54 protein-coding genes and 3 tRNA genes (2 of these 57 cut by a window edge) are annotated in these 55,658 nt (G+C 69.5%); 33 read left to right on the top strand and 24 right to left on the bottom strand.

Annotated features, from left to right (window positions below):
* The 4 genes from gyrB to ABT001_RS10730 form a co-directional block, all read left to right on the top strand.
* Positions 1-709: the final stretch of a DNA topoisomerase (ATP-hydrolyzing) subunit B gene (gene gyrB / locus ABT001_RS10745; protein ID WP_351275202.1), read on the top strand. 1,361 nt of this gene lie to the left of the window's left edge; the window shows 709 of its 2,070 coding nt (coding positions 1,362-2,070); the start codon falls outside the window, past its left edge; its stop codon occupies positions 707-709.
* A 46-nt stretch (positions 710-755) separates the two neighbouring features.
* Positions 756-3,383, top strand: a complete 2,628-nt coding sequence (gyrA, locus tag ABT001_RS10740; protein WP_351275200.1) for a DNA gyrase subunit A — start codon at positions 756-758, stop codon at positions 3,381-3,383.
* A 93-nt stretch (positions 3,384-3,476) separates the two neighbouring features.
* Entirely contained in the window at positions 3,477-4,073 is a 597-nt protein-coding gene (locus ABT001_RS10735; protein ID WP_351275198.1) for a DUF3566 domain-containing protein, read from the top strand.
* A 71-nt stretch (positions 4,074-4,144) separates the two neighbouring features.
* Positions 4,145-4,221, top strand: a tRNA-Ile gene (locus ABT001_RS10730).
* A 231-nt stretch (positions 4,222-4,452) separates the two neighbouring features.
* Here the strand turns inward: ABT001_RS10730 and ABT001_RS10725 are convergent.
* Positions 4,453-4,812 (bottom strand): DUF6344 domain-containing protein, encoded by a 360-nt coding sequence (locus ABT001_RS10725; RefSeq protein ID WP_351275196.1) that lies wholly within the window; start codon positions 4,810-4,812, stop codon positions 4,453-4,455.
* 281 nt (positions 4,813-5,093) lie between these two features.
* Between ABT001_RS10725 and ABT001_RS10720 the strand changes: the two genes are divergently transcribed.
* Together ABT001_RS10720 and ABT001_RS10715 are read left to right on the top strand one after the other, a co-directional pair.
* On the top strand, positions 5,094-5,228 hold the full coding sequence (locus ABT001_RS10720) for a DLW-39 family protein (RefSeq protein WP_003958712.1): 135 nt from the start codon (positions 5,094-5,096) through the stop codon (positions 5,226-5,228).
* Between the two features lie 410 nt (positions 5,229-5,638).
* Positions 5,639-6,973: a hypothetical protein gene (locus ABT001_RS10715; RefSeq protein WP_351275194.1), complete on the top strand. Its 1,335-nt coding sequence runs from the start codon at positions 5,639-5,641 to the stop codon at positions 6,971-6,973.
* 6 nt (positions 6,974-6,979) lie between these two features.
* On the opposite strand, the gene ABT001_RS10710 is transcribed toward ABT001_RS10715, so the two are convergent.
* Entirely contained in the window at positions 6,980-8,377 is a 1,398-nt protein-coding gene (locus tag ABT001_RS10710; RefSeq protein ID WP_351275192.1) for a serine/threonine protein kinase, read from the bottom strand.
* A gap of 109 nt (positions 8,378-8,486) precedes the next feature.
* A complete protein-coding gene (locus ABT001_RS10705; RefSeq protein ID WP_351275190.1) occupies positions 8,487-9,035 on the bottom strand; it encodes a helix-turn-helix domain-containing protein in 549 nt (182 codons plus the stop codon).
* 170 nt (positions 9,036-9,205) lie between these two features.
* On the opposite strand from ABT001_RS10705, the gene ABT001_RS10700 reads away from it, so the two are divergent.
* Positions 9,206-9,278: transfer RNA gene (locus ABT001_RS10700), tRNA-Ala, on the top strand.
* Between the two features lie 103 nt (positions 9,279-9,381).
* On the opposite strand, the gene ABT001_RS10695 is transcribed toward ABT001_RS10700, so the two are convergent.
* Together ABT001_RS10695 and ABT001_RS10690 are read right to left on the bottom strand one after the other, a co-directional pair.
* Positions 9,382-10,293 (bottom strand): serine hydrolase, encoded by a 912-nt coding sequence (locus ABT001_RS10695; RefSeq protein WP_351275188.1) that lies wholly within the window; start codon positions 10,291-10,293, stop codon positions 9,382-9,384.
* Positions 10,290-11,162 carry a LysR family transcriptional regulator gene (locus ABT001_RS10690; RefSeq protein WP_351275186.1) on the bottom strand — a complete coding sequence of 291 codons (873 nt, stop codon included), beginning with the start codon at positions 11,160-11,162 and terminating at the stop codon, positions 10,290-10,292. Before ABT001_RS10690 ends, ABT001_RS10695 begins: the two co-directional genes overlap by 4 nt.
* A 187-nt stretch (positions 11,163-11,349) precedes the next feature.
* Between ABT001_RS10690 and ABT001_RS10685 the strand changes: the two genes are divergently transcribed.
* Both ABT001_RS10685 and bla read left to right on the top strand, forming a co-directional pair.
* Complete coding sequence (locus tag ABT001_RS10685) at positions 11,350-12,948, top strand: penicillin-binding transpeptidase domain-containing protein (RefSeq protein WP_351275184.1); 1,599 nt, start codon at positions 11,350-11,352, stop codon at positions 12,946-12,948.
* Between the two features lie 51 nt (positions 12,949-12,999).
* Positions 13,000-13,950 (top strand): class A beta-lactamase, encoded by a 951-nt coding sequence (gene bla / locus ABT001_RS10680; RefSeq protein WP_351275182.1) that lies wholly within the window; start codon positions 13,000-13,002, stop codon positions 13,948-13,950.
* Positions 13,951-14,083: 133 nt separating this feature from the next.
* Here bla and ABT001_RS10675 read toward each other — a convergent pair whose 3' ends face one another.
* Positions 14,084-14,806 carry a DUF5324 family protein gene (locus ABT001_RS10675; RefSeq protein ID WP_351275181.1) on the bottom strand — a complete coding sequence of 241 codons (723 nt, stop codon included), beginning with the start codon at positions 14,804-14,806 and terminating at the stop codon, positions 14,084-14,086.
* Between the two features lie 347 nt (positions 14,807-15,153).
* Here ABT001_RS10675 and ABT001_RS10670 point away from each other — a divergent pair, with 347 nt between their 5' ends.
* On the top strand, positions 15,154-15,681 hold the full coding sequence (locus ABT001_RS10670) for a peptidylprolyl isomerase (RefSeq protein WP_351275179.1): 528 nt from the start codon (positions 15,154-15,156) through the stop codon (positions 15,679-15,681).
* A gap of 166 nt (positions 15,682-15,847) precedes the next feature.
* Positions 15,848-16,762 (top strand): rhomboid family intramembrane serine protease, encoded by a 915-nt coding sequence (locus ABT001_RS10665; protein WP_351275177.1) that lies wholly within the window; start codon positions 15,848-15,850, stop codon positions 16,760-16,762.
* Positions 16,763-17,005: 243 nt separating this feature from the next.
* On the opposite strand, the gene crgA is transcribed toward ABT001_RS10665, so the two are convergent.
* Positions 17,006-17,260 carry a cell division protein CrgA gene (gene crgA, locus ABT001_RS10660; protein WP_031090433.1) on the bottom strand — a complete coding sequence of 85 codons (255 nt, stop codon included), beginning with the start codon at positions 17,258-17,260 and terminating at the stop codon, positions 17,006-17,008.
* A gap of 136 nt (positions 17,261-17,396) precedes the next feature.
* Here crgA and ABT001_RS10655 point away from each other — a divergent pair, with 136 nt between their 5' ends.
* From ABT001_RS10655 to ABT001_RS10635, 5 genes are all read left to right on the top strand, one after another.
* Complete coding sequence (locus ABT001_RS10655) at positions 17,397-18,164, top strand: DUF881 domain-containing protein (RefSeq protein WP_351275176.1); 768 nt, start codon at positions 17,397-17,399, stop codon at positions 18,162-18,164.
* A gap of 118 nt (positions 18,165-18,282) precedes the next feature.
* On the top strand, positions 18,283-18,471 hold the full coding sequence (locus tag ABT001_RS10650; protein WP_351275174.1) for a hypothetical protein: 189 nt from the start codon (positions 18,283-18,285) through the stop codon (positions 18,469-18,471).
* Positions 18,468-19,106: an aminodeoxychorismate/anthranilate synthase component II gene (locus ABT001_RS10645; RefSeq protein WP_351275172.1), complete on the top strand. Its 639-nt coding sequence runs from the start codon at positions 18,468-18,470 to the stop codon at positions 19,104-19,106. The genes ABT001_RS10650 and ABT001_RS10645 overlap by 4 nt, the downstream gene beginning before the upstream one ends.
* Positions 19,103-20,461 (top strand): class E sortase, encoded by a 1,359-nt coding sequence (locus ABT001_RS10640; RefSeq protein ID WP_351275170.1) that lies wholly within the window; start codon positions 19,103-19,105, stop codon positions 20,459-20,461. Before ABT001_RS10645 ends, ABT001_RS10640 begins: the two co-directional genes overlap by 4 nt.
* A gap of 25 nt (positions 20,462-20,486) precedes the next feature.
* Positions 20,487-21,215, top strand: coding sequence for a class E sortase (locus ABT001_RS10635; RefSeq protein WP_351275168.1), 729 nt, complete (start codon positions 20,487-20,489; stop codon positions 21,213-21,215).
* 105 nt (positions 21,216-21,320) lie between these two features.
* Here the strand turns inward: ABT001_RS10635 and pknB are convergent, their stop codons facing one another.
* From pknB to ABT001_RS10605, 6 genes are all read right to left on the bottom strand, one after another.
* Positions 21,321-23,330, bottom strand: coding sequence for a Stk1 family PASTA domain-containing Ser/Thr kinase (gene pknB, locus ABT001_RS10630; RefSeq protein WP_351275166.1), 2,010 nt, complete (start codon positions 23,328-23,330; stop codon positions 21,321-21,323).
* Positions 23,331-23,502: 172 nt separating this feature from the next.
* The gene (locus tag ABT001_RS10625; protein ID WP_351275164.1) at positions 23,503-24,957 is read right to left on the bottom strand and encodes a peptidoglycan D,D-transpeptidase FtsI family protein; all 1,455 of its coding nucleotides are present in this window, start codon (positions 24,955-24,957) and stop codon (positions 23,503-23,505) included.
* A complete protein-coding gene (locus ABT001_RS10620; RefSeq protein ID WP_351275162.1) occupies positions 24,954-26,354 on the bottom strand; it encodes an FtsW/RodA/SpoVE family cell cycle protein in 1,401 nt (466 codons plus the stop codon). The genes ABT001_RS10625 and ABT001_RS10620 overlap by 4 nt, the downstream gene beginning before the upstream one ends.
* A gap of 21 nt (positions 26,355-26,375) precedes the next feature.
* Entirely contained in the window at positions 26,376-27,863 is a 1,488-nt protein-coding gene (locus ABT001_RS10615) for a Stp1/IreP family PP2C-type Ser/Thr phosphatase (RefSeq protein WP_351275160.1), read from the bottom strand.
* A 129-nt stretch (positions 27,864-27,992) separates the two neighbouring features.
* Positions 27,993-28,508: an FHA domain-containing protein FhaB/FipA gene (locus ABT001_RS10610; RefSeq protein ID WP_031090454.1), complete on the bottom strand. Its 516-nt coding sequence runs from the start codon at positions 28,506-28,508 to the stop codon at positions 27,993-27,995.
* Positions 28,509-28,518: 10 nt separating this feature from the next.
* On the bottom strand, positions 28,519-29,376 hold the full coding sequence (locus ABT001_RS10605; protein WP_351275158.1) for an FHA domain-containing protein: 858 nt from the start codon (positions 29,374-29,376) through the stop codon (positions 28,519-28,521).
* 315 nt (positions 29,377-29,691) lie between these two features.
* On the opposite strand from ABT001_RS10605, the gene ABT001_RS10600 reads away from it, so the two are divergent.
* Positions 29,692-29,774 (top strand) — tRNA-Leu (locus tag ABT001_RS10600).
* A 174-nt stretch (positions 29,775-29,948) separates the two neighbouring features.
* Here ABT001_RS10600 and ABT001_RS10595 read toward each other — a convergent pair.
* Entirely contained in the window at positions 29,949-30,560 is a 612-nt protein-coding gene (locus ABT001_RS10595; protein ID WP_351275156.1) for an FMN-dependent NADH-azoreductase, read from the bottom strand.
* Between the two features lie 159 nt (positions 30,561-30,719).
* Between ABT001_RS10595 and ABT001_RS10590 the strand changes: the two genes are divergently transcribed.
* From ABT001_RS10590 to ABT001_RS10575, 4 genes are all read left to right on the top strand, one after another.
* Positions 30,720-31,064, top strand: a complete 345-nt coding sequence (locus ABT001_RS10590; protein WP_351275154.1) for a winged helix-turn-helix transcriptional regulator — start codon at positions 30,720-30,722, stop codon at positions 31,062-31,064.
* A gap of 186 nt (positions 31,065-31,250) precedes the next feature.
* The gene (locus ABT001_RS10585; protein ID WP_351275152.1) at positions 31,251-32,708 is read left to right on the top strand and encodes a DUF2252 domain-containing protein; all 1,458 of its coding nucleotides are present in this window, start codon (positions 31,251-31,253) and stop codon (positions 32,706-32,708) included.
* Between the two features lie 59 nt (positions 32,709-32,767).
* Entirely contained in the window at positions 32,768-33,685 is a 918-nt protein-coding gene (locus ABT001_RS10580; RefSeq protein ID WP_351275150.1) for a J domain-containing protein, read from the top strand.
* 45 nt (positions 33,686-33,730) lie between these two features.
* Complete coding sequence (locus ABT001_RS10575; protein ID WP_351275148.1) at positions 33,731-34,075, top strand: rhodanese-like domain-containing protein; 345 nt, start codon at positions 33,731-33,733, stop codon at positions 34,073-34,075.
* Positions 34,076-34,166: 91 nt separating this feature from the next.
* Here ABT001_RS10575 and ABT001_RS10570 read toward each other — a convergent pair whose 3' ends face one another.
* The 5 genes from ABT001_RS10570 to paaA are packed head-to-tail and all read right to left on the bottom strand — an operon-like array spanning position 34,167 to position 37,772.
* Positions 34,167-35,228, bottom strand: coding sequence for a 2Fe-2S iron-sulfur cluster-binding protein (locus ABT001_RS10570; RefSeq protein WP_351275146.1), 1,062 nt, complete (start codon positions 35,226-35,228; stop codon positions 34,167-34,169).
* Positions 35,229-35,765: a 1,2-phenylacetyl-CoA epoxidase subunit PaaD gene (gene paaD, locus ABT001_RS10565; protein ID WP_351275144.1), complete on the bottom strand. Its 537-nt coding sequence runs from the start codon at positions 35,763-35,765 to the stop codon at positions 35,229-35,231.
* On the bottom strand, positions 35,759-36,460 hold the full coding sequence (gene paaC / locus ABT001_RS10560) for a 1,2-phenylacetyl-CoA epoxidase subunit PaaC (protein ID WP_351275142.1): 702 nt from the start codon (positions 36,458-36,460) through the stop codon (positions 35,759-35,761). The genes paaD and paaC overlap by 7 nt, the downstream gene beginning before the upstream one ends.
* Positions 36,457-36,747 carry a 1,2-phenylacetyl-CoA epoxidase subunit PaaB gene (gene paaB, locus ABT001_RS10555; protein ID WP_069171673.1) on the bottom strand — a complete coding sequence of 97 codons (291 nt, stop codon included), beginning with the start codon at positions 36,745-36,747 and terminating at the stop codon, positions 36,457-36,459. Before paaB ends, paaC begins: the two co-directional genes overlap by 4 nt.
* Positions 36,744-37,772 (bottom strand): 1,2-phenylacetyl-CoA epoxidase subunit PaaA, encoded by a 1,029-nt coding sequence (paaA, locus tag ABT001_RS10550; RefSeq protein ID WP_351275139.1) that lies wholly within the window; start codon positions 37,770-37,772, stop codon positions 36,744-36,746. The genes paaB and paaA overlap by 4 nt, the downstream gene beginning before the upstream one ends.
* 115 nt (positions 37,773-37,887) lie before the next feature.
* On the opposite strand from paaA, the gene ABT001_RS10545 reads away from it, so the two are divergent.
* Genes ABT001_RS10545 through ABT001_RS10535 form a run of 3 tightly spaced genes read left to right on the top strand, consistent with a single transcriptional unit; the run spans position 37,888 to position 40,780 of the window.
* Entirely contained in the window at positions 37,888-38,769 is an 882-nt protein-coding gene (locus ABT001_RS10545; protein ID WP_351275232.1) for a DUF5819 family protein, read from the top strand.
* Positions 38,766-40,037, top strand: coding sequence for an HTTM domain-containing protein (locus tag ABT001_RS10540; protein ID WP_351275137.1), 1,272 nt, complete (start codon positions 38,766-38,768; stop codon positions 40,035-40,037). Before ABT001_RS10545 ends, ABT001_RS10540 begins: the two co-directional genes overlap by 4 nt.
* A complete protein-coding gene (locus ABT001_RS10535) occupies positions 40,034-40,780 on the top strand; it encodes a TrmH family RNA methyltransferase (RefSeq protein ID WP_351275135.1) in 747 nt (248 codons plus the stop codon). Before ABT001_RS10540 ends, ABT001_RS10535 begins: the two co-directional genes overlap by 4 nt.
* Before the next feature lie 52 nt (positions 40,781-40,832).
* Here the strand turns inward: ABT001_RS10535 and paaN are convergent, their stop codons facing one another.
* Positions 40,833-42,533: a phenylacetic acid degradation protein PaaN gene (gene paaN, locus ABT001_RS10530; RefSeq protein ID WP_351275133.1), complete on the bottom strand. Its 1,701-nt coding sequence runs from the start codon at positions 42,531-42,533 to the stop codon at positions 40,833-40,835.
* Between the two features lie 123 nt (positions 42,534-42,656).
* Between paaN and ABT001_RS10525 the strand changes: the two genes are divergently transcribed.
* Positions 42,657-43,247, top strand: a complete 591-nt coding sequence (locus ABT001_RS10525; RefSeq protein ID WP_351275131.1) for a TetR/AcrR family transcriptional regulator — start codon at positions 42,657-42,659, stop codon at positions 43,245-43,247.
* 15 nt (positions 43,248-43,262) lie between these two features.
* Here the strand turns inward: ABT001_RS10525 and ABT001_RS10520 are convergent, their stop codons facing one another.
* Entirely contained in the window at positions 43,263-43,769 is a 507-nt protein-coding gene (locus ABT001_RS10520) for an Lrp/AsnC family transcriptional regulator (protein ID WP_502967455.1), read from the bottom strand.
* A 225-nt stretch (positions 43,770-43,994) separates the two neighbouring features.
* Between ABT001_RS10520 and pdhA the strand changes: the two genes are divergently transcribed.
* From pdhA to ABT001_RS10485, 7 genes are all read left to right on the top strand, one after another.
* On the top strand, positions 43,995-45,158 hold the full coding sequence (gene pdhA, locus ABT001_RS10515; RefSeq protein ID WP_351275127.1) for a pyruvate dehydrogenase (acetyl-transferring) E1 component subunit alpha: 1,164 nt from the start codon (positions 43,995-43,997) through the stop codon (positions 45,156-45,158).
* A complete protein-coding gene (locus ABT001_RS10510) occupies positions 45,155-46,186 on the top strand; it encodes an alpha-ketoacid dehydrogenase subunit beta (RefSeq protein ID WP_351275125.1) in 1,032 nt (343 codons plus the stop codon). The genes pdhA and ABT001_RS10510 overlap by 4 nt, the downstream gene beginning before the upstream one ends.
* Positions 46,186-47,613, top strand: coding sequence for a dihydrolipoamide acetyltransferase family protein (locus ABT001_RS10505; protein ID WP_351275123.1), 1,428 nt, complete (start codon positions 46,186-46,188; stop codon positions 47,611-47,613). The genes ABT001_RS10510 and ABT001_RS10505 overlap by 1 nt, the downstream gene beginning before the upstream one ends.
* 91 nt (positions 47,614-47,704) lie before the next feature.
* Entirely contained in the window at positions 47,705-48,580 is an 876-nt protein-coding gene (locus ABT001_RS10500; RefSeq protein ID WP_351275121.1) for an NTP transferase domain-containing protein, read from the top strand.
* Positions 48,577-50,115, top strand: a complete 1,539-nt coding sequence (locus ABT001_RS10495; protein ID WP_351275119.1) for a molybdopterin molybdotransferase MoeA — start codon at positions 48,577-48,579, stop codon at positions 50,113-50,115. The genes ABT001_RS10500 and ABT001_RS10495 overlap by 4 nt, the downstream gene beginning before the upstream one ends.
* Entirely contained in the window at positions 50,073-51,215 is a 1,143-nt protein-coding gene (locus tag ABT001_RS10490) for a potassium channel family protein (RefSeq protein ID WP_351275117.1), read from the top strand. The genes ABT001_RS10495 and ABT001_RS10490 overlap by 43 nt, the downstream gene beginning before the upstream one ends.
* A 71-nt stretch (positions 51,216-51,286) precedes the next feature.
* Positions 51,287-52,273 carry an NAD(P)H-quinone oxidoreductase gene (locus tag ABT001_RS10485; RefSeq protein ID WP_351275115.1) on the top strand — a complete coding sequence of 329 codons (987 nt, stop codon included), beginning with the start codon at positions 51,287-51,289 and terminating at the stop codon, positions 52,271-52,273.
* Positions 52,274-52,474: 201 nt separating this feature from the next.
* On the opposite strand, the gene ABT001_RS10480 is transcribed toward ABT001_RS10485, so the two are convergent.
* The 3 genes from ABT001_RS10480 to ABT001_RS10470 all read right to left on the bottom strand — a co-directional run bounded on the left by ABT001_RS10480 (position 52,475) and on the right by ABT001_RS10470 (position 55,361).
* Positions 52,475-53,023, bottom strand: a complete 549-nt coding sequence (locus ABT001_RS10480; RefSeq protein ID WP_351275113.1) for a bacterial proteasome activator family protein — start codon at positions 53,021-53,023, stop codon at positions 52,475-52,477.
* 142 nt (positions 53,024-53,165) lie between these two features.
* A complete protein-coding gene (locus ABT001_RS10475) occupies positions 53,166-53,660 on the bottom strand; it encodes a hypothetical protein (protein ID WP_351275111.1) in 495 nt (164 codons plus the stop codon).
* 69 nt (positions 53,661-53,729) lie between these two features.
* Positions 53,730-55,361, bottom strand: coding sequence for a protein kinase domain-containing protein (locus ABT001_RS10470; RefSeq protein WP_351275109.1), 1,632 nt, complete (start codon positions 55,359-55,361; stop codon positions 53,730-53,732).
* A 294-nt stretch (positions 55,362-55,655) separates the two neighbouring features.
* Here ABT001_RS10470 and ABT001_RS10465 point away from each other — a divergent pair, with 294 nt between their 5' ends.
* On the top strand, positions 55,656-55,658 hold the 5' end (the start) of the coding sequence (locus ABT001_RS10465) for a protein kinase domain-containing protein (protein WP_351275107.1). The gene runs 1,611 nt beyond the window's last position; 3 of the gene's 1,614 nt are visible here — the first part of the coding sequence; its start codon is at positions 55,656-55,658; its stop codon lies beyond the right edge, outside the window.

Genomic DNA, 55,658 nt, shown 5'->3' with positions numbered 1-55,658 from the left:
CGGCAAGCTGAGTGACTGCCAGTCCAACGACCCGACGAAGTGCGAGATCTTCATCGTCGAGGGTGACTCCGCCGGTGGTTCGGCGAAGTCCGGCCGTAACCCGATGTACCAGGCCATCCTGCCGATCCGAGGCAAGATCCTGAACGTCGAGAAGGCCCGGATCGACAAGATCCTGCAGAACACCGAGGTCCAGGCGCTGATCTCGGCCTTCGGTACCGGGGTCCACGAGGACTTCGACATCGAGAAGCTCCGCTATCACAAGATCATCTTGATGGCGGACGCCGACGTCGACGGCCAGCACATCAACACCCTGTTGCTGACCTTCCTGTTCCGTTTCATGCGGCCGCTGGTCGAGTCCGGGCACGTGTATCTCTCGCGCCCGCCGCTCTACAAGATCAAGTGGGGCCGCGACGACTTCGAGTACGCATACTCGGACCGTGAGCGCGACGCCCTGGTGGCTCTCGGCAAGCAGAACGGCAAGCGGATCAGGGAAGACTCGATCCAGCGCTTCAAGGGTCTCGGCGAGATGAACGCCGAGGAGCTGCGCATCACCACGATGGACGTCGATCACCGTGTGCTGGGCCAGGTCACTCTGGACGACGCGGCGCAGGCCGACGACCTGTTCTCGGTGCTGATGGGTGAGGACGTCGAGGCGCGGCGCTCGTTCATCCAGCGGAACGCCAAGGACGTCCGCTTCCTCGACATCTGAGTCGGCCGTACAAGCAAGCCGCAGCGCGAAAGGACTTTGACCAGCAATGGCCGACGAGAACACCCCTGTGATGCCCGACGAGGAGCCCATCGTCCCGGGCGTCGGCATGCGTGTCGAGCCCGTGGGGCTCGAGACGGAGATGCAGCGCTCCTATCTCGACTACGCGATGTCCGTCATCGTGTCGCGTGCGCTGCCCGACGTGAGGGACGGTCTGAAGCCCGTCCACCGCCGGGTGCTGTACGCGATGTACGACGGTGGCTACCGGCCCGAGAAGGGCTTCTACAAGTGCGCCCGCGTCGTCGGTGACGTCATGGGTACGTACCACCCGCACGGCGACTCCTCGATCTACGACGCGCTCGTGCGACTGGCACAGCACTGGTCGATGCGCATGCCGCTGGTGGACTCCAACGGCAACTTCGGTTCCCCGGGCAACGACCCGGCCGCGGCCATGCGGTACACCGAGTGCAAGATGATGCCGCTGTCCATGGAGATGGTCCGGGACATCGACGAGGAGACCGTCGACTTCCAGGACAACTACGACGGCCGCAACCAGGAGCCGACGGTCCTGCCGGCGCGTTTCCCGAACCTCCTGGTGAACGGCTCCGCGGGCATCGCGGTCGGCATGGCGACCAACATCCCGCCGCACAACCTGCGCGAGGTCGCCGCCGGCGCGCAGTGGTACCTGGAGCACCCCGAGGCCTCGCAGGAGGAGCTCCTGGACGCTCTCATCGAGCGGATCAAGGGCCCGGACTTCCCGACCGGTGCGCTGGTCGTGGGCCGCAAGGGCATCGAGGAGGCGTACCGCACAGGCCGTGGCTCGATCACGATGCGCGCGGTCGTCGCGGTCGAGGAGATCCAGGGCCGCCAGTGCCTGGTCGTCACGGAGCTTCCGTACCAGACCAACCCCGACAACCTCGCGCAGAAGATCGCCGACCTGGTGAAGGACGGCAAGGTCGGCGGCATCGCGGACGTCCGTGACGAGACGTCCTCGCGCACCGGCCAGCGACTGGTCGTTGTGCTGAAGCGTGACGCGGTCGCCAAGGTCGTGCTGAACAACCTCTACAAGCACACCGATCTGCAGTCGAACTTCGGCGCGAACATGCTGGCGCTCGTCGACGGGGTGCCGCGCACGCTGTCGATCGACGCGTTCATCCGGCACTGGGTGGCGCACCAGATCGAGGTCATCGTCCGGCGTACGAAGTTCCGGCTGCGCAAGGCCGAGGAGCGGGCGCACATCCTGCGCGGCCTGCTCAAGGCCCTGGACGCGATCGACGAGGTCATCGCGCTCATCCGGCGCAGCAACACCGTGGAGATCGCGCGCGAGGGCCTGATGGGCCTGCTGGAGATCGACGAGCTCCAGGCGAACGCGATCCTGGAGATGCAGCTGCGTCGCCTGGCCGCGCTGGAGCACCAGAAGATCACCGCTGAGCACGACGAGCTCCAGGCGAAGATCAACGAGTACAACGAGATCCTGGCCTCGCCGTCGCGGCAGCGGCAGATCGTCAGCGAGGAACTGGCGGCGATCGTCGACAAGTTCGGCGACGACCGGCGCTCCAAGCTCGTGCCCTTCGACGGCGACATGTCGATCGAGGACCTCATCGCCGAGGAAGACATCGTCGTCACCATCTCGCGCGGCGGCTACGTCAAGCGCACCAAGACGGACGACTACCGCTCGCAGAAGCGCGGCGGCAAGGGCGTGCGGGGCACGAAGCTCAGGGAAGACGACATCGTCGACCACTTCTTCGTGTCGACGACCCATCACTGGCTGCTGTTCTTCACCAACAAGGGCCGGGTCTACCGGGCCAAGGCGTACGAACTGCCGGACGCCGGCCGCGACGCGCGCGGTCAGCACGTCGCCAACCTGCTGGCGTTCCAGCCGGACGAGCAGATCGCACAGATCCTGGCGATCCGTGACTACGAGGCCGCGCCGTATCTGATCCTGGCCACGAAGGGCGGTCTGGTGAAGAAGACCGCGCTGAAGGACTACGACTCCCCGCGGTCGGGCGGTGTCATCGCGATCAACCTGAGGGAGACCCAGGACGGCAGCGACGACGAGCTGATCGGCGCCGAGTTGGTGTCGGCCGAGGACGATCTGCTGCTCATCAGCAGGAAGGCGCAGTCGATCAGGTTCACCGCGACGGACGACGCGCTGCGCCCGATGGGGCGTGCCACTTCGGGCGTGAAGGGCATGAGTTTCCGCGAGGGCGACGAACTCCTGTCGATGAATGTTGTCCGGCCCGGTACGTTCGTGTTCACTGCCACCGACGGCGGGTACGCGAAGCGCACCGCTGTCGACGAGTACCGAGTCCAGGGTCGTGGCGGTCTGGGCATCAAGGCTGCCAAGATCGTCGAGGACCGCGGGTCGCTCGTCGGCGCGCTGGTGGTGGAGGAAGCGGACGAGATCCTCGCCATCACGCTCGGCGGTGGCGTGATTCGTACGCGAGTCAATGAAGTCAGGGAGACGGGCCGTGACACCATGGGCGTCCAACTGATCAATCTGGGCAAGCGCGATGCCGTCGTCGGTATCGCGCGCAACGCCGAGGCCGGTCGTGAGGCCGAAGAGGTCGACGGGACCGATGAGGCCGAAGGCGCCACGGTCGAGGCCCATGCCGAGAACGTGGTCGAGGGCACAGTCGAGGGCACGGAGCCTTCGGCCGGGGAGCACGAGGAGTAGAGCGTGAGTGGAGCCACGGGCGCCGGTTCGGCCGCTTCCGGATCTGGAGCGAACGGTGCCCGTGGCTCTGCCACGGACTCCCAAGGGGGCACTGTGACGGACACTCGGGGACCTCAGCCGCAGTACGAGGGGTACGCGACCGGGCCGTTGCCCGGCGAGCGTGAGCCCGCGGCGGCTCAGACGGGGCCCTACCACCCGCCCCAGGCGTACCAGTCGCCTGCGGGCGGTACGCAGGGCGGAGGCACGAAGGGCGGTGCGGAGGGCGTCGGCGGCACGCAGGCGACCCGGCTGCCCCGGACAGGTGCGCGGACCACTCCGCGTACGCGTAAGGCGCGTCTGCGGGTGGCCAAGGCCGATCCGTGGTCGGTGATGAAGGTCAGTTTCCTGCTCTCCATCGCGCTCGGGATCTGCACGGTGGTCGCGGCCGCCGTCCTGTGGATGGTGATGGACGCGATGGGCGTCTTCTCCACCGTGGGGGGCACGATCAGCGAGGCCACCGGTTCGAACGAGAGCAACGGTTTCGATCTGCAGTCGTTCCTGTCGCTGCCGCGCGTCCTCATCTTCACGTCGGTCATCGCGGTGATCGACGTGGTGCTGGCGACCGCACTGGCGACGCTGGGCGCGTTCATCTACAACCTCTCGGCGGGCTTCGTGGGCGGCGTGGAGCTCACTCTCGCCGAGGACGAGTAGGGCGCCGGGTATCGATTTTGGGACTGGCCCCGACGTGCGCTAATCTTCAGAAGTCAGCGCAACAGCGCGGCGGGGCTATAGCTCAGTTGGTTAGAGCGCATCCCTGATAAGGATGAGGCCACAGGTTCAAATCCTGTTAGCCCCACCAGCGAGAAGGCCCCTCACCGGTAACGGTGGGGGGCCTTTCGCATGTGGTGATCGATCTGGACACGCCCGGCTCGCCGGTTCGGGCCCCGCCCGACGAGGGGCGGGCCCGGGACGTCAGGAATCCGGGTTGTCGCGAGTGCGCCGGCTTCCTGGGGGGTGCCTTGCCGGGGCACGGAAAAGGCCCCCGCCGGTGGTGAACCGGACCAGGGGCCTGGATGGCGTGCGCGGCGCCTCAGGGTGGCAGCGGGACCGAGTCCCCGGCAGGTGAGTCTCCGTGGCCGGGCCGGCTGCCGCTCGTCGTCCGGGTGGCGTCCGTGGGGTCGGCGGACAGCTGGCGGGTGGCCGGTGAGGAGCCGTGGGCCTCGGCGCGGATGCGCTGCTTCATCGTGGGTGGCAGCGCCCTGTCACGCGGAAGGGTCCATCGCACCGACGGGGTGGTCACGGTTGCCGGGGCGGCACCCGTGTGCTTCTGGTTCGTGGCCGCCGGCTCCGCGGCCGTGGCCTGGGCGGTCGCGAGGCCCAGCGACGCGAGAAGTGCGAAGAAGGCGGTGACGAAGGCGGTCCAGATGCTCTTGACCCTCAAGGTGCTCATGGCCCCTCGCTTTCAGGTGGTCCGGTTTGCTTACCTTTCCGATGATGTGGATCCGGCGCCCGGAAACCGGGACCGACGCCCCCGGTGCGCCGATCTTCCGATGAACACCACTCTTATGGTTCAACCGGCTCGGAAAAGCCGTTCCAAGGGTCTCTGGAGGACCCGAGAGGAGCCCTGGAGGGGCGCTGAGCGGGTTGCGGGGAGGTCACCGATCGGTATCGGCCGGTGTGTATAGTCGGGCGGCAGAAGTCCCTTACGTCAAGGAAAGACGAGGTCGCGCGGTGAAGAAGCTTCTCCTGGTCGCACTGGCTGCCATCGGCGGGCTCCTCGTGTACCGCCAGATCCAGGCGGATCGCGCCGAGCAGGATCTGTGGACGGAGGCGACCGACTCCGTGCCCGCAGGTTCAGGTGTGTGAGACGGAACAGTCTGTTAGAAGCCCCGGCCGCTCGGCGGCCGGGGCTTTCTGCTGTCCGGTGCCTGGTGGCGGGCCGTGACGGAGGTCGTGCTCGTGAGTTCACCTGAGCAAATCATTGCATTGCATGAGCAAGGTGACGGTGGTTGACGGGCGGCGGCATCCCGGAGGGCGCCGCCCGCTGACCTCGGCGGTGCTCCGGATCCCGTCGTACGCCGGGACGCGTCCCTGCACTCCGGCCGGGCGATGACGGCCGTACAGCGGGGGCCGCAGACAGCGGCGGTACCGGCGGGGGAGGATGGACCGGCATCGCGACGGCTGCCGGAGCGGGTACCGCGGTCGCACTGCCGACCGGGCACCCGTTCGTACGCGGCCTGGCGCAGGGCAGGCACGCAGACGACGAGGGGAAACGCGTGAACAGGCAGCGCAACAAGGGCCGGGTGACGCTCGCGACGTTCGCGGCGGTGTGCGCGGTGGCGGCGCTGCCGGGGCAGGCGCACGCGGCCGACGGCCCTGCGGCGTACACCTTCGATCCCGCGGCGGAAGCGGTCCGGGGGACCGAGACGAACGCCGACGCGGCGGAGCTGAAACCCGGAGCGGTCTACAGGAGCTCCATCGAGCAGGGCCAGAAGCTGTACTACCGGCTGGAGCTCGACGACACGACCGATGTGTACGTCTCCGCGGTGGTGGTGCCGAAGGCAGGCGGAAAGGTCGCCTACGGGGACGGCATCACGATCAGCATCCGGGACCTGGACGACAACCGGTGCAGCTCCGAGGACGCGGCCTTCGAGTCGGCCGAATTCCCGCGCCCCATCACCGCGTACGCCCACCGGACCGTGGAGAAGGACAGCGGCATCTGTGCGGCGGGGGGCACGTACAACGTCCTGATCGAGCGCGAGAGCAAGGCGACTTCGTCGCCCGGCGCCTGGGAGCTGGAGCTGCGCTCGGAGTCCGAGCCGGCGCTCGATGCGGGTGAGTCACTGCCGACCGAGGCGCCGGAGAACTGGCCCTCAGCCTCCCCCGTGCCGCCGTCCGGCAGGCAGGAGCGGGCCGGGGGAAGCAGCTTCTACGACGCCACCGGACTGGAGTCCGGCGAATGGGGCGACTCCATCGTGCCCGGACAGACCCGCTTCTACCGGGTGCCGGTGGACTGGGGTCAGCAGATCTTCGCCACCGCCGTGCTGAGCAACAGCAACAAGTCCACGGAGTACCTCGGCAACGCCCTCGTGATGGCGCTGGACAACCCCGCACGCGGCCATGTGGACAACGCGACGCTGTCGTACTCCGGGGCGTCCAGCTCAGTGGCTCTGGACCCGCTGCCCCCGGTGGCGTACGAGAACCGTCACGCGGCGGCAACGGACGTCAGCGCCATGCGCTTCGCCGGCTGGTACTACCTGTCGGTGACGCTCTCGCCCGATGTCGCGGAGCACTACGGCAACGATCCCCTCGGGCTCACGCTGAAGGTGAAGGTCGTCAACGAGAGCCAGGAGTCGCCCTACCGGGGTGACGCAGGGGTCTTCGGGGTCACGGACGACGACAGGGACATGGCCAGGAGCGGCGAGAGCGCGCCCGAGGCCGTCGAGAGCGCCACGATGACGGTGGTTGCCGCGGCCGGTATCGGCGTGGGCTCGGTGCTGGTGCTGGGGCTCGGAGTCTGGACCCTGCTGGCCAGGCGCCGGGCCGCTCCCGGCGCTGTACCGCCGGGAGCGGGCGGGTCGCCGTACGGCGGCCCGCCGCAGGCCTGGTAGGACCGCTCAGGCCTGGGTGAGAGCCCAGATCCCCACCGCGAAGCAGATCAGCGCCACCACCAGGACCGGGACCGCCACCTTCGTGGGTGGTCCCGGTCGCTTCGTGGGTGCCTGATGCTGCGCGACGCCCGAAGGGCCCTGCGGGTTCTGGGCCGTGTAGGCCCGGGTGGACGCGGCCCCGTACGACACGGGAGCCGTGGCCGCCTGGGAGAGGCCCGGCCCCGCGGCGGCGGCATAGGGGGACGGAGGCTGGGGCGCGGCGTGCTGCGGGGGCGGCGCGAGATGGAAGCTGCCCGTCTGCGACATCGCCGAGGGCGGTGTGTACGGCTGGGTTCCCGGGGTGCCCTGCGGCTGTGCGGCGTACGGCTGTTGTCCGGGGCCCTGAGGCGCGTACGGCGCCTGGAGCGGCTGTGGCCCCTGGGGCGGCTGTGCGGTGGGCACGGTGCCGCCGACGGCCTGAGCGGGCGTCTGAGGGCCGTTGTCGGCCGTTCCAGGGGTGCTGGGGGTGACGGGGGCATCGGGGGTGACCGGGCCGTCGGGACCGTATCCCGCGGGCAGCGGGCCGATCTGGTCGAACACCTCCACCGGTTCGTCGCCGGGACCGGTTTCCGGCAGCATCTCGACCGCTGCCGTCAGCGCCTTGCGCGCCCCCGTGGCCGTACGGAAACGGGCGTGCGGATCCGGCTGCAGAAGGCCGGCCAGGACCTGCCACAAGGGCTCCGGCACTCCCTGGGGGGCGCTCGGGGTGCCGTGGGTGGCGAAGTACTCGATCAGTGCTTTGGAGTCAGGCTTCTGCCCCTGGAGCAGATAGAGCGCGACGAGTCCGACCGCGAACAGATCCGCGGGGAAGTCGGGCTCCGCGCCCATCATCTGCTCGGGTGCGAAGTAACCGGGCGTGCCCACCACGTAGTTGGTCTCGGTCAGTCGCGGCTCGCCCTTGCGCATCGAGATGCCGAAGTCGGAGAGCCGCAGGTGCGGTCTGCCCCTCCCGGTCGCTTCCATGAGGATGTTGGCCGGTTTGATGTCGCGGTGCACGACCCCCTCGGCGTGCACCGTGGACAGCCCGGACAGCAGCTGATCGAGCAGGAGACAGACGAACCGAGGGGGCAACGGCCCGTAGTCGCCGATCACATGGGCGAGCGAACCGCCGCTGACCACGTCCATGGTGAAGAGGACCTTGTCGTCGTCGGCGGCCCAGCTGGCCGGTGCGAGGACATGCGGATGCTCGATCCGCAGCGCCTGCTCACGGACGAAGCGCAGCAGTGTGTGCGCGTCGCTCTGCTGCAGGACCTTGGCCGCCACGTAGCGGCGGCGCCGGTGGTCCCACGCACGCCATACGGCGCCGACTCCACCACGTCCGATCGGGTCGACCAGCTCGTACCGACCGGCGAAGACCTCACCCATTGCGCTGCGTCCGCTCCCGTTCCCGTTTCGGTTCGTGCCCCGGCCACCGGGACACTGCCACGGCTCCACCGCCCCGGGGTAGCCCCGGGGCCTGGGGCCCGGGGCCGCTCTAGCTCTGGTGGCCTTCGTAGTGCGCGACCGCGTCAGCGGTGCGTCCCGCTCCGTACACCCGGAGGAACTCTGCCAGTTCGGGGTGGGCCGGGGCGAGGGAGTCCGCAGCATCGATGATGTCGCCGGCCGCCGAGACCGACCGCAGCAGCGACTGGATCTCGCGGACCACGCGTCGCACGGTGGGCGCTCCACCGGTGGCGGAGGTCTGTCCGGTGTTGGTCAGTACCGAACCGCCCTGCGACTTCTTGATCTCTTCCATCCGGTCGGTGGCCTCTCCCGCGCTGACGCTGCCGTCCGCGACCTGGCTGGCGAGCTCCTGGAGTGCCTGGACCCGCTGGACGACCGCGGGATTGCCGATCTTGGCCCGCTGCCCGCTCATCAGCTGGGAGAGCATGGGCGCGGACAGCCCGAGCACCGCCGCGAGGCGCGCCTGGTTGAGGCCGAGGTCATCTATCAGCCTGCGGAAGAGCGCCCCCAGCGGCTCCCCGTACCAGCTGCGCTGGAGCTCCCTGGCTCTAGCCGTCGCCTCTTGCTGTGCTGCGTCCATTGCGTCTCCCCTTCGCTGCGGCTTCGCTGCTGCGAACCTCGTCGTGCATCTTACGGAGAGTGGTTGCGGGCCGGGAGTCCCAATCCTTTTGCAGGATTCGGGGGGTCACCCGGTACTCTGTTCTGCGTCGGACGTCGCGGCACGTATGTGTCCTGTGCTGTCCGCTTTCCGGGGCCTTAGCTCAGTTGGTAGAGCGCTGCCTTTGCAAGGCAGATGTCAGGAGTTCGAATCTCCTAGGCTCCACTTGCCCCACTTTCGGTGCCCTCCGACCTGCGGAACGCGGATCGGAGGGCACTTTTGGTGTCCCTGCGCGACATTCGCGCGCTTACTCGCGGACCGCCGGGGGTCAGGTGCCCTGGCGTCCCCGCAGTTCCTCCACGGCGGTCCGGGCCGCGGCACCGATCACCGCGTCGGCGCGCGGCAGCTTGGCGTCGGACCGGGCGGCCTGGGTGAAGACCACGGCGGTGTAGGTGCTGCCGTCCGCGAGTTCCACGACGCCCGCTTCGTGGCGCATGGCTCCGAAGCTGCCGGTCTTCCCGTAGACGGTGACGTCGTCGTAGGGGAATCCTGAGGCGAGACGGTGCGTCCACGGTTGCCTGCGCATCACGTCGCGCATGAAGGCGCAGCGGTCGGCGGACGCGGCCCGGCCGGTCCAGATCGCGCGCAGGATCCGTGCCATGTCCGACGGTGTGGTGGAGGCCTTGAACGCCGGGTCGTAGACGCCCGGGGGCACGACGGTGTCGTTGTCCGCCACGTGGGCGAGGGCCGCGTCGAGGGAGGGGGCGCCCGTGTCGGCGACCAGTCGGCTGAAGGTGGAGACGACTCCCCCGTGGATATGGGTGTCGGGCATGCCCAGGTCTCGGCACATGGCGTCGACCACGTCCGGACCGACCGCCCGGAGAACGGCGTCGGCCGACGTGTTGTCGGAGATGGTCATCATCAGCACCACCATGTCGCGCAGCGACAGGGTGACGGGGTCGTGCAGGATCGAGACGCCCGTCGGGCCGGGTACGCGTGCGTCGGGTTCGAGCGTCAGTCTGCGGCTCGGGTCGATCAGCCCCGCGTCCGCGAGACGGCAGAAGGCGACCATCAGCGGCACCTTGTAGACCGACCCCATGGGAAGACGCTCGCCGGGATCGATGGTCACCTGGGCCGACGGGCGGTGCAGTTCCGCCACGTGCAGCCAGCCCCGGACACCCGCGTCGTCGAACAGGCCGCGGATGGTCCGCTCCGCGCTGCCGCTCCTCTCCCCGCTCACCTCGTCACCTTCCCGGTCAGGGCGTCCTCGATCAGCCGGGCCGTTCCCGCGGTCTCCTTCGAACCCGGACGCCGTGGGTCCCAGGCCACCCGTAGGCGCAGGGGGAGCGGTGGGTCCGTCGTCGCTCGTCGCTCGACCTCGGTCGCCGTCAACGTGGCGTCCGCCGTGACCAGCACGGCTTGACCTGCCGCCACCAGGGCGAGGCCGGCGCGTTCGTCGGAGACCACCACGGTCTCCACCCGGCGGCCCCGGCTGGCCAGGGTGTCGACGAAGAGGTCGTGGGCCGCGGGCGCCTCGTCGCGCGGCCGTACCGCGACGGGCAGACGTGATGCAAGTGCGTCACCGGAGCCGCTGTGTCCGGTCGGGGCGAGGATCCAGGTGGGCAGCAGGATCACCCGGCCTGCGGCGAGGCCGTGCAGCACGGAGGGATGCCGGATCACGGCGATGTCGAGCCGGCCGGCCGCCACGTCGTCGAGGAGTGCGGAGGTCGACGCCGTCACCATGCCGATCCGGGTGCGTTCGCCGGCCCGGACCGGCGAGGCCGCCACATCGGCGGCGAGGGGCGTGGGGACCTCGGGAGTCAGCCCCAGCCGCAGGCGCCTGCCGTCGGCCTGCTCTCGGGCGCCGGTCTCGTGAAGGTCGGCGAGTGCGGCCAGCGCTCTCCGCGCGTGCGGAAGGAGCAGGGCTCCCTCCTCGGTGAGGGACACCCCTCTCTCACGGTCGAACAGGCGGACCCCGAGCAGGGCTTCCAGTCGGCGCAGGCCCTGCGACAGGGGCGGCTGGGTGATACCCACCCGGTGAGCGGCGGCCCCGAAGTGCTCTTCCTCCGCCAGCGCGACGAAGATTTCCAGATGCCGTTCCGTCAGCACTCTGCCTCCTGAAGTGCGGCGATACAGCCTGCGAATCAGCGTGATGTCGAGAGCGTATTCGACACGTGTGAGAGGGCGGGCTTGACTCCGGAAGCGAGGTGATCAGACCCGATCCGGAACGGAGAACACTGTGATGCGTCACCACAGCAGGAACAGTTCCACCGCGCCACAGGGCCGGTTACGGCGCATGGGGCGACCGCTCGGCGTCGCGGCGGCCCTCCTTCTGCTGGCGGGAGGGGGATACGTCGCCTACGGCATCGTGGGCGACGACGCTCATGAAGAGGACGCTCAGGTGGCGTCCGCCCGAGAGCCCTTGACGGCCTTCCTCACCGCGTGGGCCGGGCACGACGCCCGGAAGGCGGCGGGCTACACCGACACGCCTGACGGGGCGGCATCGCTTCTCACATCCGTGCTGACCAACCTCAAGCCCTCCAGGACCACCACTGACGACGGCGTGGGCCGGAGCGAGGGGCCGGGGAAAGTGCGGTTCCCCTTCACCGTGACCATGGCGGTACCCGGCGCGGGTGACGTCACCTGGAGCTCCCACGCGCGGGTGAGCGAGACGTCGGGGACATGGAAGGTCGAGTTCACTTCACCGATGATCCATCCGCAGCTGAAACCTGGGCAGACGCTTGCGCTCAAGAGCATCGGCAGCAGGGCGCAGGTCCTCGACGCCGAGGGCGACCCGCTCCGTGCGGAAAGTCTCGTCGGAACCGTCGACCCGGTCAGCGGCAAGGGCGCATCAGGCCTGGAGGCCCGCTACGACGACGTGCTGTCCGGGGGCGGGAAGGCGGGTAAATCCCTGGTGGTCGCGGACCGGCAGAGCGGTCGCGCGGTCAGGGAGCTCACCGAGACCGCCCCGGCCGAAGGCCGCCCCGTGCACACCACGATCGACCCCCGTGTCCAGGAGGCGGCAGCCGATGCTCTCTCCGGGGCCGAGGTCAACGCGGCGATCGTTGCCGTAGACCCGCGCAACGGTCACATTCTCGCGGCGGCCAACCGGCCCGGCGGATTCAATCGAGCCCTCGAAGGGCGCTATCCGCCCGGCTCCGTCTTCAAGGTCGTCACCGCAGCGGCGCTCCTGAAAGGTGGTCTGAAGGCGGAAAGTCCTGCACCCTGCCCGAAGTTCGCGCGGGTCGACGGCCAGCGCTTCGAGAACCAGAAGCAGTTCGAGCTGCCCTCCGGCTCGACCTTCGCCGACGCCTTCACACAGTCCTGCAACACCTACTTCGTCGACGCACGCGACAGGCTCTCCGACACCGAACTGCGCGACACGGCGCGGGCCTTCGGGATCGGAGGCGGCTGGGACGTGGGCACGACCACGTATGACGGCAGCGTTCCCGTCGCCACGAGCGACAACGACAAGGCCGCCGCCACGATCGGTCAGGCGCGCATCCAGGCGTCCCCGCTGGTGATGGCGTCCGTCGCCGCCACCGTCAAGGCGGGGACGTTCAACCAGCCCGTGCTGGTGCCGGACGCGGTGCAGGAGAAGCACCGGGCTCCGGAAGAGCTGGACGGCGCAGTCGTCGGCGAGCTCCGTGAACTGATGCGAGCGACCGTGACCTCCGGTTCCGCTCACGCGCTCAAGGACCTGGCCGGGCAACCGCACGCGAAGACCGGTACGGCCGAGTTCGGCAGCGGCACACCGCCTCGTACCCATGCCTGGATGATCGGGTACCAGGGTGACTCCGACCTCGCCTGGGCGGTTCTCCTCGAGGACGGAGGTTCCGGCGGCGCCGACGCCGGACCGGTCGCCGAGCGGTTTCTTCGCAACCTCGTCCGCTGAGCAGAGACCCGCAGGGCCCGAACGAAGACCTCCGAAAGAAAGCGCGCACCCATGAGCACCCGAACCCCTGTCTCCCGCCGCGCCGCGTTCGTCACGCTGGCGGGGATCGCGACCCTGCCGCTCCCCGGGTGTTCCGCCTCCCCGGCGCCATCCGACCCCTCACCCTCCGAACCCACCTCTTCGCCCTCCACTCCCAGGCCCTCCTCCGCATCCGCCGAGCGCCGTACCGAGCGTGCGTTCGCCGAGTTGGAGCGGAAGTACGACGCGAGGCTGGGTGTCTACGCGCTGGACACCGGAAATGGCCGGACCATCACCCACCGGCCCGATGAACGCTTCGCCTACGCCTCCACCTGCAAGGCGCTGCTCGCCGGCGCTGTACTGGACAAGAATCCTCTCCGTCGGCTCGACCGTCTCGTGCAGTACGGCCAGGAGGACCTCATCAGCAACTCGCCGATCACCGAGCGGCACGTGGCCACCGGAATGACCGTGCGCGAGCTGTGTGATGCCGCCGTCCGCTACAGCGACAACGCAGCGGCCAACCTCCTGTTCAGCGAACTCGGAGGCCCTCAAGGGCTGCAGGACGCCCTGCGTGGGCTCGGCGACGACGTCACCCGGTGCGACCGCTATGAGGTGGCACTCAGCGATGCGGTGCCCGGTGACCTCCGGGACACCAGCACGCCCCGAGCCCTCGCCGAGGATCTGCGCGCATACGTCCTCGGAACCACGCTCCCCTCGGACAAGCGAGCTGTGCTGACCGACTGGCTCACACGCAACACCACCGGTGACCACACCATCCGTGCCGGCACCCCCGCGGGCTGGCGAGTCGGGGACAAGACGGGCACGGGGGGCTACGGCACCCGCAACGACATCGCCGTCGTCTGGCCCCCCGGCGCCGCTCCCATCGTGCTCGCCGTCCTTTCCCGCCGCGACGTCAAGGACGCCGAACGAGACGATGCGCTCCTCGCCCGTGCGGCCGAAGCCACCTTCGACGGTTTCACGTGAAACAGGGAGCGTTCCGCTCTCGTTTCACGTGAAACGAGAGCGGAACAGAGGAAGGGGCGCCGGAGACCGTGAGGTCTCCGGCGCCCCTTCCGAACGTCCGTCCCCGGCAGGCCGGGGGAAGGCGGTCGACTCCTCAGGGGCGGCTGTCGTTGCCGCCCTCCGTCTGGTCCGCTTCATCTTCGTCTTCGTCCTGCTTGGCCCGGACCTCCGGGTCGAGCACGGTCCGGCCACTGCCGTCGACCGACGTCAACGGTGCGCGATCGTCCCCCACCTCGGTGGGGGCGGGTGGCTCGACCAGCCAGTCAGGGTTGGCCTGCTTGTCCCACCACTTCCAGGCGGCGAATGCTCCGCCGGCCAGGATGCCCAGTACGAGGAACCCCTTGGTCGCGCGTCCTGCCTTGGCTCGCCGTTCGTGCTTCCTGGCGAGCTTCTGGATCTCCTTGGCGGTCACCTGGCCACGGAGCGCAGCCAGTGCGGCCGTGCTGCGGGCGGTGGCCTCCTCTGCCACGGGCCGGCTCGCCGCCACCGCGTACTCGACACGCGGCACGGTGTAGTCCGCGGCGGTGCGGGCGGCGCTGCGCGTGCGGACGGCAGCCTTGTGCGCGGCCTCGTCAACCTTGGGAGGCACATGGGTCCATGCCTGTTCGATACGTGGTGCGAGATGCGCGCCGTACTGGACGCGGGCCTGCGCGGCTGCCTTCGACACCTTGGGTGCGAGCCGTGCACGAGCCTCCTGTGCGTAGTGCGCGGCCTGTTCCTTGGCCGTGTCGGCGTAAGGCGCCACCACTTCCGCGGCGTGCTGCGCGCTGCCCTTCGCCGAGTAGGTTGCGGCGCGCACGCTGTCGATGCGGGTCACGGGATCCTCCTCCTTGGTGGCGGGTAGGTACTCCGCCTATCCACCCAATTCGAAATCATGCCCGCTGAGGCCTTGAGCGCCATGCGGGACGGGCATCCGGGTCATGAACGTCATTCTCGGGCAATGCGGCACAAGGGGAGCGTGCAGCCGACGATGTCATGGTTCGTGTCGGAGCGCTTCGTGTCGTCGTGCACGTGGCTGTGTCGATCCTGCCGGAAGTGTGGGAAAGGTGCAGGAAAGCGGGCAACACGGTGAGCGCCGCAGGCCTCCGGGCGAGGGTGGGCCGGGTGCGGAACGCTCCGTGCGAGGATCGGTGGTCATCAGCGGAGACTTACGGAAGGCAGACCGTGGCCGAGCAGCTTTACGCCACTTTGAAGACCAGCCAGGGCGACATCGAGATCCGGCTTCTGCCGAACCACGCTCCCAAGACGGTCAAGAACTTCGTCGAGCTCGCCCAGGGCGAGCGGGAGTGGACCAATCCCGAGACCGGCGGGAAGTCCACCGACAAGCTGTACGACGGCACTGTCTTCCACCGAGTCATCAGCGGTTTCATGATCCAGGGCGGTGACCCCCTGGGTAACGGAACGGGCGGCCCCGGATACGAGTTCGGCGACGAGTTCCACCCCGACCTCGCGTTCGACAAGCCGTATCTGCTGGCCATGGCCAACGCCGGCCCGGGCACCAACGGCTCACAGTTCTTCGTGACCGTGTCCCCCACCGCCTGGCTGACCGGCAAGCACACGATCTTCGGCGAGGTCGCCGACGAGGCGGGCAAGAAGGTCGTGGACGCCATCGCGGCGGTTCCGACCAACCCGCGCACCGACCGTCCGCTCAAGGACGTGGTGATCGAGTCGATCGTCTTCGAGACCCGCTGACAAAGGCCAGGGCCCCGTGCCCGGTCTGCGGGCCGCTGACCCGACAAGCCGCGTGCTCGGTACGGGGAACCAACCGCCCTGCTCGTCCGTACTGTTACATAACGGGCGAGCGGGGCGGCCCCATGTGTGCCGCCGCCACGGATGAGGACCGAAGGGGCCGTGACCGATGGAGCAGCAGCCGCCGGAAGGCCGGGACGGGTCCGCGGCTGCGGGCGGTCCCCCCACGTGTTACCGGCATCCGGGCAGGGAGACGGGTATCCGCTGCGTGCGGTGCGAACGGTCGATCTGCACCGACTGCATGGTCGAGGCCTCGGTGGGCTTCCAATGCCCGGAGTGCGTCCGGGACGGATCAGGTACGGGCCACCACGCTGCGGCGGTCCGGCCTCGGACCTTGGCGGGTGGCAGGGTCGCGGCCGATCCGAGGTTGATCACCAAGATCCTGGTCGGCCTCAATCTCGCTGTCTTCGCCGCGGTCCTGATCGCCGAACAGTCCGGGTACTCGCTGCTCGATGATCTGCTGCTGTTCGGCCGTGCCTACTCGGGTGATCCGTCGGCCGGCATCGAAGGAGTCGCCGAGGGGCAGTGGTACCGGCTGGTGACGTCGATGTTCCTGCACCAGGAGGTGTGGCACATCGCGTTCAACATGCTGGGCCTGTGGTGGCTCGGCGGTCCCCTGGAGGCTGCTCTGGGGCGTGGCCGCTATCTCGCGCTGTATCTGCTTTCAGGGCTCGCGGGCAGCGCGCTCACCTATGGGATCTCCGACCCCGCGCAGGGCTCGCTCGGTGCTTCGGGTGCTGTCTTCGGCCTGCTGGGCGCCACGGCCGTGCTGATGCGCAGGATGAACTACGACATGCGGCCGGTGATCGCGCTCCTTGTGGTGAACCTGATCTTCACCTTCAACCCATGGGGTGCGATCGCCTGGCAGGCGCATGTGGGCGGTCTGGTCGCCGGAGCGCTGATCGCCGTCGCCATGGTCCATGCGCCGCGCGAACGTCGGAATCTCGTGCAGTACGGCGCCTGTGCGCTGGTGCTCGTGGTGGTTGTGGCAGCGGTTCTCATCAGGACAGCTGCGCTCACCTGAGCGGAATAGGTTGCTCCAGGGGTGCGGTTGTCCACAGAGTGTGGCGAATCTTGTGCATGACGTGGGGAACAGGTGTGCCCCTTGTCGCTGAACTGGGTTCCACCAGTCAGGACAAGGGGCGTACCGGTTCGCGATGCGTAAGTGTGTAGTCACACCGGCGTCAACCCGAAGGGAAGTTATCCACAGATCGTCTGACCTTTTCCCCCGCCTGTGGATAACTCTGTGGGTAACTTCAGGGCAGAGCTACTTCCACTGGGTGGAGACGCCGAAGCCCCCGGCGATGAAGCCGAAGCCCACGACGATGTTCCAGTTGCCGAGGGCGTCGATGGGCAGGTCGCCCTCGGTGACGTAGAAGACCACGATCCAGGCCAGACCGATGAGGAAGAGGGCCAGCATCACCGGCGCCACCCAGCTGCGGTTGGTCAGCTTTATGCTCGTCGACTGCTTCGCCGGCGGGGGCGTGAAGTCGGCCTTCTTGCGGATACGTGACTTCGGCACGAGGGACTCTCCTGTCGATGCGCTGCGTGACCGCGCAGAGATCTGTGACTGGCGCCGGGGCGCAAGGGGGAATGCTGCCTCCCCGGGGCGTCCGTTAGCGTAGTGCTTCCGTGGCGCCTAAGGAGATAAGGGTACGTTGAGCAATTCTGCCGACTCTCCTCGAGACCCGGCCCGGCGCGGGTCCCGCCGCGCGGCCCAGGGTCTCACCGCTGCCGTTTTCGCACTGGCCGGTCTGATCTTCGTCACCAGTGCCAATACGGCCAAAGGGACTGATATCCGCACGGACTCCTCACTGCTGAAACTCTCCGACCTCATTCAGCAGCGCAGTGAGAAGAACGCCGAGCTGGATGAATCGACCGCTTCCGTTCGCGCGGACATCGACACCCTCGCTCGGCGCGACGACGGGAGCACCCGCGCGGAGGACGCGAAGCTGGAGGCCCTGGAGAAGGCCGCCGGCACCACGGAAGTCACCGGTGAGGCGCTCGCCGTCACGCTGAACGACGCCCCGCCGAACGCCACGGCCAACCCGGGGTACCCGGATCCGCAGCCCAACGACCTGGTCATCCACCAGCAGGACCTGCAGGCCGTCGTCAACGCCCTGTGGGAAGGCGGCGCCCAGGGGATCCAGGTCATGGACCAGCGTCTGATCTCGACCAGCGCGGTGCGCTGCGTCGGCAACACACTGATCCTGCAGGGGCGGGTCTACTCGCCTCCCTACAAGGTCACCGCGGTCGGTGACCGGGGGAAGCTGAGGCAGGCGCTCGACGACTCCACGGCGATCCAGAACTACCAGCTGTACGTGAAGGCGTACGGCCTGGGATGGAAGGTCGAGGAGGACGACAAGCTGACGCTTCCCGGCTACGGGGGCACCGTCGACCTCCATCACGCACAGCCTGTGGAGTAGACCGCCGGAACGCCGTGCCCAGCGCTGTGACGGACGCCTTGCGGGCGGCTTTCCACAGCTGACCCACGCCTGTGCCCCGGCCGTTTAGTCTGGTGCCGTACCGAATGGAGGCAACAGCATGTACGGCTGGATCTGGCGGCACCTGCCGGGCAACGCATGGGTGCGGGGCTTCATCTCGCTCCTGCTGGTCCTGGCCGTTGTCTACGCGCTCTTCCAGTACGTCTTCCCCTGGGCGGAGCCACTGCTTCCGTTCGGTGATGTGACGGTGGACGGCGAAGGCACCAGCGGAGCGGGGTCCGGTCAGTGAGCGCACGCATTCTCGTCGTCGACAACTACGACAGCTTCGTCTTCAACCTCGTCCAGTACCTCTACCAACTCGGTGCCGAGTGCGAGGTGGTGCGCAACGACGAGGTGACCACGGCGCACGCCGACGACGGCTTCGACGGGGTCCTGCTGTCGCCCGGGCCCGGCACACCCGAGCACGCGGGCGTCTGCATCGAGATGGTGCACCACTGCGCGCGTAGCGGGGTCCCGGTCTTCGGGGTCTGCCTGGGGATGCAGTCCATGGCCGTCGCCTACGGCGGGGTGGTGGACCGGGCGCCGGAGCTGCTGCACGGCAAGACCTCTCCCGTACTGCACGAGGGCAAGGGCGTGTTCGCCGGTCTGCCGTCCCCGTTCACCGCGACGCGTTACCACTCCCTCGCCGCCGAGCCGGCGACGGTTCCGCCCGAGCTCGAGGTCACCGCACGTACCGCCGACGGCATCATCATGGGGCTGCGCCACCGTGAACAGGCGGTGGAGGGTGTGCAGTTCCATCCCGAGTCGGTGCTCACGGAGCATGGCCACCTGATGCTCGCCAACTGGCTGGAGCAGTGCGGTGACGAGGGGGCCGTCGGGAGATCGGCGGGGCTCGCCCCGGTGGTGGGCAAGGCCGCCGCGTGACCTCACTCCGCCCCCACGCCGAGCAGGAAGGCCCGTACGCGCAGGGAGCGTACGAGTCCGACGGCACGTTCGAGGCGGCGGTGGAGCAGCTCGCGGATCCGCTGAACGATCCGCTGCCGGGACAGCACGCGGATCCGCCGAGTGCTCCTCAGGCGGGGCAGCACACCTCGCCCTGGTTCCGGGCGGAGGCCGCCCAGGCCGATGGCGGGGCCCAGCAGGCGCCTCAGGCGCCGGTGGAGCCCCCGGGTGAGTGGTACGACCCGGAGGGCTATCGGAGGGACTGGTACGGGCACCAGGGCCCGGAGGCAGCCCCTGGCCGGGGCGGCGGCCAGGACGCCGTGGTGATATCCGAGCCGGCAGCCCCCGGGCCGGCAGCCCCCGGGCCCGGTCCCGCGCAGCCCCTCGCCACTGTCCCTCCGGTGCTGAGCGACGAGACCGTCGCCCTGCGGACCGCCGAGACGCGGAGCGCGCCCCCCGCCGGGCCCGGGGCGGCCCCGGGCCCCGTCCCCGAACCTCCGCCGACCGGTGGCCGGGCCGAGCGCCGGAGGGCCGCCAAGGGGCGGGGCAGACGACGCGGTGATCCGGCGCGTGCCGCGGATTCCGAGACGTCGGAACCCGAGAGGTCGGAACCCCGTGCCCCGATGTCGCGTCTCGAGGCCCGGCGGGCGGCCCGCGCCGCCAAGGACAGTCCCGCGGTCGTGGCCAGCCGGGTCGTCGGCGAAGTGTTCATCACCTTCGGTGTGCTGATGCTCCTGTTCGTCACGTACCAGCTGTGGTGGACCAACATCCGCGCCGATCAGATCGCCGGCCAGGAGACGAACAAGATCCAGGACGACTGGGCGAACGGCGAGCGCAGCCCGGGTGCCTTCGAGCCCGGTCAGGGGTTCGCCATCATGCACATCCCCAAGCTGGACGTGGTCGCGCCGATCGCGGAGGGCATCGACAAGGAGAAGGTCCTCGACCGCGGCATGATCGGCCATTACGCCGAGGGCACGCTGAAGACCGCGATGCCTTCGGCGGAGCAGGGGAACTTCGCGGTGGCGGGTCACCGCAACACCCATGGTGAGCCCTTCCGTTACATCAACAGGCTGACGCCCGGCGATCCGATCGTGATCGAGACGCGGGACGCCTACTACACGTACGAGATGGCCGAAATCCTTCCGCAGACGTCGCCGTCCAATGTGGCCGTGATCGACGAGGTTCCCGCGGGTTCCGGCTTCGAGGGGCCGGGCAGGTACATCACGCTGACGACCTGCACCCCGGAGTTCACGAGTACGTACCGAATGATCGTGTGGGGCAAAATGGTCGACGAACGACCGCGCAGCGAGGGGAAGCCCGACGCGCTCGTCGGCTGAACGACATCACGACAGGGACGGTGCGGTGGCAGCGAGGACCGAGCACGAAGAACGCACCGACGAGCCGGTGGCCCCGGTACGCGGCAGGAGCCGGCATCCCGTCGCGACGGCGGTGAGCCTCTTCGGTGAACTGCTGATCACCGCCGGACTGGTGCTGGGTCTGTTCGTCGCCTACTCGCTGTGGTGGACCAATGTGCTCGCCGACCGTGAGGCCGACAAACAGGGCAACACCGTCCGCGACCGGTGGGCGGGCGGCCCCGGGGCCCTGGACACCAGGGACGGCATCGGCTTCCTGCACGTCCCCGCCATGAAGAACGGCGAGGTGCTGGTCAAGAAGGGCACCGACACCGAGACGTTGAACAACGGGATCGCCGGCTACTACACGGACCCGGTGAAGTCGGCCCTCCCCTCCGACGCGCAGGGCAACTTCTCGCTCGCCGCCCACCGGGACGGGCACGGCGCCAAGTTCCACAACATCGACAAGGTGAAGAAGGGCGACGCGGTCGTCTTCGAGACCAAGGACACCTGGTACATCTACAAGGTCTACGCGGAGCTGCCGGAGACGTCGAAGTTCAACGTCGACGCGATCGCACCGGTGCCCGAGGAGTCGGGCGTGAAGAAGCCCGGCCGCTACATCACGCTGACGACCTGCACCCCCGTCTACACGTCGAAGTACCGCTACATCGTGTGGGGCGAGCTGGTCCGGACCGAGAAGGTGGACCGCGACCGCACGAAACCGGCGGAGCTTCGGTAGCGCACCCAGGTCGGACACAGACAGAAGGCAGGGCCCCGGTCACTCTTGCTCAAGTGACCGGGGCCCTGCCTTCTGTACGTATCCGACCGGGGCGCGCCGGGCGGCTCAGTCCCTCGAGCCGCGCAGGCCGTCGAAGACGCTGCCGCCACCGCCACCGTTACCACCGCCACCGCCGCCACCGATGGTGGTGAGGGTGACCGTGGAACCCTTGGCCACCGGGGAGTTGGGCCCTGGGTCGGCCGTCACCACCATGGCGTTCGGCTTGTCGGACGAGTTGGGCGCCAGTGCGACCGCCAGACCCAGGCCTTCGAGCGTGGCCTTCGCCTCCTGATACGGCTTGCCGAGGAGGTCGGCCGGGATCGTGACCTGCTCGGGCTGCGCCGGGCCCTTGGAGACCTTCAGGACGATCTGGGCGTCCTTGGCCTGCTTGCTCGGCCCCTCCGGGGTCTGGCCGACGACCATGTCCTTCGGCTGTTCCGAGTCGACGTCCTGCCGGACGATGTTGGTGAAGCCGATACCCCGGAGCTGGGCTTCCGCTTCGGCGTAGGTCCGGTTGAGGACCGGAAGATCCAGCAGGGACTCCTTGGCCACCGTGATCGTGACCTCGGATTCCTTCTCGACCTTCGTACCGCTCTCGGGGTTCTGCTCGGTGACCGTGCCCGGGGTCGCCTCGGACTCCACCGCGGTGACCTTCACCGTGAAGCCCGCCTCCTCCAGCTTCTTACGGGCGCTGTCCTCGGACTTCTCCAGGACGTCCGGGACCTCGACCTTGGGGGCGCCGGTGGAGACGACGACCGTCACGGTCTCGCCCGCAGCCATCTGGGCATCCCCCTCCGCGGACGGGGTCTGGCTGCAGATCTTGTCCTTCTCCTGATCCTCACAGGGTTCCTTGGACCCGACCTTCAGCTTGATGTCGGCCCTGTCCGCGAGTGTCTGCGCCTCCGCGACCGTGGAGCCGACCATGTTCGGCACGTCGAATTCGCCGCTGCCGTTCTCGGTGGAGCTGAAGATGTAGCGGCCGATCAGGATCGCGCCGATGAGCACCAGAACGCCGGCGACGACCAGGAGGATCGTCGAGGTGTTGCTCTTCTTCTGCTGACGTCGGCGGCCCGGCCGGTCGTCGTAACTGCCGTCCTCCGGGTTGATCGGAGGCAGCATCGAGGTCGGGGCACCGCCCGGCTCCGCCGACCGCAGAGCCGTGGTGGGCTGGTCGTTGCCGTAGGCGTCGTATCCGCCGTAGCCGGCCGCTCCCATGGCCGCCGTGGCCGCGACCGGCTGGCCGTCGAGGCAGGCCTCGATGTCGGCGCGCATCTCGTCGGCCGACTGGTAGCGGTAGTCCGGGTCCTTGGTCAGCGCCTTCAGGACGATGGCGTCCATCTCGGGCGTGATCTCGGGGTCGAAGTTGCTCGGGGGCTGCGGCTCCTCGCGTACGTGCTGGTACGCGACGGCGACCGGGGAGTCGCCGACGAACGGGGGCCGGACCGCGAGCAGCTCGTAGAGCAGGCAGCCCGTGGAGTACAGGTCGGAACGTGCGTCGACCTGCTCGCCCTTGGCCTGCTCCGGGGAGAGGTACTGGGCGGTGCCGATGACCGCGGCGGTCTGGGTCATCGTCATGCCGGAATCACCCATGGCGCGGGCGATGCCGAAGTCCATGACCTTGACCTGGCCGGTGCGCGTCAGCATGACGTTCGCCGGCTTGATGTCGCGGTGGACGATCTGGGCGCGGTGCGAGTACTCCAGCGCCTGGAGGATGCCGACCGTCATTTCGAGGGTCCGCTCCGGCAGCAGCTTGCGGCCCGAGTGCAGGAGCTCTCTGAGCGTCGATCCGTCGACGTACTCCATCACGATGTACGGGATGGACACGCTGTCGACGTAGTCCTCGCCGGTGTCGTACACGGCGACGATCGCGGGGTGGTTGAGCGAGGCGGCCGACTGGGCCTCACGGCGGAACCGTGCCTGGAAGGACGGGTCACGGGCGAGGTCGGCCCGGAGCGTCTTCACAGCGACGGTGCGGCCGAGCCGGGTGTCGTGCGCGAGGTAGACCTCGGCCATGCCACCACGGCCGAGCACCGAGCCCAGCTCGTACCGGCCGCCGAGGCGACGCGGCTCTTCCATAACTGATCCAGCCCTCTCCGTCAGTCCCGACCGCACCCGTGTGTGGTCCGGCGGTGCGCTGTTCCGGGCATACGCTACCGGGCACTCCCGGCGTGATCGGCCCGCACCCGTCAGCTGATATCCGACCGGTATCCCAATGTGCTGGTGTGGACAGAAGTTGTGACGGGTGTCACTACTTTCCGTCGAGTACCGCCTTCATCACGTTCTTGGCGATCGGTGCGGCCAGACCGCCACCGGAGATGTCGTCCCGGTTGGCGTTGCCGTCCTCGACCACCACGGCGACGGCGACCGGGGAGCCGCTGTCGGTCTTGGCGTACGAGATGAACCAGGCGTACGGCTTCTCGCTGTTGTTGAGGCCGTGCTGGGCGGTACCGGTCTTGCCACCGACAGTGACGCCGTCGATCTGCGCGTTGGTTCCCGTGCCGTCCTTGACCACGGTCTCCATCATCTGCTGCACCTTCTGGGCGTTCTCCGCCGAGAGAGGCCGGCTGAGCTGCTTCTGCTCGTGCGTGTAGATGACGTCCAGGTTGGGTGCCTGGCGCTGGGCGACCATGTACGGCTGCATGAGCTTGCCGTCGTTGGCGATCGCGGACGCCACCATGGCCATCTGGAGCGGAGTGGCGCGGTTGGACGCCTGGCCGATGCCCGCCATGGCGTTCTGCGGCGGGTTGTCCTTCGGGTAGACGCTGGCGTCGGCCCGGACCGGGGTGAAGACCTCTTCGTCGAAACCGAACTTGTCGGCCTGCTCGATCATCTTCTCGTTGCCGAGGTCGTCGCTCATCTTGCCGAAGACGGTGTTGCAGGACCAGCGCAGCGCTTCCCGGAGCGAGGCGTCCTCGCAGGGGATGTCGCCCTCGTTCTGCAGCAGGTTGGTCGACTGCGGGAGGCGCCAGGGCAGCGGGGAGTCCGTCTTCGCGTCGATGTCGGAGTAGAGGCCGTTCTCCAGCGCCGCGGCGGCGGTGACGACCTTGAACGTCGAGCCGGGCGGGTAGGTCTCCCGCAGGGCCCGGTTCAGCATCGGCTTGTCCTCGTCGGCCAGGAGCTTCTGCCGGGCGTCGGAGTCCTTCATCGAGTTGCCCGCGAAGACCGACGGGTCGTACGAGGGGGTGCTGGCCAGCGCCAGGACGGCGCCGGTCTGCGGGTCGAGCGCGGCCACGGCGCCCTTCTTGTCGCCCAGCCCCTCGAAGGCGGCCTTCTGGGCGGCACCGTCGAGGGTGGTGACGATGTTCCCGCCGCTCTTCTTCTCGCCGGTGAACATCGACAGGGTGCGGTCGAAGAACAGGTCGTCGCTGTTACCGGTGAGGATGCCGTCCTCGAGGCTCTCCAACTGCGAGGAGTCGAAGGCCTGCGAGGAGTAGCCGGTGACGGGGGCCCACATGGGGCCGTCCTTCCAGACGCGCTTGTACCGGAAGTCGCTGTCCGTGGTCTCGACGGAGCCGGTGACCGGTTCGCCGTCGACGATGATGTTGCCGCGCTCATGGGCGTAGCGCTCGATCTGGACACGGCGGTTGTGTTCGTTGGCGTTGAGCTCGTCGGCACGGACGTACTGGAGATAGTTCGTGCGGATCAGCAGGGCCAGGACGAGGACGCCGCAGAAGATCGCGATCCTGCGCAGCGGCTTGTTCACGGTCGGACCACCTGGGTCATCTCTGCATCCGATGACGGCGCGGGGGCCGGGGCGGGACGCCGGGCCGTGTCGCTGATTCTGATCAGGATGCCGATGAGGGCCCAGTTGGCGATGACGGACGAACCACCGGCCGCGAGGAACGGCATGGTCATACCGGTCAGCGGGATGAGCCCCATGACACCGCCGGCGACGACGAAGACCTGGATGGCGAAGGAACCGGAGAGGCCGATCGCGAGGAGCTTGCCGAAGGGGTCGCGGGCGGCGAGGGCGGTACGGACGCCGCGCTCGACGATCAGACCGTAGATCAGCAGGACCCCCATCATGCCCGCCAGACCGAGCTCCTCACCGACGGTGGCGAGGATGAAGTCGGAGTTGGCGGCGAAGCCGATCAGGTCGGAGTTGCCCTGTCCGAGCCCGGTGCCGAGGGTGCCGCCGGAGCCGAACGCCATCAGGGACTTGGCCATCTGCTCGCTCGCGGCGATCTCGCCCCAGCCCGCGAAGGGGTCGAGCCAGGCGGTGACGCGCTGCTGGACGTGGATCTCGAAGGTGGCCACACCGACTGCGCCGGCACCGGACATCAGGAGCCCGAAGACGATCCAGCTGGTGCGCTCGGTGGCGACGTACAGCATGACGACGAACATGCCGAAGAACAGCAGCGAGGATCCCAGGTCGGTCTCGAAGACCAGGATGAGGATCGAGAACGCCCAGACCATGAGGATCGGGCCGAGGTCGCGGCCCCGAGGGAGGTACATTCCCATGAATCGGCGGCTGGCCAGGGCCAGCGCGTCACGCTTGACCATGAGGTAGCCGGCGAAGAACACAGCAATGATGATCTTCGCGAACTCCCCCGGCTGGATCGTGCCGACACCAGGGATCTTGATCCAGATCTTGGCGCCGTTCACGGCGGGGAAGAACATCGGAAGGATCAGCAGGAACAGCGCGACCAGCATGGAGATGTAGGTGTAGCGCTGCAGGATGCGGTGGTCCTTGAGGGCGACCAGAACGACGACCAGCAGGGCGACGCCGACCGCTGAGAACATCAACTGCTTGGAGGCCGCTGCCACGAAGTTCGGGGTCGACTGGAATCGTTCCGACTGGTCCAGCCGCCAGATCAGGGCCAGGCCCAGTCCGTTCAGCAGCGTCGCCAGTGGCAGCAGCAGCGGGTCCGCGTACGGGGCGAATCTGCGCACGGCGAGATGGCCCACCCCGCCGAGCAGGGCGAGCCCGAGCCCGTATCCGAGCATGCCGGCGGGCAGTTCGCCGTTGAGGGCGAGGCCCACGTTGGCGTACGCGAACACCGAGATGAGAACGGCGAAGGCGACCAGCGCCAGCTCGGTGTTACGGCGGCTCGGCGCGTCGATCGCGCCGATCGTGGTGGTGTTGGTGACAACGCTCATGTGCTGGAGGCCCCCTACGGCTTACTGCTTACCGCACTGCAGGGCCAGCTTCTTCTCTTCCTCCGAGAGGCTGGGGCCGGGAGTGGGAGTCGCGGTCTTGGTCCCCTTGGCGGGAGACGTGGCTGACGTGCTGTCGGAGGCGTTGCCGGTCTCGCCCTTGTCCTTGGCGGCATTGGTGTCCGCCTCGGCCGCGCGGCGCTGCGCGTCCTTCTCGCAGGCGGAGGCCTGGGCGTCGAGCTCGCTGATCTTCTTGCGGGCATCGCTGAGGTTGCCCTGGGAGATGGTGGCCTCGACCTGCTTGCGCCAGTACGGCGGGAGGTACTTCAGTTCGATCTTGGTGTCCTCTTCGACCTTCGAGAGGGACACCCAGGCGAGGTCCTGGCTGATCCCGCGGAACAGGGCGACGTTGTCGTCCTTCACGCCCACGTAGAACTGCGTCTGGGTCCAGCGGTATCCGCCGTAGACGCCACCGCCGATGACGGCCAGCGCGAGGACGATGTAGAACGACCTCTTCAGCCACCTGCGGCCGCCCCGGGGCTTGACGAAGTCGTCGTCGGAGTACGAGGCGAAGGCGCCGTCCGGCCCGGAGCCGTATCCCATGTCGTCGCCGCTGCCGGGAGGGCCGAAGCCTCCGGCCGGCGGCGGCACGGGGCGGCCGAGGCCGGCCGCGCGTCCGGCCGGTGTCTCCATGGCCCGGCCGTCGCCCGCCTGGGCGGCCTGGTTCTCGGCGACGGCGCCGACGATGACCGGGGTGTCATTGAGCTGTGCGGCCAGGGTGTCGTTGTTGTCGACGTCCAGGACGTCGGCGACGATGCAGGTGATGTTGTCGGGGCCGCCGCCGCGCAGGGCGAGCTGGATGAGGTCCTGGATGGTCTCCTGCGGGCCCTGGTAGCTCGCCAGGGTCTCTTCCATCGTCTGGTGGGAGACGACGCCGGAGAGTCCGTCCGAGCAGATCAGATAGCGGTCACCGGCGCGGACCTCCCGCACGGAGAGATCGGGTTCCACGTGGTCGCCGCTGCCCAGGGCCCGCATCAGCAGGGAGCGCTGCGGGTGGGTGGTGGCCTCTTCCTCGGTGATCCTGCCCTCGTCGACGAGACGCTGGACCCAGGTGTGGTCCTGGGTGATCTGCGTCAGGACGCCGTCACGAAGGAGGTAGGCACGGGAGTCGCCGACGTGGACGAGGCCGAGGCGCTGACCGGTCCAGAGCAGGGCGGTGAGCGTGGTGCCCATCCCCTCCAGCTGGGGGTCCTCCTCGACCATGACGCGCAGCTGGTCGTTGGCCCGCTGCACCGCCGTGCCGAGCGAGGTGAGGATGTCCGAGCCCGGGACGTCGTCGTCGAGCTGGACGAGCGTGGAGATCACCTCGGAACTGGCGACCTCTCCGGCCGCCTGGCCGCCCATGCCGTCGGCGATGGCGAGAAGGCGGGGGCCGGCGTAGCCGGAGTCCTCGTTGCCTTCCCGGATCATGCCCTTGTGCGATCCGGCGGCGAAGCGCAGGGACAAGCTCATGCGCACCTCGCCCGTCGGTTCGGGGTACAGCCGGTCTCGAGCCACACTGCCCACCCTCCGGTCGGGAGCCGGGCCGGGTCCGTCGTCAGGACCGCCGCGGCTCGCTCGCTCCGCTCGCTCATTGTCGTACTACTTCCGCAGCTCGATGACGGTCTTGCCGATGCGGATCGGCGCGCCCAGCGGAACAGGTGTCGGGGTGGTGAGCCGGGTCCGGTCGAGATAGGTGCCGTTGGTGGACCCGAGGTCCTCGACGATCCACTGGCCGTCACGGTCCGGGTAGATCCTGGCATGCCTGCTGGACGCATAGTCGTCATCCAGCACGATCGTTGAGTCATGTGCCCGGCCCAGGGTGATGGTCTGGCCCTGGAGCGCGACGGTGGTGCCCGTGAGTGTGCCCTCGGAGACGACCAGCTTGGTGGGTGCTCCGCGGCGCTGGCGCCCGGACTGCTGGCGCTGCTGAGGCGGCGCTGCTTGTTGTTGGCGGCCCTGCTGAGGACGGGCGTCACCGGCAGTGCGGCGTGAGCCGCGCTGCGTGACGCGCGTACCGAACAGGTCGCTGCGAATGACCTGGACGGCCACGATTACGAATAGCCACAGAACAGCTAGGAAACCTAGCCGCATGACCGTCAGGGTCAGCTCTGACATTGCCCCCGCTTCACCCTTCGGCTTGCCGGTAAACGATGGTGGTGCTGCCCACGACGATCCGCGAGCCGTCGCGGAGCGTAGCGCGGGTGGTGTGCTGCCCGTCCACCACGATGCCGTTGGTGGACCCGAGATCCTGGATCGTCGAGGGCGTTCCGGTCCGGATCTCACAGTGCCGGCGCGATACGCCGGGGTCGTCGATCCGCACGTCGGCGTCGGTGCTTCGTCCCATCACCAACGTCGGGCGGGAGATCTGATGGCGGGTGCCGTTGATCTCGATCCAGCGCCGTACCTGAGCGTCCGGCCCGGTGCCGGACGCGGCCGGCGGGCGCCAGTCGCTGGAAGGGCCGCCGGACCGTCCCGCACCCGGCGGCGGGGCCGCGGGCATGGGCGGGGCGGAAGCCGGCGGGTAGCCGTAACCGCCCTGTCCTTGAGGAGCGCCGGGACGGTTCGGCCGGTCATGGGGAGCGGGGCTCTGCTGTCCCTGCTGTGACGTACTCGACGCCAGGGTCCGGCTGCGTACGCGGTAGAGACCCGTGTCGAGGTCGTCCGCCTTCTCGAGGTGGACCTTGATCGGCCCCATGAAGGTGTACCGCTGCTGCTTGGCGTAGTCACGTACGAGGCCGGACAGCTCGTCGCCGAGCTGACCGGAGTACGGGCTGAGCCGCTCGTAGTCCGGGGTGCTGAGTTCGACGATGAAGTCGTTGGGCACCACGGTCCGCTCGCGGTTCCAGATCGATGCGTTGTTGTCGCACTCGCGCTGGAGGGCTCCCGCGATCTCGACCGGCTGCACCTCGGACTTGAAGACCTTGGCGAAGGTGCCATTGACCAGACCTTCGAGACGCTGCTCGAAACGCTTCATGACTCCCATGGGGCACCTCCTCCGGTGTCGTCATCCCTGTACTGCGTACTGATCGTATCCACGCGTCGGGAAATCGGCTGGTTCCCCTTGTCTGCACAGTGGATGAGTGTCACCTCTCACACGGATCGTAGAGGTGGACTGCTGACAGTGTCCCGCACTCCGGGTGCACTCAGGAGGAGTGGGGCCAGGCTTTCCGCGTTCCCGGTTCCCCTGGTGGGTCCGGCGAAACAACGGATGTGAATCCACCCTGTCCAGCGTGCTAATCTTCCGGATGTCGCCAGGCGCTCACACCACACGGTGAGAGAGTCTGAAAGCACCACTCTTGCGCGAGTGGCGGAACGGCAGACGCGCTGGCTTCAGGTGCCAGTGTCCTTAGGGACGTGGGGGTTCAAATCCCCCCTCGCGCACAACAGGTAGTCGCTTGCGACTGCCGGGTTGGTTCGACAGAACCCCCGCACCGGAGAGATCCGGTGCGGGGGTTCTTCGTTGTGTTCCGGTGGTGCTGGATCCGACGTTTCACGTGAAACGTCGGATCCGTACCCGAAGAGGCGTTTCGAGCGGGCCGGCTGTGCGGGCCCGTGTCAGGCGGCGAGGCGTGCTGCCAGGGCCTTGGCCTTCTCTGCCGCGTCGGCGAAAGCTTGGGCGCGAGATGCGTCGGCGAGGGGGATGAGCTCGGCCATCTCGGGCTTCGAGTGGGCCAGGGTCAACTCGGGGACGATGAAATCGACCTCGGCCCCCAGCATGCCCGTCAGTACCTTCTCCAGGTAGTTCTGGACGAACTCGAAGTCCTCGCGCGGGGTGCCGGGCGCGTACGAACCGCCGCGGCTGGCCACGACGGTCACGGGCGTGCCGGCGACCGGGCCGTCCGGGCCCGCGTTGTGGCCGACGATGATCACCTGGTCCAGCCATGCCTTGAGGGTGGACGGGATGGAGAAGTTGTACATGGGCGCACCGATGAGGACGGCGTCCGCAGCGGCCAGTTCGGCGGCCAGCTCCCCCCGCAGCGTGTCCTCGGCGCCGGCGGTCACGGCGGAGACGTCCAGGTGGGGCAGGGGGTGTGCGGCGAGGTCGCGGTACACGACCTCGCCGTCGGGGTGCTGTTCGCGCCAGGACGTGACGAAAGCGGCGGTGACCTCACGGGACGTGGAGCCCTGGGGGAAGACGGCGGAGTCGAGGTGCAGGAGCGTAGCCATGGGGATTCTCCGTAGGTGTTCGGTGGCCGCCTTGGCGCGGGCCTATGAGGGAGCGGCGTGGGCGCGGTGAGTGGCGCGCAGCTTTTCCGTACGTGACTAGTAATAACATAGCTCCTTACTTTTCATAAGTCCCGCACGAGGGCGCAGTACTCTGGAGTCATGGCGGATCACAGCGAACAGGCCTGTCGGAAGGTGGATGCGAGCATCACTCGCGTCTTCGAGCTGTTCGGGAAGCGCTGGACGGGCCCGATCGTCTCGGTGCTGATGCGGCAGCCTGTGCACTTCGCGGACCTGAGGAGAGCGATTCCAGGCATCAGCGAGCGCATGCTCTCGGACCGGCTGTCCGAGCTGGGAGCGGCCGGTCTCGTGGCGCGCGAAGTCGATGAAGGACCCCCGCTTCGGGTCGCGTACCGGTTGACGGAGGCCGGGGCCGCCATGGAGCCCGCGCTGAAGGAGCTGGGGCAGTGGGCGGACACCTATCTGGAGGGGCCGGGAGGCTGCTGATCCGGGCGTCTTGGGCGCAGCGGACACGCGAACCGATCCGAGAGCGTCGGATGCCGCGCGCTTGCACAGGTCGGCACCCGAGTTGTCCACAGGGGCAGACGGTTGTCACGGGACAGCTGTACCGTCGTCCGCAGTTGATGTTGGTCGGTCGGCACGGCTGGACGAGGGCGGGGGAGGCGGCGCTCCATGGGTGACTTCGAGGCGACGGTGCCGGTACAGCGGGCGGCGGGGGACGAGCGCATTCCGGTCGTCCCCGGATTCGCGCGACGGGTGGCCGGCGGGGTGCGGTCGTCCGAGGCCGCGGCGGCGACCCCGAAGGCGGCCGGCAAGGCGCTGAGGCTCGAGGTGCCCCGGTCCGCCCACAGTTCCCTGGTCCTGCCCGCCGGAAGACCGGACGCGGTTCAGGCCGTCGAGGAGTCGAACCGTGGCCGGGTGCACGGCCTGACACCGATGCGGGTGGGGCGGATGGCGGCGACGCCGTTCGCGTTCATGCGCGGCTCGGCGGGACTGATGGCCCATGACCTGGTGGGCACACCGGTCACCGGGGTGGGTGCCCAGCTCTGCGGTGACGCGCACGCCGCCAACTTCGGCCTGTACGGCGACGCGCGTGGGAATCTGGTGATGGACCTCAACGACTTCGACGAGACCGTGTTCGGTCCGTGGGAGTGGGATCTCAAGCGGCTCGCCACCTCTCTGGTGCTGGCAGGCCGGGAAGCGGGCGCGGACGAGGCCACCTGCCGGCAGGGCGCGTACGACACGGTGGGCGCCTACCGGCGCACGATGCGTCTGCTGGCCGGACTGTCCGCTCTCGACGCGTGGAACGCCATCGCGGACGAGGAACTCGTCTCGCACACCGACGCGCGGGACCTTCTCGGGACGCTGGAGCGGGTCTCCGCGAAGGCGCGCAACAACACGAGCGCCCGCTTCGCCGCCAGGTCCACGGAGGACTGTGAGGACGGCGGGCGCCGCTTCGTCGACGCACCACCCGTGCTGCGCCGGATCCCCGATGCCGAGGCGGCTGCCGTCGCCGCGGGGCTCGAGGGCTACCTCGGGACGATCTCCGAGGACAGGGTCCCGCTGCTGGCGCGCTACGCGATCCATGACGTGGCGTTCCGGGTGGTCGGTACCGGGAGCGTGGGAACCCGGTCCTACGTGGTGCTCCTGCTCGACCACCGTGGCGAGCCGCTGGTCCTGCAGGTGAAGGAGGCCCGCCCGTCCGCGCTCGCTCCGCATCTGCCGCAGGTCGGTTTCGAGGTGCCGGACGTGTCGCACGAGGGGCGCAGGGTGGTGCTCGGGCAGAAGCGGATGCAGGTGGTCAGCGACATCCTGCTCGGCTGGGCCGAGGTCGACGGCAGGCCGTACCAGGTACGCCAGTTCAGGAATCGCAAGGGCAGCGTGGATCCGGCCGCGCTCGCTGCCGACCAGGTGGACGACTACGGGCGGATGACCGGGGCACTGCTGGCCCGGGCCCACGCGCACAGCGCCGACCCCCGGCTGCTCGCGGGTTACTGCGGGAAGAACGCCGAGCTGGACGCGGCGGTGGCTGATTTCGCCGTGACGTACGCGGACCGGACGGAGGCCGACCACGCCGAGCTCGTCCGGGCCGTTCGGGCCGGCCGGATAGCCGCCGAGCTCGGCGTCTGAGCGGGCGCCACGGCCACCGTGTGTCTCCGCGGTCCGTGCCGTGGCCATACGCTGGACGGGTGACCCACGAAGCCGCCGGGGTGCCGACCACCCGGAACGACGAAGACCGGCAGAACCAGGACCGGCAGGACGAGCCGCAGCAGGCGCAGGATGCGCCGCAGGCAGACCCCGCCGCAGGCGACGTGGCTGGCGGGAGTGGTGCTCCTCGGCCGGAGGAGCGTCTCGCCAGGGCGGTCCGGGTCGCCGAGCAGGCGCTGATCGAGTTCGAGATCGCGGTGGAGACCTTCCGGGTCGAGGTGGAGAACTTCTCCCGGCTGCACCATCAGAAGCTCGGCCCGATGTACGCACGTCTCGACGAACTCGATGCGCAGATCGCGGAGGCGCGGGCGGCGAGGACCGGTGATCCCGAGGATCTGCGCAAGGCCCAGGAGGCACGGGCGATCGTCATGCCGATGCCTGGCGTCGACGAGCTCTTCCACGACTGGATGGACTCGGACGGGCTCTCGCCCGAGGCGTCGGCCATGCTCACCGAGCAGCCGGTCCGGCCCCCCAAGCGGGTCAGGCCGGGCGAGGAGGCACGCAAGCTGTACCGGGAGCTGGCCCGTCAGGCCCACCCGGACCTGGCGCCGGACGAGCAGGAGCGGACACGGCGGGACGAATTCATCGCCCGTGTCAACGCGGCCTACGGGCGCGGCGACGTGGCATTGCTGAAGGAGTTGGCGGCCGAGTGGGCGGCAGGGCCTGTGGCGCCGGAGCTGCGGCTGAGTGAGAGCGAGGAGCTCTACGCGCGGCTGGACTGGCTCAGCCGTCGTAAGGAACTCCTGACGGTTCTGGCCAAGGAACTGGAGGACAGCGCGATCGGCTCGATGCTGCGGATGGCACCGGACGACCCGGACCGGCTGCTCGACGACATCGGCGAAAAGCTCCTGGCGGACGTGTCCCGGCGTGAGGACGAGCTGGCAGGGCTGGTGCAGTAGCGTTTCGCATGACCTGGCGCGTACGTACGAGAGAAGGCCGATCCCATGAATTTCGCTCCGCTGCCCTCCGTGGACGTCGCGACGGTTCCGTCGGACGGCTTCGTGCTGGATGTCCGTGAGGACGACGAGTGGGCGGCCGGGCATGTCGAGGGCGCGCTGCACATCCCGATGAGTGACTTCGTGGGCCGCTTCGGTGAGCTGACCGAGGTGGCCGACGACGGCCGACGCGTGCATGTGATGTGCCGCGTCGGTGGCCGGTCGGCCCAGGTCACGCAGTACCTGGTGCAGCAGGGCATCGACGCCGTGAACATCGACGGCGGCATGCTGGCCTGGGACGGCGCCGGGCGTCCGATGGTCACGGAGAGCGGGAGCTCTCCTTTCGTCCTCTGAGGCCTTCAGCGCACGGGCACCGGCCGCTGCCCGTGCGCCGCTGAGAGGGCCCTTACAGGGCCTCTCAGCCGTGTCAGCGGCGCCATCGGCGTCAACGGTCGAAGTCGAGCTCCACTTCCGGGGTGACGGGGTGGGACTGGCAGGCCAGGACGAAGCCGGCCCCGGTCTCCTCCGGTTCCAGCGCGAAATTGCGGTCCATCCGCACTTCGCCCGAGACGAGGAAGGCCCGGCAGGTTCCGCACACTCCTCCCTTGCAGGCATACGGAGCGTCCGAGCGGCTTCGCAGCACCGTGTCCAGCAACGATTCGCCGTCCTGGACCGGCCAGCTTCCCGACCGCCCGTCGAGTGTCGCCGTGAGATTGCTCTCCGCCGACACGGCTGCCCGTCCGCGCGCCGGAAGCTCCGTCCCCTCGTCGGCGACGTGGAAGATCTCCTGGTGGACGCGTGAGCGGTCGGCGCCCAGTCCCCGGAGGGCCTCTTCCGCCCCCCGTACCAGGCCGAGCGGCCCGCACAGGAACCAGCCGTCGACCTCGGGCACCGGCAGGAGCGCGGGCAGCAGCCCGGTCAGCCGCTCGCGGTCCAGCCGGCCCGAGGGGAGCCCGGCAGCCTGCTCTTCCCTGGACAGGGCGGTCACCAGCTGGAAGCGGTCCGGATAACGGTCCTTGAGGTCCGCCACCTCGTCGAGGAACATCGTCGAAGCCGCCGTCCGGTCGCTGCGGATCAGGCAGAAGCGCGCCAGGGGTTCCCGGGCGAGCAGCGTCGACGCCATCGACAGCACCGGTGTGATGCCGCTGCCGCCGACGATCGCGGCGAAGCGGCCGGGACGCGGGTCCAGGACGAAGCGGCCCATCGGGGCCATCGCCTCCACCTGGTCCCCGACGGCCAGCTCCTTGAGGGCGTACGTGGAGAACGCGCCCCCGTCGACCAGTCGGATGCCCACGCGCAGCGACGGAACGCCCGGCCGTTCCGTCGCGGGTGCGCAGATCGAGTACGACCGTCGGATCTCCTCACCGCTGACGCGGTAGCGCACATTCAGGTGCTGGCCGGGAGTGTGGCGGAAGGTCTCGCGCAGCTCGGACGGCACGGCGAAGGTGACGGCCACCGCGTCGTCCGTGATCCGTTCGATCGCGCTGACCCGGAGCGGATGGAACATCTACAACTCCTTGAAGTGGTCGAACGGTTCGCGGCAGGCCACGCAGCGGCGCAGCGCCTTGCACGCCGTGGAGGAGAACCGGCTCAGCAGTTCCGTGTCCGTGGAGCCGCAGTGCGGGCAGCGCACCGAGAGCGTCAGAGGCACCGGTCCACTCGGTCCGCCCGTCCCACTCGGTCCCCCTGGTCCGCCCGGCCCACGCCCCGGGCGCGGCGGCGCTATGCCGAACTCCGCGAGCTTGCGGCGCCCTTCAGCGCTGATGTCGTCCGTGGACCAGGCCGGCGCGAGGACCGTGACCACGGACACCTCCACGACGCCGTGCTCGTGCAGCACCCGCTCGATGTCGGCGGACATGGTTTCGATGGCCGGGCAGCCGGTGTACGTCGGGGTGAGCCGTACGGTGACCTTGTCCGGGCCGTCCACCCGCACACCGCGGAGCACACCGAGCTCGTCCAGCGTGATGACCGGCAACTCGGGGTCGGGCACCGCGCCCGCCAGACGGTGGAGCTCGGCTTCCAGCGGGGTATCGGCGGTCACCATGACGCACCCGGGTGGCTGCGGTGCAGATGCTGCATCTCGGCGAGCATCCGCCCGAACGGCTCCGTGTGGAGGCCCTGTCGGCCTGCCCCGGCAGCCCAGGCCCCGGACCCGGGCCCCGACGGAAGGGCCAGGGTGGCGCGCTCCACCACGGAGGTGACGACTGACAGCCAGCGGTCGCGCAGGCTGTGCGTGTCGACGTCGATCCCCTCGACGGGTTCGAACAGTTCGCCGGTGAAACGCCACAGGGCATCCAGTGCGCGCTGCATGCGCTCATGACTCTCCGCGGTGCCGTCACCGAGTCGCAGGACCCATTGCTCCGCGTGGTCCCGGTGGTAGGCGACCTCCTTGACGGCCTTGGCCGCGAGATCCGCGAACTCGCCCTCACCCGCCGCCAGCTCCCCGTACAGGAGGTGCTGGTGGACGGAGAAGTAGAGCTGGCGGGCGATGGTGTGGGCGAAGTCGCCGTTCGGCTGCTCCACCAGCTGGACGTTGCGGAAGGCCCGCTCCTCACGCAGATAGGCCAACTGGTCCTCGTCGCCCACGAACGAGAGAAGGATCCTGGCCTGTCCCAGCAGATCCAGAGCGATGTTGGCCAGAGCCACTTCCTCCTCCAGCACGGGGGCGTGGCCCGCCCACTCCCCCAGCCGGTGCGAGAGCACCAGCGCGTCGTCGCCGAGGGCGAGGGCCGCGGTCACAGGTGCTTCACCCCTTCCGGGATCTCGTAGAACGTGGGGTGGCGGTACGGCTTGTCCCCGGCCGGTTCGAAGAACGAGTCCTTCTCGTCCGGCGATGAGGCGGTGATCGCCGTCGAGGGAACCACCCAGAGGGAGACGCCTTCCGAGCGGCGTGTGTACAGATCGCGGGCGTTACGCAGGGCCATCTCGGCGTCGGGCGCGTGCAGACTGCCCGCGTGGGTGTGGGACAGCCCGCGCCGGGAGCGCACGAACACCTCCCACAGGGGCCAGTCGGTCGAGCTGCTCATGCGGTCGCCTCCACGGGCAGGGCGGCAGCTCCGGTGGAACCGGGCCCTGCCGCGTGTTTGTCTGCGTATGCCGCTGCGGCGTCGCGGACCCAGGCGCCCTCTTCATGGGCCGTACGCCGCTGAGCGAGCCGTTGTTCGTTGCAGGGGCCGTTGCCCTTGAGGACTTCCTGGAACTCCGTCCAGTCGATCGCTCCGTAGTCGTGCTGCCCGAGCTCCTCGTTCCACCGGATGTCGGGGTCGGGAAGGGCGAGCCCCAGCGCCTCCGCCTGAGGGACGCAGATGTCGACGAACCGCCGGCGCAGCTCGTCGTTGGAGTGGCGTTTGATCTTCCAGGCCATCGACTGTGCCGAGTGCGCGGAGGAGTCGTCCGGCGGACCGAACATCATCAGGGAGGGCCACCACCAGCGGTTCACCGCGTCCTGCGCCATCTCGTGCTGGGCGGGGGTGCCGCGGCTGAGGGCGAGCAGCAGCTCGTACCCCTGGCGCTGGTGGAAGGACTCCTCCTTGCAGATCCGGACCATCGCGCGGGCGTACGGGCCGTAGGAGCAGCGGCAGAGCGGCACCTGGTTGGTGATCGCGGCACCGTCCACCAGCCAGCCGATCGCCCCGACGTCCGCCCAGGTCAGCGTGGGGTAGTTGAAGATCGAGGAGTAGCGCTGCCGACCGGCGTGCAGTTTGTCGAGGAGCTCCTCGCGGCTGGTCCCCAGCGTCTCCGCCGCGCTGTACAGGTAGAGGCCGTGTCCGGCCTCGTCCTGCACCTTCGCCATCAGGATGGCCTTACGGCGCAACGAGGGCGCCCGAGATATCCAGTTGGCCTCGGGCTGCATGCCGATGATCTCGGAATGGGCGTGCTGGGCCATCTGACGGACCAGCGACGCCCGGTACGCCTCGGGCATCCAGTCCCGCGGCTCGATCCGGTCGTCCGCCGCCACCGAGGCGTCGAACGCCGCCAGGCGCTCCTCGTCCGCTGCCTCAGCCGTGCCTGCTGTCGTCTGCGTCGTCTGGTCCGCAGTCACTGCCGCCATCCCGGGCTCCCTACCGACCGATCGTTCGGTTCCTTGACTTCAATGGTGGGTCGGGGGCCCGTAGGGTGTCAACCCTGTGGATAACTGAGCGGTGATCGACGGCGATCGGGGCGGGATGGATGCGGACCACGGTGGGCGCACCGGAAACGAGAAGAATCTCGCCTGGCCCGGCGTGACCCGTCCGTACGCGGATCAGGGCCCGGGGGCCCCACCCGCGGGTGCGTCACCGGTCGACCCGGACCGACCTCCGGCCCCGGCCGTGGCTGCGCCGTACGACACCGCCCCCGCGCTCGTGCCGGGGCCCGCAGGGCGTCGCCCGGGTGGCGGAATGGCCGCGCTCTCGCTGCCGTACCAGATCTCCGCCGCGCTCGCGCTGTCCGTCATGGGCCTGCTCGCCTGCGCGCACATAGCCGTGATCTTTCTGCACGTCGCGCCGTCGAACACATTGACGAAGCAGCACGGCGAGGTGGTCGACGACTGGGTCTACCCCGAGTTCGAGCAGAACTGGAAGCTGTTCGCACCCAATCCGCTCCAGCAGAACATCTCCGTGCACGTACGGGCCGAGGTGGACGACAACGGCGCCGACGGCAGCAAGGTCACCCGCTGGATCAACCTCTCGCGCGACGACGGTGAGGCGATTCGCGGCAATCTCCTCCCCAGCCACGTCGACCAGAACGAACTGCGCCGTGCCTGGGACTTCTACACCGGGTCCCACGACAGCGAGAACCGCCCCAACGGCCTGCGCGGTGAGCTGTCCGAGCGCTACATACGCCGCATCGTCATGCTGCGCCTCGACGAACACGGCTACGGCGGCACGGTCGAGCGCATCCAGGTGCGGTCCGCCGTCAGCCCTGTCGGAGCCCCGGCATGGAGTGACGAGAAGATCAGCACGCGGCCGGAGTACCGGGAGCTCCCGTGGTGGACCGTGACCCCGTCCGATCTGCCCGGGACGGGCACGCCGGGTCAGCCCCCGCAAGCCGGGAAGGCGGAGCGATGAGCGCCCCCGCCCCCGTCCGCGCGCATGCCGGTACCGCCCGCCGGTCACTCGCCCACGCCGTCCAGCGCGTCACGGCTTCTCCCCTCGGCGCCTACCAGAGCGCCGTCGTCCGGATCGGTGTGTCCGCGACGTACCTGCTGTTCCTGCTGCGCGAGCTGCCCCACCGCCATGAGCTGTACGGCCCCGACGGCCCGTGGAGCTGGGACATGGCGCGCCGCCTCATCAGCAACAACGACGCATTCACCGTCCTGATGTGGTCGGACAGCCCGCTGTGGTTCGAGACCGTGTACGTGATCACGCTGGTATCGGCCGCCCTGCTGATGGTGGGCTGGCGGACCCGGGGCACGTCCGTCGTCTTCATGGCCGGAGTGCTCTCCCTGCAGAACCGCAGCATCTTCATGGGCGACGGTGGCGACAACGTCATCCATCTGATGGCGCTCTATGTGGTGCTGACCCGCTGTGCGCGCGTCTGGTCCCTCGACGCGCGCCGTGCGGCGCGGGATGCCGGGCGGCTCGTGGACGGAGGCGGGCCGGCCCGCGACGTCGCGGGGCCGGTCCTGTGGGCGGTACTCGGCTGCGTCCTTCTGCCGGCCTCCCTCATGGGAGGACTGGGCGGCACCTGGTGGCTGCCGTCCCTCCTGTGGGTGCTGTGGCTGGGGAACGGTGGATGGTGGGCTCTGAACCGGTACGCGCCGGGCCATGAGCTGCGCGCGTTCCTCGACGTCCTGGCCAACTTCGCCCACAACGCCTCGCTGCTCGTGATCATGGCCGAGGTGTGTCTGATCTACGCGACCGCCGGCTGGTACAAGGTCCAGGGCTCCCGCTGGCAGGACGGCACCGCGATCTACTACCCGCTCAAGCTGGACTACTTCACCCCGTGGCCAGGGCTCTCCGGCCTGCTCGCCTCCAGTGCCCTGGCGATCATGCTGCTGACGTACGCCACGGTCATCGTGCAGGTCGCCTTCCCCTTCACGCTGTTCAACCGGCGGGTCAAGAACGTCCTGCTCGTCCTCATGATCGGTGAGCACGCCGGAATCTCCGTCCTGCTGGGGCTGCCCTTCTTCTCCATGGCGATGGTCGCCGCGGACGCCGTCTTCCTGCCGACGGCCTTTCTGGTGTGGCTGGGGCACAGGGTGTCGTTCTGCCGGCACCGTCTGTTCGACCGGTCGGCGGGCAGGCTCCGGCTCCCCCGGCAGAGGCGGGCAGCACCGGACGACGGGGAGCCCACGCACAGCGGGAGTGACAGTGGCCATACCCTCGTCGGGTGACCAGCGAGACCGGTAGTACCGATGAGGCCAGCAGCACGGACGGGGCCGGCAGTACGGACGAGGCCCGGAAGGCGGCCGCGCCCGATCCGACCGAGGAACCGATCCAGTACGACGACGGGTACGGCGCCGTGATCGGCGTGGGGCCGCACCCGCTGCCCTGGCCCGAGGGAGAGCGCTACGACCCCGAACTCCTCGCCCACGGTGACCGGCGCAACGTGGGCGACGCCTACCGGTACTGGACACGGGAGGCGATCGTCGCCGATCTCGATCTGCGGCGGCACGACTTCCACGTGGCGGTGGAGAACTGGGGCCATGACTTCAACATCGGATCAGTGGTGCGCACCGCCAACGCCTTCCTGGCGAAGGAGATCCACATCGTGGGGCGGCGGCGCTGGAACCGGCGCGGGGCGATGGTCACCGACCGGTATCAGCACGTGCGGCACCATCCGGACACGGCGGACCTGACCGCGTGGGCGGAGGCGGAAGGGCTGCCGATCATCGGGATCGACAACCTTCCCGGGGCCGTGCCGCTGGAGCGTACGGAGCTGCCGCGCCGGTGCGTGCTGCTGTTCGGGCAGGAGGGGCCGGGGCTGACGGAGGAAGCGCGCGCGCACGCCTCGATGGTGTGCTCGATCGCGCAGTTCGGCTCCACGAGGTCGATCAACGCCGGTGCGGCGGCAGCCATCGCCATGCACGCCTGGGTGCAGAGGTACGCGGACATCCAGGACCCGAAGGGCCGGTGACCGTCGGAGCGTGACGTGCTCCACCGGTCACCCGCCTCCGTGGACAGAACACCTAGGCCTGGCGGCGGACCTCCACCACCCGGAAGCGGTTGGAGACGAACGCTCCGTCGCAGAGCGCCGCGTTGGCCGCCGGGTTGCCTCCCGAGCCGTGGAAGTCGGAGAAGGCCGCTGTCTGGTTGACGTATACGCCGCCGGTGAGATTCAGCGAGAGCTGAGCCGATTCGTCGAAGCAGACGCTCTCCACGGCTCGCTCCACCTCGGCGGAGGTGGTGTACGCGCCGACGGTCATCGCACCCTGCTCACGGATCGTGCGACGCAGGAGATCCAGCGCGTCAGCGGTGGAGTCAACGGCGACCGCGAAGGAGACCGGACCGAAGCACTCCGAGAGGTGGGCGGCGCCTTCGTCGGCCTTGGCGCCGTCGATTTTCACGATGGCCGGCGTACGGACCACGGCGTCGGGGAATTCGGGGTTGGCCACCGGCCGCGAAGCGAGCGCGACGTCACCCAGGGCCGCGGCCCCTTCCAGCCGGGCCTTCACGTCAGGGTTCACCAGGGCGCCGAGCAGGCCGTTGGCGCGGGCGTCGTCGCCGAGGAGCCCGCTCACCGCGTCGGCGAGGTCCGCCACCACGTCCTCGTAGGACCTGGGGCCCGCGTCGGTCGCGATGCCGTCGCGGGGGATGAGCAGATTCTGCGGGGTGGTGCACATCTGGCCGCTGTAGAGGGAGAGCGAGAAGGCCAGGTTGGCCAGCATGCCGCGGTAGTCGTCGGTGGAATCGACGACGATCGTGTTGACGCCCGCCTTCTCCGTGTAGACCTGGGCCTGCCGGGCGTTGGTCTCCAGCCAGACGCCGAAGGCGGTGGACCCCGTGTAGTCGATGATCTTGACCTCGGGACGCACCGCCAGGGTCTTGGCGATGCCCTCACCGGGCCGCTCGGCTGCCAGGGCGACGAGATTCGGGTCGAAGCCCGCCTCGGCGAGGACCTCGCGCGCCAGCTGGACGGTGAGCGCCAGCGGCAGGACCGCGCGGGGGTGAGGCTTGACCAGGACGGGATTGCCGGTGGCCAGCGAGGCGAAGAGGCCTGGATAGCCGTTCCACGTGGGGAAGGTGTTGCATCCGATCAGCAGTGAGATGCCGCGCCCGGCCGCCGTGTACGACTTGTGCAGCCGCAGCGGGTCGCGCTTCCCCTGAGGCTTCGACCAGTCGGCACTGCGCGGTGTGCGCGTCTGTTCCTCGTAGGCGTACGCCACGGCTTCCAGGCCGCGGTCCTGGGCATGCGGGCCGCCCGCCTGGAAGGCCATCACGAACGCCTGGCCGCTGGTGTGCATCACGGCATGGGCCAGCTCATGCGTACGGGCGCTGATGCGGGCGAGGATCTCCAGACAGACCAGGGCCCTCGTCTCGGGTCCCGCCGCACGCCAGGGGCCCATGGCCGCACTCATGGCGGGCAGCAGGACGTCCGGGTCGGCGTGCGGGTACTCGACGCCCAGCACAGGCCCGTACGGCGAGACCTCCGCGCCGGTCCAGCCGTCGGTGCCGGGCTGGCCCGGATCCAGTCGGGTATGGAGCAAGGCGTCGAACGCCGCCTTGCCCTCGGCCGCCCCGAGGCTGCCGGGGAGGCCTCCCTCGCCGTAGGCCTTGGGGTGCTCGGGGTGTGGGGACCAGTAGGCGCGGGTGCGGATCGCGTCGAGGGCCTGGTCGAGCGTCGGGCGGTGGATCTCGGACAGCTTATCGGGGGAAAGCTCGGCGGCCATGACGGACCAACTCCTCGTCGAGCCGGGCAGGGACGTGCTGACGGAGTTAGAGTAACCGAACGATCGGTCGGGACAAGGGGCCCCGAAGAACCTGTGGACAACTCATGGGGGAGGATCGCGGTCATGACCACGGCCAAGCGGGACACGTACACCCCGGAGACACTCCTGTCCGTTGCCGTCCGTGTCTTCAACGAGCGCGGCTACGACGGCACGTCCATGGAGCACCTCTCCAAGGCGGCGGGCATCTCCAAGTCGTCCATCTACCACCATGTGGCCGGCAAGGAAGAGCTGCTGAGGCGTGCCGTGAGCCGGGCGCTCGACGGGCTCTTCGGCATCCTCGAGGAGGCGGGGGCGATCCAGGGGCGGGCGATCGCCCGGGTCGAGTACGTCACGCGCCGCACGGTCGAGGTGCTTCTGGCGGAGTTGCCGTACGTCACGCTGCTCCTGCGGGTGCGGGGCAACACGACGACGGAGCGGTGGGCGCTGGAGCGCCGGCGGGAGTTCGACCAGCGGGTGTCCGAGCTGCTCAAGGCGGCGGTGGCGGAGGGGGACCTGCGCGCGGACGTGGACATACGGCTGGTGACCCGGCTGCTCTTCGGCATGGTGAACTCGCTGGTCGAGTGGTATCGCCCGCAGCCGGGCGGCTCCGCGGAGGCGGAGCAGATCGCCGACGCGGTCGTCCAGCTGGCGTTCGAGGGCATGCGAGCCGGCTGAACCGAACGGGAGTCGCTAAGCGAGCTCGGCCGGACGGTCCGGGCGCGGGCCGAGGTCGGTCTCCTCGAACACCAGCAAGGTGCGGGTGGAGAGCACCTCGGGTATGGCCTGGATCCTGGTCAGTACCAGCTCGCGCAGCGCCTGGTTGTCCGGGGTGTGCACCAGGAGCAGGACGTCGAAGTCGCCGCTGACCAGTGCGATGTGGGCGGCGCCCGGAAGGGCCTGGAGCTGGTCACGCACGGTGCGCCAGGAGTTCTGCACGATTTTGAGCGTGATGTACGCGGAGGCGGCCTGCCCCGCCCGTTCGTGATTCACGCGTGCGCTGAAACCGCGGATCACACCGTCCTCGACGAGCCGGTTGATCCGGGCGTACGCGTTGGCCCGTGAGACATGGACGCGTTCCGCGACGGCCCGTATCGAGGCGCGTCCGTCCGTCCGGAGGATACGCAGGATGGCGTGGTCGATGGAGTCCAGCGGTCGTGCGGGCGGGACGCGGCCCGGGTCACCGCCCCCAGTGGCCATTTGTTCAGCTGCCATCTGCCCGCGCCTCCGTGTTGTGGACGACCTGCCTCCATCACAGGCTGTGGAGAACCGTTTGTCCACAGGCTGAAGGCGCCTGTAGCCAAATTGCGCTCACGACCGAACAATCGGTAGGTGAGGCACGCCACACCGTGCTCCGTACACGCCCCGACATTGCCGCAGATTTCGATACCCCTCGATATATCTCGATGCCAGGAGGTGCTTGTCATGACGGTCCAGGAGCTACCCGGCGCAGCCGCCTACCGGCCCACGCCGCCCCCGGCCTGGAAGCCGCTCACCGATCCCGCGCCGCTGCTCCCGGACGCCGAGCCGTACCGCGTGCTCGGTACGGACGCCGCGGCCGACGCCGACTCCGAGCTGTTGCTGAGGCTCTACGCCGAGCTGGTGCGCGGCCGTCGGTACAACGCGCAGGCCACCGCACTGACCAAGCAGGGCCGCCTCGCGGTGTATCCGTCGAGCACGGGCCAGGAGGCCTGTGAGATCGCGGCGGCGCTCGTGCTGGAGGAGCGTGACTGGCTCTTCCCCAGCTATCGCGACACTCTCGCGGCGGTGGCGCGCGGCCTGGACCCGGTCCAGGCGCTGACCTTGCTGCGGGGCGACCGGCACACCGGTTACGACCCGCGGGAGCACCGCATCGCGCCGCTGTGCACCCCGCTGGCCACCCAGTTGCCGCACGCAGTGGGCCTCGCACACGCGGCGCGCCTCAAGGGTGACGATGTGGTGGCCCTCGCGATGGTCGGCGACGGCGGCACGAGTGAGGGTGATTTCCACGAGGCGCTGAACTTCGCGGCCGTCTGGCGGGCCCCTGTGGTCTTCCTCGTGCAGAACAACGGCTTCGCGATCTCCGTGCCTCTGTCCAAGCAGACGGCGGCACCGTCCTTGGCGCACAAGGCCGTGGGGTACGGGATGCCGGGGCGCCTGGTCGACGGCAACGACGCGGCCGCGATGCACCAGGTGCTGGGCGAGGCGGTGGCCCGGGCCAGGAAGGGCGGGGGGCCGACGCTGGTCGAGGCGGTCACGTACCGCATGGACGCCCACACGAACGCCGACGACGCCACCCGTTACCGCGGCGACAGCGAGGTGGAGGCGTGGCGCGCGCACGATCCGATCAGGCTGCTGGAGCGGGAGCTGACCGAGCGCGGGCTGCTGGACGAGGACGGCATCGGGACGGTGCGGGAGGCGGCGGAACGGATGGCGGAGGAACTGAGAGAGCAGATGAACGCCGATCCGGCGCTCGACCCGATGGATCTGTTCACCCATGTCTACGGGGAACAGACCGGGCAGCTGAAGGAGCAGGCCGCACGGTTGCGGGCCGAACTCGACGCCGAGCACGGCCCGCATGACGAGCGCGGTGCGGAGGGCGGTCGATGAGCACCGTTGCCGCGACGGCCGGTGAACGGACCGGCAGGGCCAAGCCGGCCACGATGGCCCAGGCCCTCGGGCGGGCGCTACGGGACTCGATGGCGGAGGACCCGACGGTGCACGTCCTCGGCGAGGATGTCGGCACCCTCGGCGGCGTCTTCCGCGTCACCGACGGCCTGGCGAGGGAGTTCGGCGACGACCGCTGCACGGACACCCCCCTGGCCGAGGCCGGAATTCTCGGCGCGGCCGTGGGCATGGCGATGTACGGGCTGCGGCCCGTGGTGGAGATGCAGTTCGATGCCTTCGCGTATCCGGCGTTCGAGCAACTGGTCAGCCATGTCGCCAAGATGCGGAACCGGACCGGGGGCGCCATGCCGCTGCCGATCACGGTGCGGGTGCCGTACGGCGGTGGGATCGGCGGGGTCGAGCACCACAGCGATTCCTCGGAGGCGTACTACATGGCGACGCCCGGTCTGCACGTCGTCATGCCGGCCACGGTCGAAGACGCGTACGGGCTGCTGAGGGAGTCGATCGCCTCCGACGACCCGGTGGTCTTCCTGGAGCCGAAGAGGCTCTACTGGTCCAAGGCCGACTGGTCGCCGGAAGCTCCCGCGCGGGTCGAGCCGATCGGGCGGGCCGTGGTCCGGCGTCCCGGTCGCAGCGCGACCCTGATCACCTACGGACCGTCGCTCCCGGTGTGCATGGAGGCAGCCGAGGCGGCTTCGGCCGAGGGATGGGACCTCGAGGTGGTCGACCTGCGTTCGCTGGTGCCCTTCGACGACGAAACCGTCGCCGCGTCGGTCCGCCGCACGGGGCGTGCGGTGGTCGTCCACGAGTCCTCCGGATTCGGCGGTCCGGGCGGTGAGATCGCCGCGCGGGTGACCGAGCGGTGCTTCCACCATCTGGAGGCCCCGGTCCTGCGCGTCGCGGGTTTCGACATTCCCTATCCGCCGCCGATGCAGGAGCGGCACCATCTGCCGGGTGTGGACCGAGTGCTCGACGCGGTCGCCCGTCTCCAGTGGGAGGCCGAGAGCTGATGGCGCAGGTACTCGAATTCAAGCTGCCTGACCTGGGCGAGGGACTGACCGAGGCCGAGATCGTGCGCTGGCTGGTGGAGGTGGGCGACGTCGTCGCCATCGACCAGCCGGTCGTCGAGGTCGAGACGGCCAAGGCCATGGTGGAAGTGCCCTGCCCCTACAGAGGCGTGGTCACGGCCCGGTACGGCGAGGAGGGCACGGAGCTCCCGGTCGGTGCGCCCCTGCTGACGGTGGCGGTCGGGTCGGTGGAGCCGTCGGCGGGACACGGGGCCTCCCCTGAGACATCCGGCAGCACCGCCGAGAGCGGGGCGTCCGGCAATGTGCTGGTCGGCTACGGCACGGCCGCACCGGCTGCGCGCAGACGCCGGCTCAGGCCCACCCCTGCCACGGCGGGCGGGACCACGGTCACCCCTGCCACGACGGGCGCGACCACGGTCACCCCTGCCACGGCGGCCACGGCCGAAGCCCTTTCGGACCACGGGGCCACCGGCCCGGCCACCACGACCGCGCCCGCCCCCGGTGCGGTGGACGCACCGGGGCCCGTCGCCGTCATCTCGCCGCTCGTACGGAAGCTGGCTCGGCAGAACGGTCTCGATCTCCGGCAGGTCACCGGCACGGGGCGGGACGGGCTGATCCTGCGCACCGATGTGGAGTCCGCGATCAAGGCCGCAGCCGGGGAGCACGCCGTGGGGACAGCCATGGTGGCTGCGCAGGAGCCGGGCAGAGCGGGTGAGCGGATCCCGTTGCGTGGAGTCCGGGGTGTGGTCGCCGAGAAACTGTCGCGCAGTCGGCGGGAGATTCCCGATGCCACCTGCTGGGTCGACGCCGATGCCACCGAGCTGATGGCCGCGCGGGCCGCCATGAACGCCGCCGGTGCTGCCGCGTCGGCGCCGAAGGTGTCGGTGCTCGCTCTGCTGGCCCGCGTCTGTACGGCCGCTCTCGCCCGGTTCCCGGAGCTCAACGCGACGGTGGACGCCGAGGCCCGGGAGATCGTGCGGCTGCCCGAGGTACATCTGGGCTTCGCCGCCCAGACGGAGCGAGGGCTGGTTGTTCCGGTCGTCAAGGATGCTCACGCCCGGAGCGTGGAGTCGATCGGGGCGGAGATCACCCGGCTGACCGAGGCCGCACGGGACGGGAAGCTGACCCCGGCGCAGCTCACCGGCGGGACGTTCACGCTGAACAACTACGGAGTGTTCGGCGTCGACGGTTCGACGCCGATCATCAACCATCCGGAGGCGGCGATGCTCGGAGTCGGCCGGATCGTGCCGAAACCCTGGGTGCACGAGGGGGAACTGGCGGTCCGCCACGTCGTCCAGCTCTCGCTCACCTTCGATCACCGGGTCTGCGACGGCGGCACGGCCGGTGGGTTCCTGCGGTACGTGGCCGACTGCGTGGAACAGCCGGTGGTGCTGCTGCGCACGCTGTAGGGGAACGGTGAGCGGGCCGCCCGGGGCCGGGCTTCTGTGAGTTCGGTCCCCGGGGGGACCGCCAGAGGTGGGTGGCCCGCATACTCGGGTCATGACCGTGTATGACGCCATCGTCCTTGCCGGAGGGGCTGCGAAGCGCCTCGGGGGAGCCGACAAGCCAGGGCTCCGCGTGGGCGGCCGTGCGCTGCTCGACCGGGTGCTCGCCGTATGCGCCGACGCCGGCACCACCGTGGTGGTGGGCGGCCGCAGGCCAACGGTGCGTCCCGTCGCCTGGACACGTGAAGTACCCCAGGGCGGCGGTCCGTTGGCCGCGCTCGGCGCAGGCGTACGGCACACGGACGCGGAGCGCGTCCTGGTGCTCTCCGCGGATCTGCCGTTCCTGAGGGAGACGACCGTCCGTTCGTTGTTGGCCGCAGCGGAGTACGAGGGCCGCGAAGGCGCCCTGTGCACCGACGAGGACGGCAGGGACCAGCCCCTGGTCGCGGTCTACCGGGCGGAGCCACTGCGCCGTGAACTCGCGCTCATCGCCACGGAACACGGGAGCCTCGCCGGTCTCCCGCTGCGGCTGCTGACGGCCGAACTGGACCTGGCCCGGATCCAGGCCGGCCCCCTGGCCTCGTTCGACTGCGACACCTGGGAAGACATCGCTGCCGCCAGGGCACGGATCAGGGAGCATGGGACCGTGCTGGACGAATGGATCACCGCAGTCAAGAACGAGCTGGGCATCGAACTCGACGTCGACACCGACGTCCTACTCGACCTCGCCCGTGATGCCGCGCACGGCGTGGCCCGGCCCGCCGCGCCGCTGACCACCTTCCTGGTGGGGTACGCGGCGGCGATGGCGAGCAGCGGAAAGAGCCCGGAGGCCGCCGCTGAAGCGGTGGCCGAGGCTTCCCGCAAGGCCACCGCCCTCGCGCTCCGGTGGGAGGAGGAAACGAAGGCCGGCAGCGGGCCCGGCACGCCATGACCGCGCCCGGAGGCAGGGCGCGGACCGCCGCGGAGGAGCGGGCGGCGGAAGAAGAGCGGGCTGTCGAGCAGGCGCTGGCGCTCGTCGGGCGCCGGCCGCAGGTTAGCCACCCCTCGGCGTCGGCGCAGCAGCAGCCGGAGCGGGCGTACCCAACCGATCCGGGGACGCCGCCCCCCGCGCGGGTGGAACCGGGCATGCGCACCGGCCCGGACCCGGTGCAGGGCCCCCCGGCATCGAGCCCTTCCGGCCGACAGGAGGCCCCACCGGGCAAGGACGCCTTGCCGGGCAAGGGCGCCCCGTCCTCTCCGCACGCCCACCGGGCCGGTGCCACCACCTGGGCCGGGGCGCGTGACCTGGCCGAGCGCCTCGGGCGTGCCACGCGACTGCCCGCCCACAGGCTCCCCCTCGACCGGGCTCTCGGACATGTGCTGGCCGAGGCTGTTGTCGCGCTCACCGACCTTCCGTCGTTCGACACCTCGGCCATGGACGGCTGGGTCGTCGCGGGGCCGGGGCCCTGGTCCGTGCAGGAGGGGGAAGGTCTGCTAGCCGGACGCGGATCCACGGAGCCGCTCCTTGACGGGCAGGCCCTGCGGATCGCCACTGGGGCACGCCTGCCGGTGGACGCCACCGCCGTGATCCGCAGTGAGCACGCGCACCACGACGAGGCCAGGGGTCTGCTGCACGCCACTCGCGAGGTCGTGCCTGGCCAGGACATCCGCCCCCGGGGACAGGAATGCCGGTCCGGCGATGAGCTCCTGCCGGTCGGGACGGTGGTGACCCCGCCCGTACTCGGACTGGCGGCAGCGGCGGGATACGACGCTCTCGTCGCCGTACCCCGGCCCCGCGTGGACGTGTTCGTGCTGGGTGACGAGCTCCTGACGGCAGGGCTTCCCCGCGAAGGGCTCATCCGGGACGCGCTCGGCCCCATGCTGGGCCCCTGGCTCCGTTCGTTGGGGGCCGATGCCGCCGAGCCTCGGCGGCTCGGCGACGACGCCGAGGCACTCCGCCGGGCCCTCCTCGCCTCTGACGCCGATCTGATCCTCACCACGGGCGGGACGGCGGCGGGCCCGCTGGACCATGTCCACCCGGTCCTGGCCGAGATCGGGGCCGAGCTGATGGTGGACGGGGTGGCTGTGCGCCCCGGTCATCCGATGCTCCTGGCACGACTTGCCGAGGGGGGCCCTTGTCTGGTGGGCCTGCCCGGAAACCCGCTGGCCGCGGTGTCCGGACTGCTGACGCTGGCCGAACCCCTGCTCCAGGGAATCGCCGGCAGGACATCGCAGGACCGCTACCGCCTGCCCGTCCGCGAGGACGTACAGGGACACCCGCACGACACCCGGCTCATCCCTGTGGTCCACCGCGACGACCGCGTCGTGCCCCTCCATTACAACGGCCCCGCGATGCTTCGAGGGATCGCTGCCGCGGACGGACTGGCCGTGGTGCCGCCAGGCGGGGTACGGTCCGGCACCGAGGTGGAGATTCTCGATCTGCCATGGGCCTCGGCATCGCCGTGGACGGAAGGGTGTTTCACGTGAAACTTCCCGGCCACGATGCGATGGCCAGGCGAGCGGACGAACATGTCGTCCCGACCCGAGTTCTCCTGCCTCGGAGAGTGGTCGACAGACCGCTGCGCCAGGTGGCCAAGCGGTTGGCGATGGCCCTCACGGTGCTGGCCATAACGGTCTTCATCGTCTGGGCGGACCGGGACGGTTACCACGACAACGCCGACAGCAAGGTCGACTTTCTCGACGCCGTCTACTACGCGACGGTGACGCTGTCGACGACCGGCTACGGCGACATCGTCCCGTACAGTGACCCGGCCCGGCTCGTGAACGTCCTGCTGGTGACGCCGTTGCGCGTGCTCTTTCTGATCATCCTGGTCGGCACCACTCTCGAGGTCCTGACGGAACGGACCCGGGAGGACTTCCGGCTGAACCGTTGGAGAACCAACTTGCGTGAACACACGGTGGTCGTCGGCTTCGGTACGAAGGGCCGCTCGGCCATTCAGACGCTCTGTGCCACCGGCCTGAGGAAAGACCAGATCGTCGTCGTCGATCCCGCGGGCAAGGTCATCGAAGCGGCCAACGCCGAGGGCTTCGTGGGAGTGCTGGGTGATGCGACGCGCAGCGACGTGCTGTTGCGCGCCGAGATCCAGAAGGCCCGTCAGGTCATCATCGCCACGCAGCGCGACGACACCGCCGTGCTGGTCGCCTTGACCGCGCGCCAGCTCAACAAGGGCGCGAAGATCGTGGCAGCCGTACGCGAGGAGGAGAACGCCCCGCTGCTGCGGCAGTCAGGTGCCGACGCTGTGATCACCAGCGCCAGCGCGGCGGGCCGTCTGCTGGGACTCTCCGTCCTCAGCCCCAGCGCGGGCACGGTGATGGAGGACCTCATCCAGCAGGGCACGGGACTCGATCTCGTCGAACGGCCGGTGATAAAGGCCGAGGTGGGCAAGAACGTCCGGGAGACGGACGACCTGGTGGTCAGCGTCCTGCGCGGCCACCGGCTGCTCGGCTACGACGACCCGGCGGCCAGCCCACTGCAGCTGACGGACCGGGTGATCACGATCGTGCGTGTCTCACCGAACCATGCCTCGCCGATGAGCCATCCTCAGCAGCCCAATCAGCGTCCGTAGGAACAGGGTCCGGACGCGGCGCAAGCCGGTCCGTCCCCGTCCGGGGTCCCGCACGGAGTAGCCTCGCGGCCATGTATGCGATCACGATCCCCGAACCCGGCGGCCCCGAAGCGCTCGTATGGGCCGAGGTCCCCGATCCCGTACCAGGCGAGGGCGAAGTTCTCGTCGAGGTCGTGTCCAGCGCCGTCAACCGGGCCGATGTCCTGCAGCGGCAGGGCTTCTACAACCCGCCGCCCGGCGCCTCTCCCTATCCCGGCCTGGAATGCGCCGGCCGCGTCGCGGCGCTCGGCCCCGGGGTGACCGGCTGGTCCGTGGGCGACGAGGTGTGCGGACTGCTCGGCGGCGGCGGATACGCGGAGAAGGTCGCCGTGCCGACCGGTCAGCTGCTGCCCGTGCCGGACGGCGTGGACCTGGCCGAGGCCGCAGCCCTGCCCGAGGTGGCGGCGACGGTATGGTCCAACGTCTTCATGGTGGCCCACCTGCGCCCCGGCGAGACCATCCTGATCCACGGCGGGTCCAGCGGGATCGGCACGATGGCGATCCAGCTGGCCAAGGCCGTCGGCGCGCGCGTCGCGGTGACGGCGGGAGGCCCCGAAAAGCTGGCGCGCTGCCAGGAGCTCGGTGCCGACATCCTCATCGACTACCGCGAGCAGGACTTCGTGGAGGAACTGCGTACGGCGACGGACGGTGCGGGCGCGGACGTGATCCTCGACATCGTCGGGGCTAAGTATCTGGACCGGAACGTGCGGGCACTGGCCGTTAACGGCCGTCTCGCCATCATCGGCCTCCAGGGTGGAGCCAAGGGTGAGTTGAACCTGAGCGCCCTGCTGAGCAAGCGGGCCGCTGTCACGGCGACGTCGCTGCGCGCGCGGCCGCTGGCGGAGAAGGCCGCCATCATCGCGGCGGTGCGTGAGCATGTGTGGCCGCTGCTCGCCGACGGCGTCGTCCGTCCCGTCGTGGACCGCACGATGCCGATGGCGGACGCGGCGGAGGCCCACCGGCTGATGGAATCCAGCAGCCACATCGGCAAGATCCTCCTGGCCGCGCCGAACGCCTGACGCGGAGGCCCCAGCGGAGGCCCCGAGCGGAGGCCGCCTGGGGCGCCCGCCGAGTCGGCCGCCCGCACACGTACCGCGGGCAAGCACCAGGGGCCCGCACTCACACCGCGGGCAAGCACCGGGGCCCGGCACACGCTGCGTGTGCCGGGCCCCGGTGCGTACCACGGTTGACGGGGGACGAGAGCTGAAGGGGACCGCGGGCTACAGGTACGGGCCGGAACGCGCCGGTCCGTGCGGATCGGCTCCGTCTTCCTCGCCCTCGTGCCCGACGCCCGGAGGAAGGGCGCGGCGCATGGACTCCAGCTGCGCACGGGCCGCCATCTGCTGGGCGAAGAGGGCTGTCTGAATGCCGTGGAAGAGGCCTTCGAGCCAGCCCACCAGCTGAGCCTGCGCGATCCGCAGTTCGGCCTCGGAGGGGACGGACTCCTCGGTGAACGGCAGGGAGAGCCGTTCCAGCTCCTCCACGAGCTCCGGCGCCAGACCGTCCTCGAGCTCCTTCACGGAGCTCGCGTGGATCTCCTTCAGCCTGACCCGGCTCGCCTCGTCGAGAGGAGCCGCCCTGACCTCCTCCAGAAGCTGCTTGATCATGCTGCCGATGCGCATGACCTTCGCGGGCTGTTCGACCATTTCCGTCACCGGGACCTCGCGCGACTCGTCGTCACCGCCACCGCCGCCGATAGCCATTCCGTCCTGCCCCACTACGAGGACTTGGGGGTGCTCCTGCGACCGTTCATTCCTCGGCATCTCCATGACGCCATTGTCGCGCACACGCGCCTTCGGACTGTCAGGGCCCCGCGACCTCCGCTCGGCCGAAACCGATCACGCCGACCGTCGGCAAGGCCGGGCGCCAGGGGCAGCCGACAAGGTCAGCAAGCAGGGGCAGCCGACAAGGTCAGTTGGCGCGGCGCATGCGGAAGGCCAGAAACGCGAGCCCCAGCCCCACCAGGGCGATTCCGCCGCCCAGCGACACGTCCCGCACGTGCCGCACGGCGGGGGCCTCCTGCGCCTGCCGCTGCCGTGTCGTCTCACCCGGCTCAGGGAACGCGTGGGGCGGTGGTGTGAACGCCGGTACCTCGACGGGGTCCGGGTCCGGAGGGACCTCGTCCGCCGCGGCCTCGGACCCGGCGATCTCCCACGGGGAAAGCGACCGCCCCGGCCGCGCCCGGCCTTCGCCTGCCTGCCGTCCCGCGAGGGGCGGTTCCTGAGCGGAAGCGCTGGCTGCAGGCGAGGAGGCGTCTTCGCTGCCCGAGGGCACCGATGGCGTCAGGTGCCCCGGCCGGGTGCCGTCCCCGTGTGCCCAGGCGGTCGGTCCGAGAGCCAGTCCGGCCGCCATCACCAGGCAGACGACGCACCGTGACGACCGTGACGCCGGGAGTCCAGGGGGCATGAGATCAGCGTCACACGCTCCGGCATGTCCGGCATCCCGGGCGGGAGGCCGCGAGGTGGGCGCAGCGGATCAGGCGGGGTCGCCCGTCGCGATCCGCAGTTCGAAGTGTGCGCTTTCCTCGGGAACGGCAGTCCCTGACGAGGGGAACTGATCGATGACCTGGTCCTCGGCGTAGGTGTTGCCCTCCACCTTGATTTCCTTGATCGTCCAGCCGGCGGCCAGGGCGCACGCCTTCGCGGAGATGATGTCCTTGTAGACGAAATTCGGGGCCTGGACCTTCGCCGGGTCGTCCGTGTCCTCCGTGGGGTCGGTGCAGTCCTCCTCGTCCATCGTCCGGTTCCGCTCCGGGGGCTTGTGCTCGCCGGCGACACCGGCCGGCTCGCTGGTACCCGGGTCGCCGCCCTTGCCGTTCTCCGAGTCGCCGTTCATGTTCAGGAAGGCGATGAGGCCGCCGATCGCGACCAGCGCGACCACGACCGACCCCACGACGACCGGCATGTTGCGCTTGGAGGAGCCGCCGCCCGCCACCGTCGTGTGCTGCGGGGACATCGTGTACGGGGGCGGGGTCTGCTGCCCCAGGTGTGCGGGGGTCCCGTACGACTGGGCCGCCTGCGGGTAGCCGTAGCCCGGTGTGGGGGCCGGGGTCGGTACGCCGTACGGAGCCGGATGGTGCTGCTGGTGCGGGTGCGGCTGGTACGGCGTCTGGACGCCCTGCGGTGCGGGAGTGGCCTGGTCGACGGGCGGGAAGACCGCCGAGCCGACGCCCGAGCCGCTGTTCGCCGGTGCCCCGCCGCCGATGATCACCGGGGCGCCCGAGGTGGCGTTCGCGCTCAGCACCCGCACGATCTCGTCCTGCATCGCCGCGGCGCTGGGGAAGCGCTCGTTCGGGTTCTTTTTCAGCGCGCGGGCGACCAGGGCGTCCATGGCGGGCGTGATCGACCGGTTGATGCTCGACGGGGCGACCGGTTCCTCCTGCACATGCGCGTACGCGATGGCGAGAGGGGAGTCCGCGTCGAACGGGATCCGGCCCGTGAGCAGCTGGAAGAGCATGATGCCGACCGAATACAGGTCGGACCGGGCGTCGACACCGCGGCCGAGTGCCTGCTCGGGAGAGAGGTACTGCGGTGTGCCGACGACCATGCCGGTCTGGGTCATCGAGGTGACTCCCGACTGCATGGCCCGGGCGATGCCGAAGTCCATCACCTTGACGACGCCGCGCTTGGTCATCATCACGTTGCCGGGCTTGATGTCGCGGTGGACCAGGCCCATCTCGTGACTGGTCTCGAGTGCGGCTAGTACGTCGGCCGTCACCTTGAGGGCCTTGTCGGCCGGCATCGCGCCGTACTGCTGGATGTCCGACTGGAGCACGGAGCCGAGCGGCTGCCCCTCGACGTACTCCATGACGATGTACGGCATCAGCGCGCCGCCGAGCTCGTCCTCGCCCGTGTCGAACACCGAGACGATGTTGGTGTGCTGCAGTTTGGCGACAGCCTGCGCCTCACGCCGGAACCGCTCCCGGAAGGACTGCTCGCGCCCCAGCTCCGTGTGCAGCGTCTTGATGGCGACCTGTCGGTCGAGGGCGGAGTCGTACGCGAGGTAGACGGACGCCATGCCGCCTTCGCCGAGCAGGTCGCGCAGCTGGTAGCGGCCGCCTGCCACGGAACCGCCCGCGTAGCGCCCCTGTGCGCCGTCGTGGCTCATGACTTGCTCCCCCTCGGCGCCCGACGGACGCGATCATCCCTATTACTGGCCAAGTCTGCCCGAGGGGTACGACACGTCAAGCCAGGTGCCCGTTCCGTGACCCTACGCACAAGAAGCGTCTCGGAAGCGTTACAGGAAGCGCATGGAATTTGCGTGTACGGCGCGCCAGCCGATTGGATGGCCCGTCACTCTGAAATCCGGCGTGTCGGCCAGAGGCTGTAGCGTGACGTGGCAAATGCAGCAAGGCACCGTGAGAACCCGCGGACGCGCGGACAGATACGACGGCGAGGACTGATG

The organism is Streptomyces sp. NPDC002793, assembly GCF_040295485.1.
Taxonomy (GTDB): domain Bacteria; phylum Actinomycetota; class Actinomycetes; order Streptomycetales; family Streptomycetaceae; genus Streptomyces.
Note: the sequence above shows the minus strand (reverse complement) of the source record. Positions and strands in the feature narration are given on the sequence as shown.

What these genes read in the sequence shown, in the direction of transcription:
- ABT001_RS10545 (WP_351275232.1), top strand. Translation starts at nt 37,888, where the DNA reads ATGGATGCGGACCACGGTGGGCGCACCGGAAACGAGAAGAATCTCGCC.
- ABT001_RS10615 (WP_351275160.1), bottom strand. Translation starts at nt 27,863, where the DNA reads ATGAGCTTGTCCCTGCGCTTCGCCGCCGGATCGCACAAGGGCATGATC.
- ABT001_RS10500 (WP_351275121.1), top strand. Translation starts at nt 47,705, where the DNA reads ATGACCGTGTATGACGCCATCGTCCTTGCCGGAGGGGCTGCGAAGCGC.
- ABT001_RS10705 (WP_351275190.1), bottom strand. Translation starts at nt 9,035, where the DNA reads ATGGACGCAGCACAGCAAGAGGCGACGGCTAGAGCCAGGGAGCTCCAG.
- ABT001_RS10575 (WP_351275148.1), top strand. Translation starts at nt 33,731, where the DNA reads ATGAATTTCGCTCCGCTGCCCTCCGTGGACGTCGCGACGGTTCCGTCG.
- ABT001_RS10525 (WP_351275131.1), top strand. Translation starts at nt 42,657, where the DNA reads ATGACCACGGCCAAGCGGGACACGTACACCCCGGAGACACTCCTGTCC.
- ABT001_RS10585 (WP_351275152.1), top strand. Translation starts at nt 31,251, where the DNA reads ATGGGTGACTTCGAGGCGACGGTGCCGGTACAGCGGGCGGCGGGGGAC.
- ABT001_RS10475 (WP_351275111.1), bottom strand. Translation starts at nt 53,660, where the DNA reads ATGCCCCCTGGACTCCCGGCGTCACGGTCGTCACGGTGCGTCGTCTGC.
- ABT001_RS10495 (WP_351275119.1), top strand. Translation starts at nt 48,577, where the DNA reads ATGACCGCGCCCGGAGGCAGGGCGCGGACCGCCGCGGAGGAGCGGGCG.
- ABT001_RS10725 (WP_351275196.1), bottom strand. Translation starts at nt 4,812, where the DNA reads ATGAGCACCTTGAGGGTCAAGAGCATCTGGACCGCCTTCGTCACCGCC.
- ABT001_RS10605 (WP_351275158.1), bottom strand. Translation starts at nt 29,376, where the DNA reads ATGGGAGTCATGAAGCGTTTCGAGCAGCGTCTCGAAGGTCTGGTCAAT.
- bla (WP_351275182.1), top strand. Translation starts at nt 13,000, where the DNA reads ATGAGCACCCGAACCCCTGTCTCCCGCCGCGCCGCGTTCGTCACGCTG.
- ABT001_RS10710 (WP_351275192.1), bottom strand. Translation starts at nt 8,377, where the DNA reads ATGGGTGAGGTCTTCGCCGGTCGGTACGAGCTGGTCGACCCGATCGGA.
- ABT001_RS10540 (WP_351275137.1), top strand. Translation starts at nt 38,766, where the DNA reads ATGAGCGCCCCCGCCCCCGTCCGCGCGCATGCCGGTACCGCCCGCCGG.
- ABT001_RS10620 (WP_351275162.1), bottom strand. Translation starts at nt 26,354, where the DNA reads ATGAGCGTTGTCACCAACACCACCACGATCGGCGCGATCGACGCGCCG.
- ABT001_RS10610 (WP_031090454.1), bottom strand. Translation starts at nt 28,508, where the DNA reads ATGTCAGAGCTGACCCTGACGGTCATGCGGCTAGGTTTCCTAGCTGTT.
- gyrA (WP_351275200.1), top strand. Translation starts at nt 756, where the DNA reads ATGGCCGACGAGAACACCCCTGTGATGCCCGACGAGGAGCCCATCGTC.
- ABT001_RS10485 (WP_351275115.1), top strand. Translation starts at nt 51,287, where the DNA reads ATGTATGCGATCACGATCCCCGAACCCGGCGGCCCCGAAGCGCTCGTA.
- ABT001_RS10595 (WP_351275156.1), bottom strand. Translation starts at nt 30,560, where the DNA reads ATGGCTACGCTCCTGCACCTCGACTCCGCCGTCTTCCCCCAGGGCTCC.
- paaN (WP_351275133.1), bottom strand. Translation starts at nt 42,533, where the DNA reads ATGGCCGCCGAGCTTTCCCCCGATAAGCTGTCCGAGATCCACCGCCCG.
- ABT001_RS10520 (WP_502967455.1), bottom strand. Translation starts at nt 43,769, where the DNA reads ATGGCCACTGGGGGCGGTGACCCGGGCCGCGTCCCGCCCGCACGACCG.
- ABT001_RS10590 (WP_351275154.1), top strand. Translation starts at nt 30,720, where the DNA reads ATGGCGGATCACAGCGAACAGGCCTGTCGGAAGGTGGATGCGAGCATC.
- ABT001_RS10650 (WP_351275174.1), top strand. Translation starts at nt 18,283, where the DNA reads ATGTACGGCTGGATCTGGCGGCACCTGCCGGGCAACGCATGGGTGCGG.
- ABT001_RS10470 (WP_351275109.1), bottom strand. Translation starts at nt 55,361, where the DNA reads ATGAGCCACGACGGCGCACAGGGGCGCTACGCGGGCGGTTCCGTGGCA.
- ABT001_RS10510 (WP_351275125.1), top strand. Translation starts at nt 45,155, where the DNA reads ATGAGCACCGTTGCCGCGACGGCCGGTGAACGGACCGGCAGGGCCAAG.
- ABT001_RS10685 (WP_351275184.1), top strand. Translation starts at nt 11,350, where the DNA reads ATGGGGCGACCGCTCGGCGTCGCGGCGGCCCTCCTTCTGCTGGCGGGA.
- pdhA (WP_351275127.1), top strand. Translation starts at nt 43,995, where the DNA reads ATGACGGTCCAGGAGCTACCCGGCGCAGCCGCCTACCGGCCCACGCCG.
- ABT001_RS10480 (WP_351275113.1), bottom strand. Translation starts at nt 53,023, where the DNA reads ATGGAGATGCCGAGGAATGAACGGTCGCAGGAGCACCCCCAAGTCCTC.
- pknB (WP_351275166.1), bottom strand. Translation starts at nt 23,330, where the DNA reads ATGGAAGAGCCGCGTCGCCTCGGCGGCCGGTACGAGCTGGGCTCGGTG.
- paaB (WP_069171673.1), bottom strand. Translation starts at nt 36,747, where the DNA reads ATGAGCAGCTCGACCGACTGGCCCCTGTGGGAGGTGTTCGTGCGCTCC.
- paaD (WP_351275144.1), bottom strand. Translation starts at nt 35,765, where the DNA reads ATGGTGACCGCCGATACCCCGCTGGAAGCCGAGCTCCACCGTCTGGCG.
- ABT001_RS10665 (WP_351275177.1), top strand. Translation starts at nt 15,848, where the DNA reads ATGGAGCAGCAGCCGCCGGAAGGCCGGGACGGGTCCGCGGCTGCGGGC.
- paaA (WP_351275139.1), bottom strand. Translation starts at nt 37,772, where the DNA reads ATGGCGGCAGTGACTGCGGACCAGACGACGCAGACGACAGCAGGCACG.
- ABT001_RS10505 (WP_351275123.1), top strand. Translation starts at nt 46,186, where the DNA reads ATGGCGCAGGTACTCGAATTCAAGCTGCCTGACCTGGGCGAGGGACTG.
- ABT001_RS10490 (WP_351275117.1), top strand. Translation starts at nt 50,073, where the DNA reads ATGGGCCTCGGCATCGCCGTGGACGGAAGGGTGTTTCACGTGAAACTT.
- ABT001_RS10570 (WP_351275146.1), bottom strand. Translation starts at nt 35,228, where the DNA reads ATGTTCCATCCGCTCCGGGTCAGCGCGATCGAACGGATCACGGACGAC.